Here is a 55,771-nt window from a genome sequence, read left to right as displayed (position 1 = left end):
GACCTTCCACGAGCTCCTGCAGGTGCAACGGGGTCATGGACATAACCCCAACCATGATGGCATGGGCTCCCACCACGGCGGCCAGCGCCAGTACAGCGGCCCGGGACCCGCGGATGGCCCGTATGCCGCGGACCAGTGACCCGGCCGGCCTGCCCTGAGGCGAAGCACTCGGCGGCGTTTCCCCGCGCGGCGGGTCCTGCTGGGTGCCACCCGCGCTGCTGCCTTGCCGGGCAGCGAGTTCCCGTGCCAGCAACAGCGGGTCTGGCCGGAGGCCAATAAAAAGGAGAACCGTAGCCAGCAGGAGGCCGGCGGCAGAGATCACGAAGGGACCCGCAACCGGAGGCAAGCCCAGGGCCACGCCCACCGCCGCCCCCGGCTGGATCAGGTTGGGTCCGGCCACAGCCCCGACAGTCACAGCCCACACCACCGCGGACAAGGACCTGCCGCGGTGCTCAGGATCTGCGAGATCGACGGCGGCGAAGCGGGCCTGAAGGCTGGCCGCGGTGCCCACGCCGATCCCTGCGGCCCCCACGACCAGCAAGACGAACTGACCCGCCACCACCGACAGCATGATCAAAACGGCGCCCAGGAAAGCCGCAGCAAGCCCCAGGACCTGGCCGATGCGGCGCCCCCGGCGGTCTGCCAGCGCGGCAAGGGGAAGGGCGGCCAGCGCGGCCCCCAGAGTCATCACGGTGGCCACAGCACCGGCCCACGCGGTGGAACCGGAGAGTTCAACGGCCAGGATCGAACCGATGGATACCGTTGCACCGGTCCCGAGCCCGGCAAAAACCTGCGCAACGCTCAACAGCACCACGGTGCGGCGCTGCACCTGGCGCACTCCGCTGTCCGGCATCAGGGTGCGGGCCATAACCCGAGCATAGTCCTGGACGCGCCGGTCCTACAGAGGGGATTTTTTACGTTCCAGGGCTGGCTTAAACAGCGATCCCGGCCGCTGGTGCGGCCGGGATCGTTGTTTCAAGCTGTGAGCTGGAGCTGTGAGCGGAGGACCGCTTTACTCGGCGTCGGAGAGGCTCTTCTTGACGTCTTCCTCGAGGCGGGGATCCAGGTGGGCAGTCTTGGCCTTGGAGCTGATCAGGCTGGCAACCACGGCGACGATGATGGTGCCGACGATGACGGCCAGTGAGACGAACGTGGGGATCTCCGGCGCCCATTCGATGTGGTTGCCGCCGTTGATGAACGGCAGTTCGTTTACGTGCATGGCGTGCAGGACGAGCTTCACGCCGATGAACGCGAGGATGAAGGACAGAGCGTGCTTCAGGTAGATCAGGCGGTTCATCAGGCCACCGAGCAGGAAGTAGAGCTGGCGCAGGCCCATCAGTGCGAAGAGGTTCGCGGTGAAGACGATGAAGGGGCTCTGGGTGAGGCCGAAGATCGCCGGGATCGAGTCAACGGCGAAGAGGAGGTCGGTCAGGCCGATGGTGATGAACACGATCAGCATGGGGGTGAAGACCTTCTTGCCGTCCACCGTGGTACGGATCTTGTTGCCGTCGAATTTCTCCGACATGGGGATGACCTTGCGGATCCGCGCGATGAGCGGGTTTTCCTTGTCCTCTTCGTCCTCACCTTCATCCTGGGCCTGCTTCCAGGCGGTCCAAAGTAGGAAGGCGCCGAAGATGTAGAACACCCAGCTGAACTGCTCGATCACGATGGCACCGAGCAGGATGAAAATGCCGCGCAGGATCAGCGCGATGATGATGCCCACCATCAGGACTTCCTGCTGGTACTTACGGGGCACGGAGAACCGGGCCATGATGATGATGAAGACAAAGAGGTTGTCGATGCTGAGGCTGTATTCGGTGACCCAGCCGGCCACAAACTGGCCGCCGTACTCCGCGCCGGTGAAGGCGAACATGGCGCCCGCGAACACCAGGGCAAGCGACACGTAAAAAGTGACCCAGAGGCCGGCTTCCTTCATGGAAGGTTCGTGGGGACGCTTGACCACAAGAAGCAGGTCAATCAAGAGGATCAGGCCAAGGACGACAAGAGAGCCGACCTCGAACCACACAGGCAATTCGAGCACAGGGTAGCCTTTCGCAGGGTACAGAGAAGCGGTGTAAGTCTCTCCGGCCAGCCTGTGCACTTGGTGCTGATGTGGCGGCCCGCTACGCCCGGCCAGGCAGCTGTGCCTGGCGTGTTGACGATCGTAGCGCTCGGGATACTCCCCTACTGGACGTTAACTGTACAGCAGCTAGGCGTGGCCGGCCGCCTGCATCTGGCGGAGTTCCTTCTTGAGCTCGCTGACTTCGTCGCGGATCCGGGCAGCAACTTCGAACTGAAGTTCCGCTGCAGCACCGTGCATCTGCTCCGTCAGTTGTTCGATAAGCCCCACCAGGTCCTCGGCCGGGGCTGCCGCCAAGCCGTCCGCCCGGACCTGGGCTGCCCCTTTCGCCGCGGACTTTCCGCGCTTGGCGCCCTTGGCCAGGCGGTTGTTTTTCAGCAACTCCTGGGTATCGGCGTCTTCCTTGGCCAGCTGGTCGGTGATGTCGGCGATCTTCTTCCGCAGCGGCTGCGGGTCCACCCCGTGTTTGGTGTTGTACGCCACCTGGATGGCGCGGCGCCGGTTCGTCTCATCGATGGCATGTGCCATGGAGTCGGTGATCCGGTCCGCGTACATATGCACCTGCCCCGAGACGTTGCGGGCTGCGCGGCCGATGGTCTGGATCAGCGACGTGGACGAACGCAGGAAGCCTTCCTTGTCAGCGTCCAGAATGCTCACCAGGGAGACCTCGGGAAGGTCCAGGCCTTCCCTGAGAAGGTTGATGCCCACCAGGACATCGAACTTGCCCATCCGGAGTTCGCGCAGCAGCTCCACGCGGCGCAGGGTGTCCACGTCCGAGTGCAGGTACTCCACCCTGATGCCGTGGCCCAGCAGGTAGTCCGTGAGGTCTTCTGCCATCCGCTTGGTCAAGGTGGTGACCAAGATGCGTTCATTCTTCTCTGTGCGGATCTTGATTTCGCCCAGCAGGTCATCGATCTGGCCCTTGGTGGGTTTGACCACCACCTCGGGATCGATCAGTCCGGTGGGCCGGATGATCTGCTGGACGAAGCCGTCCGCCTTGCCGAGTTCGTACTTGCCGGGGGTAGCGGAGAGGTAGACGGTCTGGCCCACGCGCTGGAGGAACTCGTCCCACTTCAGCGGCCGGTTGTCCATGGCTGAGGGCAGCCGGAAGCCGAAGTCCACCAGGTTCCGTTTACGGGACATGTCCCCTTCGTACATGGCGCCGATCTGCGGGACGGTGACGTGGGATTCGTCGATGACCAGCAGGAAGTCGTCCGGGAAGTAATCGATGAGGCAGTGCGGAGCGGTTCCCGGCGCGCGTCCGTCAATATGGGAGGAGTAGTTTTCGATGCCGTTGCAGAACCCCATCTGCTGCATCATCTCGAGGTCGTACGTGGTCCGCATCCGGAGCCGTTGTGCCTCCACCAGCTTGTTCTGGCTTTCGAGGACCTGCAGCCGGTCGGCGAGTTCGTCCTCGATCCGCTTGATGGCCCGGGCCATCCGCTCGGGACCTGCGACGTAGTGCGAGGCCGGGAAGACGTACATTTCCTCTTCGTCCCGGATCACTTCACCGGTCAGCGGATGGAGGGTATGGATGTTCTCGATTTCGTCGCCGAAGAACTCGATCCGGATGGCCAGTTCCTCGTACATGGGGATGATTTCCACGGTGTCCCCGCGGACCCGGAACGTGCCGCGGTGGAAGTCCATGTCGTTCCGCGCGTACTGCATGGAGACAAACTTCCGCAGCAGATCGTCGCGGTTCATCTGCGCACCCTTGCGGAGCGTGACCATCCCGGCGATGTATTCCTCAGGAGTACCCAGGCCGTAGATGCAGGACACTGTGGCCACCACGATGACGTCGCGGCGGGTCAGCAGGGCGTTCGTGGCGGAGTGCCGGAGCCGTTCCACTTCCTCGTTGATGGAGGAGTCCTTCTCAATGAAAGTGTCCGTCTGCGCCACGTAAGCCTCGGGCTGGTAGTAGTCGTAATAGGAGACGAAGTACTCCACCGCGTTATTTGGCAGCAGTTCGCGGAATTCATTGGCCAGCTGGGCAGCGAGGGTCTTGTTCTGCACCATCACCAGGGTGGGCCGCTGGATCTGCTCGATGAGCCAGGCTGTGGTGGCACTCTTGCCCGTGCCGGTGGCGCCGAGGAGGACTACGTCCTTCTCACCGTTTTTGATCCGTTCCGTCAGTTCCGCGATGGCCGCGGGCTGGTCACCGGCCGGCTGGAACTCGCTGATGACTTCAAACGGCGCTACAACACGGTTGATCTCCTGGGCAAGGCTCATGCCTCTAATCTACAACCGGGGGCCGACAGTAACAGCCGGATCAGTTACAGGCGAACAGCGCACGCCACCGCCGCCGGGCCCCTCAGGAATTTGCCGGACCCCTCAGGAAATACTGCCGTACGACGGCGGCGCCCACCCCGTGCGGGCGGCCCACCTCTCCATCCGGGCCTCCGCAGCAGCGAACCACGAGTCCTTGGCTGCAGCGTAGCCATCAATTCCGGGATCGCCGGCGTGCAGTTCCGCAAGCCGGTGTTTCAACGCCAGGTAATCCCCCGCAGCACCTGGATCTGCCCGGAGCCAGTCGCGGAAACAGAGTGCGAACCGCCACGCGGGTGAGCCGGCAGCCCGGACATGCAGATTCACGGCCAGTCCCGGGTCGGCATTGGCATGGAACCGTTTGCCCCAATCTGCGGGATCCGGCCGCGAAGCTTTGGGTTGGTCTGCGTTAACGCCGGGCACCCGCGGGTACCCTGCAGCCGCCAGTCCTGGCGCCAACGCATCCGCCGCCCCCAGGTCCGGCACAGTCAGCTGGAGATCGAGGACGTCCTTGGCTGCAAGGCCCGGCACCGAGGTTGAACCGATGTGGTCAATGGCCAGGACGCTATCGCCGTCACCGTCCTGCAATGCTGTACGGAGCCGCGCCAGCACCCGTTCTGCGTTCCGGGGCCATTCAGCACGCGGGGCGTGCAGAACAGGACCGCCATGACGGGGCGCCCGGATGCTGATCTTGAGGTTCCGCGCGTAGGGCACCAGCCGCCGCGTCCAGAGCCTGTCCACCTGCGCTGCCAGGTCCTCGAGGGAGCCGGAGTTGTCCAGGATGACGTCGGCGGCGGCAAGGCGTTCGTCGCGAGTAGCCTGTGAGGCCATACGGGCCCGTGCCTCTTCCGCCGTCATGCCGCGGCGTTCCACCATCCGTGCAATCCGGAGGTCATCCGGTGCATCCACCACGAGCACCAGATGGAAGGCGCTGCCCTGCCCGGTCTCCACCAGCAGGGGAATGTCCTGGACAACAATGGAGCCTTCGTCAGCCGTGGCAATGATGTTTGCCGCCGCTTCCCGGACCAGGGGGTGGACAATGCCGTTCAGTACCTCGCGCTGGGCCGGGTTTCCGAAGACCAGGGCGCCCAGCCTGGCCCGGTCCAGTGAGCCGTCGGCGGTCAGCATGTCCGCGCCGAAAGCGTCCACCACGCGGGCCAGTCCGGGCGTTCCCGGTGCAACAACCTCCCGCGCCAGCGCATCCGCGTCAACCAACAGGGCCCCCAACCCGGCCAGGCGCTCGGCTACCACTGACTTCCCTGAGGCGATGCCGCCCGTCAACCCGATTTTCAGCACCCCATCAGCCTACAAGGGGCCACCGCCGCGGCGCCGCAATAGACTTGGGCGGTGACAGAGCAAGGCAGCCGGGCGACGCTTTACACGACCCTGGCCTCAGGACCGGATTTCCGGCACGAGATCGAGATCAAACGCTCCCGGTTCATCACCGTGCTCCGCCGCACGGACAGCGAGGAGGCCGCACGGGACCTCGTGGCCGGGCTGCGGCGCGAATTCCACGATGCCCGCCACCACTGCTCAGCGTTCGTGCTGGGACCGGACCGGGACATCCAACGGTCCAATGACGACGGCGAACCATCGGGCACGGCCGGAATCCCCATGCTCGAGGCACTTCTGAAACGCGAAACCGCTCCAGGGGCGACAGACCTCAGCGACGTCACTGCCGTCGTCGTCCGCTATTTCGGCGGAATCCTGCTCGGGGCGGGCGGGCTGGTGCGCGCCTATTCCGAGTCGGTGTCCGCCGCCCTGGAAACCGCACCGCTGGTGAGGCGCCGCCGGCTGCGGATCTGCGCAGCCTCCGTTCCGCACGCGGCTGCCGGCCGGCTGGAGAACGATCTGAGGGCCGCCGGGTTGGTGATGGCTGAGACCAGCTATGGTGCCCACGAAACAGTCCTTCGCGTGGCTGTCCCCGACCAGCCGGCCGAGATGACAGCGGCCGCCGAGCGCGTCCTGGCCCTCACCGCGGGGCAAGCCACCCTAATCCCAGGCGGAACGGAGTGGACAGATGTCCCGCTCCCCTAAAGCGCCGCCGGCCAACGTCCGGCTGGCTGACATCGACGAACCCCTGCTGGCACAGCTGCTGGAACTGGCCCTGCGCGATGCGTCCCCGGACGAAGTCACACCGCCGCTCGGCGAGGGGCCGGACTGGAACCCGGCACGCATCGACTGGTTCCGCGCGTACCACCGGGCCGCGGCGGCGGGACTGGACGGTCCGGCCGCGGAAAAGAGCTGGGCGGTGCTCTGCGGTGGCGAACCGGCGGGCTGCATCAGGCTCAAGCGCACCGGAAAAGGCAACACGGCGGAGACCGGCATCTGGCTGGGCCGTAGCTACCGCGGCCGCGGCCTGGGCGGTGCGGCGTTGGCCCTGGGCCTGGTGGAGGCCCGCCGCGCCGGACTGCAGGAGGTGGTCGCCCATACCACTGCCGCCAATACCGGCGCCCAGCGCATCCTCACCGCTGCCGGTGCCACCTTGACGCACGACGACGACGGCGCGGTGGGTGCCGTCGTCGTGCTTTCCCCCTGACCGCCAGCCGCAGCAGGGCCGACGACGGAAGCGGAGCGGGTTAAACACATCGGGCCCCCTGCAATCCGCAGGGGGCCCGTTGTGTCAGCCCGGGACTTACCGGGCAGGTGGCAAATTAGTTGCCGGTCAGCTTCTCACGCAGAGCTGCGAGAGCCTCGTCCGAAGCCAGGGTACCGGCTCCGGTGTTGGACTCGGCAGCAGGCTCGGAGGAGTAGCTGGTGGTGCCGGAATCGCTCTCACCGGACGTTGCAGCTGCAGCGTCATCGGCAGCGTGCTGGGCAACCTGCTTCTTGTGGGCTTCCCAGCGGGTCTGGGCGTCAGCGTACTGCTGCTCCCAGGCGGCGCGCTGGTTCTCGTAGCCTTCAAGCCACTCGTTGGACTCCGGATCGAAGCCCTCCGGGTACTTGTAGTTGCCTTCTTCGTCGTACTCAGCGGCCATGCCGTAGAGAGCCGGATCGAATTCGGTGGACTCGGCGTCAACGCCCTCGTTGGCCTGCTTGAGGGAGAGGGAGATGCGGCGGCGCTCGAGGTCGATGTCGATGACCTTGACGAACAGCTCGTCACCAACGGAGACAACCTGCTCTGCCAGCTCCACGTGGCGCACAGCCAGCTCGGAGATGTGAACGAGGCCTTCGATGCCGTCTTCGACGCGAACGAACGCACCGAACGGAACCAGCTTGGTGACCTTACCCGGAACAACCTGGCCGAGGGCGTGGGTGCGGGCGAAGGTCTGCCACGGATCTTCCTGCGTAGCCTTGAGCGACAGGGAGACGCGCTCGCGGTCCAGATCGACCTCGAGAACTTCGACGGTGACTTCCTGGCCAACTTCGACAACCTCGGACGGGTGGTCGATGTGCTTCCAGGACAGCTCGGAAACGTGAACGAGGCCGTCTACGCCGCCCAGGTCCACGAATGCACCGAAGTTGACGATGGAGGAAACGACGCCGGGACGGACCTGGCCCTTTTCCAGCTTGTTGAGGAACGTGGAGCGGACCTCGGACTGGGTCTGCTCGAGCCACGCACGGCGGGACAGCACAACGTTGTTGCGGTTCTTGTCCAGCTCGATGATTTTCGCTTCGATCTTCTGACCGATGTACGGAGCAAGGTCGCGCACGCGGCGCATCTCGACGAGGGATGCGGGCAGGAAGCCGCGCAGACCGATGTCGAGGATAAGACCACCCTTGACAACCTCGATGACGGTACCGGTGACGACACCGTCTTCTTCCTTGACCTTCTCGATGTCGCCCCAGGCGCGCTCGTACTGAGCACGCTTCTTGGAGAGGATCAGGCGGCCTTCTTTGTCTTCCTTGGTGAGCACCAGGGCTTCGACGAGATCGCCAACGGAGACAACGTCTCCGGGATCAACGTCGTGCTTGATGGACAGCTCGCGGGAGGGGATGACACCTTCGGTCTTGTAACCGATGTCGAGCAGAACTTCATCGCGGTCGACCTTGACGACGGTACCTTCGACGAGATCTCCGTCGTTGAAGTACTTGATGGTGGCGTCGACTGCTGCGAGGAAGTCCTCAGCGGTACCGATGTCGTTAATGGCGACTACGGGGGTACCGGGCTTCTCGGTGGAGGTGATGGTCATGTAGTAGGGGCTCCGTTGTGGATAGTGAGTCGGTCAGGAAAACCACCGCGCCCGCGTTATGGAACGCAGGCGCAGGTCTCGGCCAAACCGCACGGTCCGGCCGGGTCATCCTGATTTTGTGGATTCTAGAAACGAGCACGTAGTGCGCGCCCACTTATTCTAGTCGCAGCGGCCAACACGGGTCAAAGCGCACGGTTCCTCACTGGCCCTCCGCACCGGCGCTCAACTCCCCCGCTTTGGTCCGGAGCTCCCGGATGCCGGCCGGTTCCAGAATCCAGGAAACCCCAACTCCGAAAGCCAGGGACCAGAAGTAGGGCCCCAGTCCCAGCATCGTAAGGTCAGAGACAGCCACCGCAAAAGCCACCAGCGGTCCGAGTGTCAAGGGTCCGCTGGTCATCCGTTTCAGGGCCATCGAGAGAATGCCGATCACCGCAAGGCCGGCGATTGCCACCAACAACTCCAACGGCAATACTCCTGCGACGCCGGCAGCAAACACCGCGAGGGGTGTCAGGGCCAGGAACACAGCGTAGACCAGGACCACTGCCCTGTGCCGGTTCCGGTGGGGTCCGGCGTCCTCCCCGGCCACCATCGCCGTTGCGGGCAACGAAAGGGACAGGCCTGCCGGTCCCAGGAAGGACGCCGCCATGGTGCCCAGCCCGCTGACGTAATCCAGCAGACGGACCGGCGGCCGATAACCCTCGCCCCGCAGGAAGATCAGCGACGGCACGTTGGACTGAAGGACAATGAGCACCACCATGACCGGCGTGGCCGTGAGAACAGCGTCCCAGGTGAACACCGGCAGCGTCAGGACGGGCAGCGCGGGCCCGTCACTGCCTTCGGCAGTCCCGAACCTGCCCAGCGCCACCGCGGCGGCGATTCCAATCACCATGGCGAGGAAGATCGCAGGAACCCGGTCCTCGAGATACTTCCGGCCCAGGACATAAGCGAGGAAAGCACCCCCGATGACCACGGGCTCCGAACCCATGCCGGTAAAGATGCCGGCGGCAAACGGCAGGGTGGACCCTGCCAGCAGGCCCACCACCACCGGCTCCGGAATCAGCTGCGCCAGGTGTTCGGCCAGGCCCAGCGCGGTGATGGCCACGACGGCGGCGCCGGCCACCAGTGAGGCGCCCGCCAACTCGGCAAAGGTCAGCCGTCCCTGGAGGGAAGCAATGAAGATCAGAACAAAAATGTTGCCGGTCAGAAACAGCGGCTGCCGGTGATAAAGAGTCAGGACAAGGCCGGCGGCGCAGGGCAGTGTGTAGATTGTCATCACCCAGGCGGTGACCTGGCCGTCCGGGAGGTTCAGCTGTTCCGCTGCTGAGAGCGGCACGGCAATCAGCGACGACGCGAGGGTCACCAGGGCGAGGCTTATGCCCAGGGGCTGGTACCACTCCCGGAGCCTTGCGGACCGATCTTCAGATTCAACTGCCATGGCTGCCGTCCTGGCCGAAAGTGCCTGCAGGGCTCACCATACTCGCCACCGGTCAGCGGCGGAATCACTAACGCGGTCAGCCTAAAAGTGGGTGAGGCAGTGGGTGGCCCGCTCCACAGCGAACAGCTGCCGGGCCTGCAGCGCCGCCCCTGGGGTGTGTTCACGGATGACGCCGGCGGAAGCGAGAGTCACCGGGCAGACCGCCCCCAGGTAAACGGACGACAGGGCGGACACGTCCAGTGTGAGGTCGGGTTCCGCCTCACCGTCCAGGCGTACGACGGCGGCCTGGCCGCCTGAGGCTTCGAGTGCGAACCTCCCGCCGGTGAGACCGAGCGGATCCATGACTTCCAGCACCAGCCGGCCGTCCGCCGGATAGTGCCGGGCCTCCAACGCCCCGGTCACGTCCAGGATGCGGAGCCAGAGCATGTCCCGGCTGTCCGAGGAATCAATGCAGCGGGGATCGGACAGCGCCCACGTCAGGGGATCGTCCAATGGCGCTTCCTCCCACGTGACCCGTTCCACCAGGTCGATGGCGGCCAGGAACTGCCACAATTCCAGGTAAGCCTCATTGGTTGCCGCCACCAGATCCACCACCTGCACCGTGTGGGGTTCGGTCTCCCAGCCCAGGAACTTGTATGACACATAGCCGTCCACGGAGTTGCCCGGGCCGTAGTGCAGAGCCACCTTGACGGCGGGGTCTTCGTTGCCGTCACGGCCCAACGAACCGGAGGCCAGTTGCCGGTACCACTCCTGGCGGCCGATCGAGCCTGGCGTGACGCGGTGGACCCTGCCGAAAACCTCGGGTGCCACGTCCAGCAGCACCTTGGAATCGGCTACCTCCACGGTGCCCGCGGCCTGATGGTTCAGCTGGAAGCGGGCGGTGGTGTCAACTTTCACCGTGCGTTCGAAACTGGCAACGCCGTAGCCGAACCGTCCGTAAATGGATCCCTCGGACGCGGTCAGGGCAGCCATCGAGAGCCCTTCGCCCCGGGCAATGGCCAGGTCCTCGGACATCATCCGCCGCAGCAGGCCGCGGCGGCGGTGCGAGGTCCGTACCGTGACTGCTGTGACCAGCTGCGTTTCCAGCATCCGGCCGAACCCGATGTTGAGGCTTTTCCTGAGCGTCCCAAAGGTGGCTACCGGGACATCCGCGGGAAGGGACCCCGGGGCCACATCGCCGGTCTGGTAAGCGCCGGTCAGGACACGGCGGTCTGCCGCATACGTCTCGAGCGACTTCGCAACATGCTCCGGCGTGCGGGTGGACTCGTGAAAGCCGAAGGCGACCGCCCTAACCCACTTTTCCGCTTCGGCGAAGCCGTGCTCACCCTTGGCAGCGGCGTCGAAGCGCCTGATTTCGTAGTTTCCACTCAGTTCAGCCACATCGCCGAGCCTAGCCAATGCATCCGGGGCCTGGCCAGCAACAACACGCCATGCCCGCGGGTAGGTCAGAGCTTGCGGACTGGCTGACGGAGGATGGTTTTGAGCTTCTCCGAAGGCACCTTGCGGGGGTCGCTGAGGTAGATCTCATGATGTGCACCCGCAAATCCGAAACCGTTGGCCGGCATGAATTCACTGTGCAGCCGGTGCAGCGTGGGAGCCTCGTCGTCATAGCTCCCGATGTGCAGGATCTGCACTGAGAGTCCTTCGTCGAGGGTTTCGAAGCGGAGTTTGTCCAGCCCGGGGACGTTCTTCGCGGTGGCTTTCGTGATTGCGTCACCGATCTCCGGGGGGCCGATCCAGTGCGGCTGCGGGATCATCATGGTCCATTTCCAGCTGTCTTTCTCGCCCCGGGTGAACGATTCAGGATCGTCCGCCGTCCACAGCCCTTCCAGCGGGCCCACCACGTAGTCCCGTCCAGCGCGTTTGCTGGCGAACTTCGCTGCATAGGAAACCGAGTACAGCGCCTCCAGGGCAGCCGCGTAGGCAGGAGCCGTCCCCGGGTTGCCCTGGCCGTCCAGCATCAGGTAGTTGATTGGCGGGACGGTGACCAGCTCGAAATCACCGGCGCGGAGCGCATACAGTTCCTTGAACTGCTTCTTGATGTCGTACTTGTCCATCGCGCCCCGCCTTGTTCCCATGGCCCGTTCCTAGTGGCCGGCGTCGTACCAGCTCGGACCTACACCGATCTGGACCTCCAGCGGGACGGTGAGATCGGCGGCGCCGGCCATCTGCTCGGTCACGAGCTTTTCCACCGACTCCCGCTCGCCGGCAGCTACTTCGAGCACCAGTTCGTCATGGACCTGCAGGAGCATGCGCGATTTGAGGCCCTGGCTGGCGAGTTCTGAGTGCACTCCGAGCATGGCGCGCTTGATGATGTCAGCTGCCGATCCCTGGATAGGCGAGTTCAGCGCAATCCGCTCCGCGTTTTCCCGCAACTGCCGGTCCGTGCTGGTCAGGTCCGGGAGGTACCGGCGGCGCCCTTCGATAGTGGCGGTGTAGCCGTCGATCCGGGCCTGGTCCACCACTCCGCGGAGGTAGTCACGGACGGCGCCGAAGCGGTCGAAGTACTCCTTCATCAGGGTCCGTGCCTCGTCCACCGAAATCTCCAGCTGTTTGGAGAGGCCGAACGAGGTCAGTCCGTAGGCCAGGCCATAGGACATCGCCTTGACCTTGGAGCGCATGGCACTGGTCACCTGGTCGGTGGGGACATGGAAGATGTTGGAGCCCACGAAACGGTGCAGGTCTTCGCCGTCCTTGTAGGCCTGGATCAGCCCCGCATCCCCGGAGAGGTGGGCCATGATGCGCATTTCGATCTGCGAGTAGTCCGCCGACAACAGGCATTCATACCCTTCGCTGACCACAAAGATCCCCCGGACGCGGCGGCCTTCCTCGCTCCGGATGGGGATGTTCTGCAGGTTGGGGTTGTTGGAGGAGATCCGGCCCGTGGCCGCCACATTCTGCGCGTACGTGGTGTGGATCCGCCCGTCCTCAGTCACGGATTTCTTGAGTGATTCGAGCATCTGGCGAAGCTTGGAGGACTCCCGGTGGGCCATGAGCTGGACCAGGAATTCGTGGCCGGTCTTTTCCAGCAGGTTCTTCAGTGACGCGGCATCGGTGGTGTAGCCGGACTTGATCTTCTTGGTCTTGGGCAGCTGGAGTTCTTCGAAGAGGACCGTCTGGAGTTGTTTGGGTGAGCCGAGGTTGACCTCGTGGCCGATCGCTGCGAAGGCCAGCTCCTGCGCATTGTCGATGACCTTTGCCAGATCGGCGAGCTGTTCGTCCATCCGTGCCATATCGATGGCGATGCCGGCGAGCTCCATGTCCGCCAGGACCCTGCTGACGGGAAGTTCCAGGGTGGCCAAAAGGTCTGCGGCCTTCCGCTCTGCCAGTTCTGAATCGAAGTAACGGCTGAGGGCCTGGACGACGGTGGCCACCTGGACGAGCTCGCCCGCAGCGGCGGCGTCGCCGTCGTCAAACGCCAGTTCAAGCTGGCCCGCCTTGGCGGTCCCGGACGGAAGGCTGACGTTCAGGTGGTGCTGGGCCAGCTCGGCGAGTTCATAGGTGCGGCGGTCCGGCTGGATGAGGTATCCGGAAATCGAGGTGTCATCCACCACGCCTTCCAGGCCGAGGCCCCGGCTGGACAGGGCCTTCAGAGCTGCCTTGTAACCGTGCATGACCTTCGGGAAATCCTTGTCCCGCAGCCACTCCGCCAGCACGTTCTCGGCTGCCGCGTCCTGGGCTGCGAGGTCGATGTACACCGCTGAATCGTCGCGGACGATGGCGATGGCTGCAGCGTCTTCCCCGATCCGGCCGGGCACCAGATCAACAGCCACTGCCGAGCGTTTCCCGGCACCTGCGGCCAGGAAGGCAGCCAGCTCCGGGGCGTCGGCGGGCGCCACGTGCGCCGGGACGTCCACGCTCTCCCGCTCGGCGGGTTCCAGATCCTCGCTGCCGTACAGGGCGAAGAGCCGCGCCCTGATGGTCTTGAATTCCAGTTCGTCGAACAGTTGCTCCAGTGCTGCCTCGTCCGGACGGGGCTCTGCCAGATCGTCCAAAGTCACCGGCAGCACAAGATCGGTGTGCAGCCGGTTGAGGCGCCGGTTGCGCTTGACGTCCTCGACGTTCTCGCGGAGGGCATCGCCCACCTTCCCGCCGATCGCATCAAGGTGCTCCAGGACACCTTCGAGTCCGCCGTAGAGATTGATCCACTTTGCGGCCGTCTTAGGGCCGACGCCGGGAACTCCGGGAAGGTTGTCAGAGGACTCCCCCACCAAGGCGGCCAGGTCCGAGTATTGGGGCGGCGTGACGAAGTACTTTTCCTGGATCGCGGCAGCGTCCAGGCGGGGAATGTCGCTGACGCCCTTGCGCGGGTAGAGCACGAACACGTGGTCCGTGATGAGCTGGAACGCGTCACGGTCTCCGGTGACCAGGAGGACCTCGTAGCCGGCCTTCTCCCCCATGGTGGCAAGCGTTGCCAGGATGTCATCGGCTTCATAGCCGGGCATCTTGATGGTCTTGATGCCCCAGGCGTTCATGACCTGGTCGATCAGATCGATCTGGCCGCTCATTTCACGCGGGGTCTCGTTCCGGCCGCCCTTGTAATCGCTGTACTCGGCCTTGCGGTGGGTGGTGTCATCCGAGACGTCAAAGGCGACGGCGACGTGGGTGGGCTGCTGCTCCTTGATCAGGTTGATGAGCATGGAGGTGAAGCCGTGAATGGCGTTGGTGTGCTGGCCGTTTGCGGTGGAGAACTTGTCCGCCGGCAGCGCGAAGAAGGCCCGGAAGGCCATCGAGTGGCCGTCCAGCACCAGCAGGCGGGGCCGGCCGGTGGCGGCCACTACGGGAACTTCAGTTGCTGACCTGTCCTTCAGGGCATCGGTTGAGGACGGTACAGGGGCCAGTTTGGTAGTTTCACTCACAGGTGCCAGCCTAGTTCCCATGATGGACAATTTCACGCCCGGCCCCTTCACTGAGGAGTTGGTCACAGCCGGCATCCCGGAACACCTCCACGGGTGGCTGGGCCAGATGGGCATCGGCGCGCTGGTGGTAAAAATGGGGATCCACTTCCTGGAGATGAGCCCCGAACGGACGGTTGCCACCATGCCGGTGGAGGGCAACACCCAGGTGGCGGGCATCCTGCACGGCGGCGCCCATGTGGTGCTGGCCGAAACGCTGGGTTCCTTCGCCTCCGGAATGCACGCCGGCCCCGGCCGCCACGCAGTGGGGATTGAGGTCAACGCCACGCATCACCGCTCGATCGCCGCCGGAACCGTGACGGGAACCTGCACGGCCATCCACCTGGGGCGGACGCTGGCAACCCACGAAGTGGTGATGACCGATGAGGAGGGCCGCAAACTCTCCACGGCAAGGATTACCAACATGCTCCGCGACAACCGGGAGCCGGACGCCGGCGCCTAAGCAGTGTTAAGGCGCGGCTGCGCCCGCGGCCTAAACAGCGTCAGGGCGCGTCCGCGCCGGCAGCGAGACGGTACCGCAGCTCCACAATTCCCCGCCCCATGGTGCGGGACGCTGTCAGCTCCAGTGGCGGCGTCGGGCCTTCCAGCGGCAACAGCCTTTTGCCGTTCCCGAGCACCACGGGGATCACGGAGAGGATGAGCTCGTCCAGGAGTCCGGCGTCAGCGAACTGGGCGGCCAGGTTACCGCCGCCCACCACCCAGACGTTCTTGCCGGCGGCACCGTCCTTGAAGTCCTGGATGAATTCCCGGACGTCACCGCGTACGAACGTAATGTCTGAGCCGGCAGGAGCGCTGTGCTCGTGCCGGGTGAAGACGTAGCAGGGAGTGTCCGGGTAGGGCCAGTTGTCCGGCTCGTGCTCCATCAGCCATGCGTAGGTTTCCCCACCCATCACGATGCTGCCGATTCCCTCCATGAAGGTTTCGTAGCTTTCCTTGCCGCCTTCGAAGCCGTCAAACTGCAGCAACCAGCCAAGATCGTCCTTGGAGGTGGCGATAAAACCGTCAAGTGAGGCGGCCACAAAGTACTGGGTCCTGGACATGGACCCAGCCTAGCCATGGGCGGCTAGTTGGAGAAGTACGGAATGATCAGGTAAAGCCCGAACAGGACAGCGAGTCCGCACAAACCGAAGCAGACATAGGCCAGGGAACGCTTAAACCCCGGTGATGCCTGCTCAGCGTCTCCCGCTATGGCGGTCAGCCGGACGCCCAGTGAATACAGGACCACCACTGTCACCGCAGCCACCAGGGTTGCACCGCCAACGGTCACCAGTTCCATCCACTTCATCGCTGTGTTTCCTTTTCCTCGTTGGCCCTGGCGCGGGCCCGGGCAAGGGCCTTCTTCTTGGCGAAGCGGACGGCCTGGCCGGCTTCTTCGACCTCCACCGCGTTGTGGTGCCCCACATGGGACTTGCGGGAGTAAAAGAACATAAAGAGCACGGCGGCAGTGCCGGCGACGGCGGCGATCGCCACGCCCACGACGCCGGTCTTCACCAGCAGCGCGGTCAGTGCCCCGACGATGCCGGCGGCGGGCAGGGTGAACAGCCAGCCGACGGCGATCTTGCCTACCATGCCCCAGCGCACCGTGGTGCCTTTACGGCCCATGCCGGACCCGATAACCGACCCTGACGCCACCTGAGTGGTGGAGAGGGCGAAGCCCAGATGGGACGATGCCAGGATGGCCGAGGCCGTGCTGGTCTCCGCCGCGAAACCCTGGGCCGGTTTGACCTCGGTCAGGCCGGATCCCATGGTCCTGATAATGCGCCAGCCGCCTGCATAAGTGCCCACCGCGATGGCTATGGCGCACGCGGCGATAACCCAGAACTGTGGGCCGGAACCGGGGGCCTGCGTGCCGGCGGCAATCAGGACCAGGGTGATGATACCCATGGTCTTCTGGGCATCATTGGTGCCGTGGGCCAGCGCCACAAGGCTGGAGGTGAAGATCTGGCCGGTCCGGAAGCCGCCGCGTCTCTGCGTCCGCTTGGTGCCGGTTTCGGGATCGTGGCGGGCTGTCAGGGCGTAGGCGAGCCTGGTGCAGATGTACGCCACGATGCCGGCAATAAGGGGGGCGAAGATGGCGGGGAGGATGACTTTCTGGAGCAGGGTTTCCAGGTTTACCGAGTCGAAGCCGATGCCGGCGATGGCGGCACCGATCAGGCCACCGAAAAGAGCGTGGGACGAACTGGACGGCAGCCCCTTGAGCCACGTGATCATGTTCCAGAGAATGGCGCCCATCAAACCGGCAAAAATGATCTCCGGCGTAATCTGTACGCCGTCCGAGCCTTCTTTGATGATGCCGCCGGAGACGGTCTTGGCCACTTCCGTTGACAGGAACGCGCCAACAAGGTTCAGGATGGCGGCGAGGGTCACGGCGGTCTTGGGTTTGATGGCGCCCGTGGCGATAGGCGTGGCCATCGCGTTGGCCGTGTCATGGAAGCCGTTTGTGAAGTCGAAAAATAGTGCCAGCGCGATGACCAGCGCCACCATTAAGGTGATATCCACCTGTTGCCCAATCTGCAGAGTCGACGTTCGGCAGTTTCTCCCCTGGCCGCCCTGGCCAGCATAATTCACCTGCTGTTCATGGAAAACAGCTGGCAATGTTTACCGGGAGCGGCCTGAAACCTCATCGATCGTACGCGCCTGGAGCATCAGGTCAAAACATCGGCCCCTCCACAAATGCCCTGACCGCTGCCAGTTCGCCCGCCGAGATGCCATGCCGGGGATCGGGTGAGACCAGCATGATGCGGCGGCCCAGGATCTGTGCCCAGGCCTGGGCCTCCTGCTCAAAATTGAGCTGGTCATCGATCCACACCAACGCATCGGCCCCGGACCTGGCGAGGTCCGCCTGGATGGCTCGAAGCTTCCACCAGTCCGCACCGGTTCCCCCTGCTTCGGCCGCCAGGTACGGCCAGCCGCCCGCATTGAGCCCGATGGCGGGGCACAGATAGTGGGGCGCCATTTCTTCCCAGCTGGTGAGCCAAACGCAGCGGACGCCGGGTAGCCGGGCAAGGTTGTTCAGCCCGTCAACAAGCTCGCGGGCGTAAGCCACTTCAAGCAGGCCGGCGTTGGCGAAGCGCCAGGCGGTACCCCATGGTGTCCGGCCGGTTGCTCCGAACGGGCACACCACGCCGTCGACGTCCAGGTACAGAGTGACGTTCCGCACGCTTGCTCACCCCGGGCCAGCGGGCGCTGACGGAGGGTAGCCGGCCATTAAACAGGCCGCAAAATAGAGGAGCGGCTGCACACAATCAATCGTTGCATTGTGTGCAGCCGCCCCTCAATAGCCAAGGACCAAAGAACCTTAGACAGAAGCCGTTGACTTCACGGCACCGCGGACGGAGGGGCTTCCCGGCTGGTCCTGGCCGTACAGCCAATCGTTGTACTGGAAGTCGTTGTCCTTCCGGCTCTTGAAGAGCAGGTTCCGGAGCGTGCGGCCCAGGCCCGAGACATGCCAGGACTCACCCCAGACGCGGGCGGTGCGCTGGACCCGGGCGGTGCGGCCGGCACGGATCCTGTTGAATTCGGCGATGGCACCATCCCAGGCTTCCGGGTTGACGCCGTCCGCGGTGAAGACGGTTCCGTTGGTGGTGTCCTGGAGAACGGCGGCGTCCTCGAGGGCCTGGCACGCGCCCTGGGCGAGGTACTGCAGCATGGGGTGTGCGGCGTCGCCCATCAGCACCATGCGGCCGGCCACCCAGTTCTCGATCGGGTCGCGGTCATACATGGGCCAGCGGATGCCTGTGGCGAGGTTCTTGAGCGCTTCCTGAACGGCCGGGACGCAGTCCTTGTAGGCTGCCTCGAGCTCGTCGACGCCGCCGTACTGCTCCTCACCGCGTTCGAAAGAGGCTGACTTGAAGACGGCCACCGTGTTCAGCAGCTTGCCCTTCCGCAGCGGGTACTGCACCAGGTGGCAGTCCGGGCCGAGGTAGACAATGACGTCCTCGAGGTCTGTCTTGGGCGTGTTCTCGGTGATAGGAACGGTACCGCGGTAGGCAACGTACGCGGAAGGGACCGGTTCGTCGCCGGCCACGAGCGGACGCAGGGTGGACTTGAGGCCATCGGCACCGATGACGACGTCTGCCTCGTAGTCAACGCCCGCGGCGGTGTGCGCCACGCCGCGGCCGTTCACGGTTTCAACGCTTTCGACCATCACGTCGTTGACGAGCTTGACGCCGGCAGCCTCACATCCCTCCAGCAGGACCCGGTGCAGGTCGCTGCGGTGGATCACCACGTACGGTGCGCCGTAGCGGTCCGCGAACTCGCCGTTCAGGGTTTGGCGCGTCAGTTCCTCGCCGGTGACGGCGTCACGGAAGACCAGGTGCTTGGGCTGGACACCGATTTCCAGTGCCTTTTCCAGCAGGCCCCAGCGCTGCAGGACGCGGGAGGCGTTGGGGGCCATCTGCAGGCCTGCGCCCACCTCGCCGAATTCCGGGGCCCGCTCCACCAGGGTGACGTTGGCGCCGTTTTCACGCAGCGCGAGTGCTCCGGCCAGTCCGGCCATTCCCCCTCCGATGACCAGGACATCGGTGGACGTGGCGTGCTCAGACATTGTGTGCTCCTTCAGATATTGCGAGTTTTGACTTGAGTTTGATGCCGACGGCGGCCAGCAGGACCGCGGCAATGGCGGCTGCTCCGGCGAAGGCGATGAAGTTGGAGTTGACGCCCAGCCCGGCCGCCAGCAGGAGTCCACCGACCTGGGGTGCCACGACGGCGCCGATCCGGCCGGTGCCCAGCGCCCAGCCGAGTGCCGTGCCGCGGAGGTGACCGGGATAGTGGCTGGCAACCGCTGCGATGATGAGGCACTGGGTGCCGTGTGTTCCCACGCCGGCCAGGACCAGCATGAAGTAGACGATGCCGACGGACGGGCCGGTCACGAGGACCACCAGTGCTCCGGCGGCGACGGCGGCTGCGGCGATTGCGGTGGGGATCGGTCCGAAGCGGGTGCCGGCCCAGGCGGTGATGACCGAACCGGCCACTGCCCCAAGGTTCAGTGCTAGGGCGAAGGTCAGGGCGGAACCCAGGTTGTAGCCGGCCAGCTGCATGAGGTTGGGAAGCCAGGTTCCCAGTCCGTACCAGGCGAACAGTGTGGCAATGGTGGCAACGGCGAACAGGACACTCACGCCCAGGTAGGGGGCGCGCAGAAGTGACGAGAAACCGGAGGGTTCTTGTTCTGAGGCGCCAATACCGGCTGCCTTGGCGGCTTTGTCTTCGGCACTGGCCGGGGCCAGCGTCTCCGGAAGGTATTTCAGTCCCAGCGGCACCACGATCAGCAGGGCCAGGACGGCCACCAGGAACATGGATTCCCAGCCGAAGGCGGGGATGAGCTGGATGCCCACAAGGGCGGCGATTGATCCGCCGATCGGGACTCCGGACATCATCAGGGTGGCGATGATGGACCGCCACTTTGCGGGGACCAGCTCTGCCACCAGGGCATTCGCCGAGGGAACCAGGCCGCCAAGCCCGATCCCGGCGAGGAGGCGCAGGACACCGAAGATGGCTGCGTTCGGAGCAAAGGCGCACAGGACGGTGAAGATGGAGAAAATGACGGCGCAGCCAAGGATGGTGCGGCGGCGGCCCCAGGAGTCCGCCATGCGGCCCGCGAAGATCGCCCCGATCATCATGCCCAGAAAGGCCATTGATCCGATTGTTCCGGCGGTGGCCTTGGTCAGGCCCCAGCCGGTTTCTGCGATCAGGGACGACTGCACGGTGCCGTAGACGATGAGGTCGTAACCATCAAAGACCACCAGCAGCCAGCAGACAAGGACGGCGGCAGCCGAACCTTTGGTGAACCGCGACGCAGGCCCGTCAGCGGCAAGGGGGGCAGCAGCAGCCCCGGGTGAGGACCGTTGCGGCACTGCAGCGGGAGGTGTGTGATTCATCCCACTACTGTCGTGGCCCTCCCGGATGAACCACAATACAATTCTGACATGCAGAACTATTCCCCTTCCCCGGCGCCGGGTTCGGCACGTACGCCCCGGAAGAAGCCCGTGCAGAAGCGGCCAACCTATTCCGTCGAGGCGGTGGACAACGCGTTGCAGCTGCTTCAGATGCTTCGCGACGGCGGGCCGCTGAGGTTGAAGGACGCGGCAGCGGAGCTGGGGGTGGCGCCGTCTACCGCCCACCGCCTCCTGGCCATGCTTGTCTACCGGGGTTTTGCTGTGCAGGACGAAACGCGCCGCTATGTGCCCGGTCCCGCCATGGGCGTAGGGCCGGCCGGGCTGAGCTGGACCAGGCTGCTCCGCTCGCTGGCCCTGCCGCATATGGAACTGCTGTCTGCCCAGCTCAACGAGACAGTGAACCTGATGGTCCGGGTGGGGACGAAAGTGCGGTTTCTGGCCACTGTAGAAGGAAGCAACGTCTTACGGGTCGGTGACCGGCAGGGAACGGTGATGCCGGCCAATAAGACGTCAGGCGGCAAGGCAATGCTTGCCGAAATGGCGCCTAACATGATCGAGCAGCTCTTCCGCAGCAACAATGCCGAGATCAGCGGAGACACCATTCCCGCTGCCGAGTACCCCGCCTTCCTGCGGGAACTCGAGTCCATCCGGAGCAACGGCTTCGCCGCCAATTTCGAAGGCACTGAAGAAGGAGTCAGCGCACTGGGCATGGCCCTGCACAACCGCCGCGGGGCTGTCGTCGGCGCGCTCAGCGTCGCCACTCCCGCAACGCGCTTCCGCAAGGTCTTCGACGCCGGCCTGGTCGGCGCCCTGCGGGAAACCTGCCGGCAGCTGGAGATCGACATCGCGGCCAACCCGGCGGACCCGGAGTGAGTTCTCCGGGAGGAGAGCTCCCGTAATTCTGGCCAGCAGAATATGTTGGGGGTCACACCATGGCGTCCGTAAAGTCGGACTATGCCGCAGTGCCGTTTTGACCCTTAGACATACTGTTTGACCTTGAAGGAGGCCGACGTGTCCATCAGCGCCGAGAACACGACCCATGAATCAGTGGCCGCGGGGCAGACTCTTCCTGAGCCGACGCCCGAAGAGGTTGCCCAGCTCAAAGAGCTGTACCAGGACTTTGACCGCGAGAACCTGATCCCGTTGTGGACCGAAATCGCGGACCTTATGCCGATGGTTCCGTCGCCGAAGGCCGTGCCGCACGTGTGGCGCTGGAGCGACCTGTACCCGTTGGCTGCCCGTGCCGGGGACCTGGTGCCGGTGGGCCGCGGCGGGGAACGCCGCGCCATTGCCTTGGCGAACCCTGGCCTTGCCGGGACCCCCTACGCCACCCCGACGCTGTGGGCTGCCATCCAGTACCTGGGTGCGCGTGAGACCGCACCGGAGCACCGTCACTCCCAGAATGCCTTCCGCTTTGTTGTTGAGGGCGAAGGCGTCTGGACCGTTGTGAACGGTGACCCGGTCCGGATGTCCCGCGGCGATTTCCTGCTGACCCCGGGCTGGAACTTCCACGGCCACCACAACGACACTGATAAGCCGATGGCCTGGATCGACGGCCTGGACATCCCGTTCGTGCATTACGCCGACGCCGGCTTCTTCGAATTCGGCACCGAGCGTGTTACTGACGAGGCCACCCCGGACATCTCACGCTCCGAGCGGCTCTGGGCCCACCCCGGCCTGCGCCCGCTCTCGGGCCTGGATGACACCACCAGCTCCCCCATCGCCGCGTACCGCTGGGAATACACGGACCGCGCCCTCACCGAGCAGCTGCTCCTGGAGGATGAGGGCCACCCCGCCACCGTGTCCCAGGGCCACGCTGCCGTGCGCTTCACCAACCCCACCACCGGCGGCGACGTGATGCCCACCATCCGGGCCGAATTCCACCGCCTCCGCGACGGCGCCGCCACCGAGCCGCTCCGCGAGGTGGGCTCCAGCGTCTGGCAGGTCTTCGAAGGTTCCGGCACCGCCACCCTGAACGGCGAGGTCAAGGCCCTGGCCAAGGGCGACCTGTTTGTGGTCCCGTCCTGGGCCGAATGGTCCCTGCAGGCAGAGTCTGATTCTCAAACGGAGTTTGATTTGTTCCGCTTCAGCGACGCCCCCATTTTTGAACGGCTGAACTTTAACCGCACCTACACCGAAGGACGCAAGAACGCATGAGACTCCTGACACTCCGCCTCTCGAATGAGGGAACAACAGACACCAAGGCAGTCCGCCAGGACGGCGACACCCTCACTGAAATCGACGGGTTCGCCGACGTCGGGGCCCTCCTGAAGGACTCCGCCTGGGAGTCCATCGCCGCCGCTGCGAACGGGGCCACCCACCCGCTCGAAGGCGCAGACCTGGACGCCGTTGTTCCGGCCCCGGGCAAGATCATCTGCGTGGGCCACAACTACCGCAACCACATCAAGGAAATGGGCCGGGAAGTCCCCGAATACCCCACCCTGTTCGCCAAATACGCCGAATCCCTGATCGGCCCCAACGATGACCTGGCCCTGCCCCAGGAATCGGACACCGTGGACTGGGAATCCGAACTCGCCGTCGTCATCGGCAAGAAGGGCCGCCGGATTTCAGAAGCCGACGCCGCGGACCACATCGCCGGGTACGCCGTGCTCAACGATGTGTCCATGCGCGACTACCAGTTCCGCACCATCCAGTGGCTCCAGGGCAAGACCTGGGAAAAGTCCACCCCGTTCGGACCGGCCCTGGTCACCAAGGACGAGTTCAGCGGCGGCCTCATGACCACCGCCGTGGACGGCGAGACCCAGCAGTCCACACCCACCAACGACGTCGTCTTCACCCCGGAGTTCCTGGTCTCCTACATCTCCACGATCATCACGCTGAACCCCGGCGACGTCATCGCCACCGGCACCCCGGGAGGCGTGGGCCACGCCCAGGACCCGAAGCGGTACCTGCAGGAAGGCCAGATCCTGGTCACCACCATCGAGGGCCTCGGCCAGCTGAACAACCGCGTGGTCAAGGAATCCTGATGGCCGCACGCCACGACCAGACGACGGACCCGCAGCTGCTCGACTCGCTGCTGCAGGCCCGCCGCGGGACCGCGTTCTTCGCGCGTAAGCTCAACGAGCTCTCCGACTCGGACCTCGACGGGCCCTCGTTGCTGCCAGGCTGGACCCGCCGCCACGTCACCGCCCACATCGGCTACAACGCGCGGGCCATCGCGCGGCTCATCGAGTGGGCGGCCACCGGCGTGGAAACCCCCATGTACGCCTCCACGGAGATCAGGGACCACGAAATCAATTTCGGGGCCACCCTGCCGCCGATAGCGCTGCGGCACCTCTTTGACCACTCAGCGGTGCACCTGAACGTCGAATGGCGTGACCTGCCCGAAGAGGCTTGGCACCACCTGGTCAAAACAGCCCAGGGGCGCACCGTCCCGGCCGAGGAAACCGTCTGGATGCGCACCCGGGAAGTCTGGACCCACGCCGTCGACCTGGACAACGGAGCCACGTTCGCCGATATCCCGGTACCGGTTCTGGCCCGCCTGCTCAAGGACATCACCTCCGCCTGGGCAACCCGCGGCACAGACACCGGGCTGCAGGTCCTGGTCACGGACCAGCAACCCGAACTGAAGCTCGGCGACGCCGGTGCTGACGCTCCCGTGCTGATCTCCGGCCCGCTGGCCGGTGTGCTCCGCTGGGCAACCGGCCGGGGCACCGACGGCGTCACCGCCAGCCAGAGCGGGGCAGCGCTGGGAGCCGTCCCGGCAGCCCCGAAGTGGATCTGACCGGCAGCCACTGATCCGGACACGGCCGGCCATGGCGTGAACACGAAGCAGTCCGGGATCGGACAAGGAAGACCACCTCAGCCGGGGTGGTCTTCCTTGTTTGTGTGCCCCCGGTTAGCCTCAAACCATGGAGCAGGAAGCCTTGCGGCCCGCCGTAGCCTGGTTGGCTGCTTCCCCGGAGCCAGCAGTGCGCCGGGCGGTCCAACGGGAGTTCCTTGGCCAGCCGTGGTCCGGCGGCTCCGTGACCGGTGGCAGGATTGTGGGCTCGCTGCTCGCCGGCCAGCAGCCCGATGGCAGCTTCGGCGTCCACCCCTACCGGAAATGGAGCGGCGCGCACTGGCGGCTCGTCTCCCTCGTGGACCTTGGCGTCACGGAAGTGGACGCACCGTCAATGCTGCAGGCCGCAGGCACGGTGCTTGACTGGCTGCACAGCGACAAGCACCGCAGCCAGATCCGCACCATCAACGGCCTGACCCGCCGCTGTGCTTCCCAGGAAGGCAATGCCCTCTACGTCTGCAGCCGGCTCGGGATGCAGGAAGATCCACGGGTGATCCAGCTTGCCCATGACCTGACGGTGTGGCAGTGGCCTGACGGCGGCTGGAACTGCGATCTGAACGCGAGCGGGCGCCGGTCCTCGTTCCATGAGACGCTGCCTGCCGCCAAGGGACTTTACGAATTCTGGAAGGCCAGCGGGGATCCGGCGGCCCGGACCGGCGCCGAACGGGCGGCCGGGCTGTTCCTGGATCACCGTCTGTTCAAATCCCGCTCTACCGGCCGGACCATCGACCCGCTCTGGGTCAAGCTCCGCTACCCCGAATACTGGCACTACGGCATCTTGCCGGCCTTGCTCCTGCTGGCCCGGATGGGCCTGATCGATGATCCGGGAGCCGCGGAAGCACTCGCGGTGTTGCGGGGAAAGATGCTGCCCGACGGCGGGTGGCCGGCCGAGGGCGCGTGGTGGCACCCGCCGTCGGCCGCCGCCAGTCAGACAGAGGTGACCGATTGGGGCCGGACCGGCCCCAATCAGTTCGTCACGCTCAGCGCAGTCCGTATCCTCGGATCAGCCAGTGCTGCTAAGGGGTAGGCGCCGCATGGTCAGGGTTGTTGACGTTGACCAGCCAGGCGGTCCCGAACCGGTCGGTGCACATACCGAAGATGTCGCCCCAGGGTGCCTTCTCCAACGGGACGGTGACCGTGCCGCCGTCGCCCGCGAGCTTGTCCCAGTAGCCGCGCAGCTCTGTTTCGTCGTCACCGCTCAGGGAGATCGAGATTGAGCTGCCCGTTGAGGCTTCCATGGAATTGGGTGTGTCCGCCCCCATCAGAACCAGGCCACTGCCGGTGGTCAGCATGCCGTGCATGATCTTTTCTGCTTCCCCCGGATCCTCGCTGGCCTGGAACTCCCCGAAGGTGCTCAGTGCCAGTTCGCCGCCGAACACGGACTGGTAGAAAGTTAACGCCTCCCGGGCGTTGTCGCGGAAACCAAGGTAGGGGTTGAGCGTCGTTGGCATGGCCTGTCTCCTTGAAGTTCTGAAGGGAATCGGAACGGAACAGTCAACATCCTGCCTCAAACCTGCCTCCCTCGATAGGGGTTTGGCCTAGGCTCAGGGGATGGCCAGATATTTTGATGTTCATCCCGAGGATCCCCAGCCGCGCGCCATCACGCAGGCAGTACGCATAGTGCTTGACGGCGGCCTGATCGCTTACCCCACCGATTCCTGCTACGCGCTCGGGGCGCAGATGGGAAACAAAGAGGCATTGGACCGGATCAGGAGCATCCGCCAACTGGACAGCAAACACCACTTCACCTTGGTGTGTAAGGACTTCGCCCAGCTGGGCCAGTTCGTGAACATCGGCAACGACGTGTTCCGCAGCATCAAGGCCGTCACGCCGGGAAGTTACACGTTCATCCTGCCGGCCACCAAGGAGGTCCCGCGCAGGCTGCTGCACCCGAAGAAGAAAACGGTGGGCGTCCGTATTCCTGACAACCGTGTGGTGCAGGCGCTGCTGGCCGAACTCGGTGAACCGTTGCTGTCCAGCACCTTGCTGCTCCCCGACGAGGAGGATCCGCTGACGCAGGGGTGGGAAATCAAGGAGCGGCTGGACCACGTGGTGGACGCCGTCATCGATTCGGGCGACTGCGGCGCGGAGCCCACCACCGTCATCGATTTCTCGTCCGGAGTGGCCGAGGTGGTCCGGCGCGGCACCGGAGATCCGTCCCGCTTCGAATAGCCCGGTGGGAAAAGTTCGGGCTCGAACAGCCTCAGTCCGGTTTCCGGGCCCTGCTGGGCTGCACGCGGGAGGGCTCTCCGGGCATTTTGGGGTAGTCCGGCGGGAAGGGCAGCTCCCCCAGCCCGGACTTGAGGTCCCGCTCCCACCACTCCAGCAGCACGTCGATGGTGCCGCCCGGTGTGGTGTTCATGTTTGCCCAGGGGTCGCCGACGGTCCTAAGCCGTTCCGGGACGGTCAGGATAGTGAAGTTTTTCGGGTCCGCGCTGCCCAGCTCGTCCCAGGTGATGGGGCAGGACACCGGGGCATGGGCCAGCGCACGCGGGCTGTACGCACCGGCGATGGTCCTGTCGCGGTTGGCTTGGTTGAAGTCCAGGAAAACCCGCTCGCCCCGTTCCTCCTTCCACCAGGCCGTGGTGACTTTTTCCGGCATCCGCCGCTCCAGTTCGCGGGCTGCAGCGATCACGGCGTGGCGGACATCCAGGAATTCACGGGTGGGTTCGATCGGGGCGTAGACATGAAGCCCGCGGTTCCCCGAGGTCTTGATGAAACAGTCCAGGCCCGCCTCCGCCAGCACTTCCTTCAGGGCCAGCGCGGCCGGGACGGCGTCGTCGAAGTCGGTGCCCGGCTGGGGATCAAGGTCGATCCTCAGCTGGTCCGGATTGTCGGTGTTACCTGCCCGGGACGGCCACGGGTGGAAGACCACGGTGTTCATCTGCACGGCCCAGACGGCGGCGGCCGGTTCGTCGAGCACCAGCATGGGATGCGAACGCGCACTGGGGAAGACTACCTTTACGGACCGGATGAACTCCGGGGCTCCCTTGGGCGGGTTCTTGGAGAAAAACTGCTCTCCGTCGATGGTGCTCGAGTAACGCTGCAGCGCTACCGGCCGGTCACCGTTTGCGGCGATGAATGCCTCGCCGACGTCCACCATGTACTTGGCCAGGTCCAGTTTGGTCAGGCCGAGATCCGGCCACATGACCCGGCTGGGGCTGGAAATGCGCATGTCGCGCTCGCCGTGGGGTCCGGGGACAGTGAGGGTGGTCTGTTCGCTCGCCATGGACACAACCTACCCCGCCGCTGGGGGCCGAGTCAGCACTGTGGCCGCCGTGCCGGGCAGCAATCGGGCATCATGGACGTATGCCCGTTGCTGAAACGCCTGTCACCATAACCGTCGGCGATCTTGAGGTCTCGGGCGTGTACGCCCGCCCGGAGAGCCCGTTTGCCACCGTTGTTTTGGCCCATGGCGCCGGCGCGGGCATGGAGCACCCGTTTATGACCGGTTTCACTGGCGCGCTTAACGACGACGGCGTTGCCACCCTGCGCTTCAACTTCCCCTACCGTGAAGCCGGCAGGAAGTTCCCGGACCGGCCTCCGGCCGCCATCGCCACCTGGCGCGCCGCCATGGAGGTGGCGTCCCGCCAGGGGTCAGCGCACGGGGACAGCGGCCCGGTTTGGGCGGCCGGCAAGTCTTTTGGCGGCCGGATGGCGTCCATGGCCGTGGCGGAGGGGATGGAAGCCGCCGGCCTGGTCTACCTTGGCTACCCCCTCCACCCGCCGGGAAAGCCGGAGAAGCTTCGCGATGAGCACCTGTACGGCCTCGAGCTTCCCATGTTGTTCCTTCAGGGGACGCGGGATACGTTCGCCGCCCAGGAACTCCTGGAGGGTGTGGTTGCCCGGATCGGCCCGGCCGCTGTCCTCACCTGGATCGACGGCGGGGATCATTCCTTTGCCGTGGCAGGGAACAAACGCAGTGCCGCCGAGATCGGCGCTTCGCTGGCCCCCGCCGTAGTGGACTTCATCAGGGCCCGCAGCTAGGACAAACTGGCCCGGCTCCGGATCAGGCGTCAGGCACCCGGCTGGCTACGCGGCGTCGTCGTGCCACCAGCCCTCCCAGGCGGCGGAGGTCAGCTGTCCATTGGGGAATCCCGTCTGACTGTTTCCGCCAGGATGGGCATGGCTGTCGTCGCTGCGGCGGGCGTCCAGCAAGAGGTTCAGGCTACTCAAAAGCAACATTGTTGCGTCCTTTCGTGTCGGGGTCTGGACCACATCGTCCAAGTAGTGACGAGCCTAACGGCGGCATGTTTCAATGCGTCGACGCAACGTTTCGGTCAGGTATCGGACATCTCACACGGGCCGACCGGCCGTGATGACATGCCCGGCCGTTACATGCGGGCTTTGGTCCGCGCGGTGGGTTTGGCGGTCCACGGGTCCTCGGGCCACGGGTGCTTGGGGTAGCGGCCGCGCATCTCCGCGCGCACCTGGGCGTAGGGCCCGGACCAGAAGGACGCCAGGTCATCCGTCACGGCAAGCGGGCGCCTGCCCGGTGAGAGCAGATGGAAGAGTACCGGCACACGCCCGTCAACCAGCCGCGGCGTTTCAGCCCAGCCAAAGCACTCCTGCAGCTTGACCGCGACCACCGGCCGGCCGGCGGCATTCGCGCGTGCGTTTGCCCCGGTGGACTGCGCCGCCGGGTACTCGGACAAGGAGGGGTATTCAATCTTCACCCTGGACCCGCTGGGGACTTCCAGCGCTTCGGGGGCCAGCTCCGCCAGCCGGCTTGCCTCCGGCCACGGCAGGAGCCGGCGCAGCGGGTCGGTGAGGTCGATGGAGCCAGTGGCTGCTCCACGGGCGAGGGCCTCAAGCTCGGGGCCCAGCCACAGATCCAGCCGGGCGAGCAGTGCGTGCTCGGAAACGTCAGGCCAGGGCTCCCCCAGTTCGTGGTGCAGGAGGGCAAGGCGGCGGCGCAAGGCCTCAGCTGCCACCGAGAACCCGATGATGTCCAGGCCTTCGGCTGCCAGGGTGCGGGCCACCGCCGCGCGGCCTTCAGCGGCAGAAGGCTTGACAGGCGTGGAGGAAAGGCCGATTGCCCCCAGCTTCCGTTCCCGCCGCGCAGTGACGCGGCCCTGGTTGAACGCCGCCACCACGGTGTCTGTCAGGAGTTGCTGCGCTGCCGCCATGGCGGTCTCAGCCGCCAGCGGCGCAGCGGAACGGATCACGGCGCCGGTGCCGGCCGCATCCCGGCCACCCGCGCGCGATACCTCGGCCACCGCCAGCCATTCCTGTCCCGACAGGGAACTTCCCGCTGGCAGGCCTGCGCGCGTCCCGGACGACAACAGATACTGGGCAGCTCCCTCGCCCGGCACACGGCGCGCCACCCGGTCCGGGAACGCCAGGGCGACGACGACGCCCACTGCTTCCGCTGCGGGCGCGGTTTCGGTGAAGGCGGAACTGCCGACGGCGGCCGCCTCCTTGCGCGCGATCGCCTCCAGCCGGCGGACGTCCTCCGCCCAGCGCCGGGAGGCCGGCTCCCTGCCGCCGCGCAGCACAGCCAGCAGCCGCGTCAGGTCCGCCCCCGGAGCCCGCTGGTCCCCTGATACCAGGGCGACAGCCTCCGCAGCCGTGTGGTGTCCCACGGCCGCTGTGCCGTCGAGCAAGGCCCGCGCCAGCCGGGGATCGGCCGGGACCCTGGCCAGCGTCCGGCCCAGCGCCGTGGCGTGCCCGTTCCGTGCCACGGCACCGAGTTCCCACAGCACCTCGGCAGCCTCCTCCATCGCTGCCGGCGGAGGTGCATCCGGAAGAGCCAGCCCCTGGCCGCCGGGTGAGCCCCAACAGGCCAGCACCAGGGCAGCGCCGGTGAGGTCCGCGACGGCGATCTCCGGGGTCACGTGGGCCGGAGCCGCACCGTAGGTCCGCTGGTCGTAGCAACGGACCACCCGCCCCGGCCCCTGCCGTGCGGCGCGCCCGGCCCGCTGTTCCGCGGATGCCCTGGAACAGGAGACGGTCACCAGGCCGGACATGCCGCGGCTGGCGTCCCGGCGGGGTTCGCGCGTCAGCCCGGAGTCTATGACCAGGCGCACGCCCGGGACGGTGAGCGATGATTCGGCGAGGTCCGTTGACACGATGATTCGTGCGGGCCCGCCGGGACGGCGCCCGGATACCGCGAGGTCCTGTTCTGCGGGGCTGACCTGGCCGTGGAGTTCCAGCACCTCCGTCCCGGCGGACGCCTGTCCGCGGAGGCGGGAAGCCACGTAGGAGACTTCCCAGGCACCCGGCACGAACACGAGGGCGTCGATCCCCGGGTCATGGTGCACCGCGGCCGCGTGCGCGTGGGCGGCTGAGTCTGCAACGTGGTCAAGGAACCCCCGCGTCACCCCACGGTCATCCAGCCGGGCAACGGCGGCAGGTGCCCATTCGATTGCCAGGGGGTACAGCGCCGATGGGCAGTCGACGACGGGAGCCGGACCGCCGCCGTCGTCCGCTGATACCCGCGCCTCTTCCTCCCGAAACGTGCCGTCCCCGATCAGGGCTGCGAAGCGGGGCGCGTCCAGCGTGGCGGACATCGCAACAAGGGTGAGGTCCCCCCGCAGCTGACGTACTTCGGCGAGCATTCCCAGCAGGAGGTCCGTCTCCAGGCCGCGTTCGTGGACCTCGTCCAGGATGACCGCCCCGGTTGTCTCCAGTCCGGGATCATCGAGCAGGCGCCGCAGCAGGATCCCGGGTGTGACGAACTCCACCAGCGTCCCGGGGCCGGCCTGGCGTTCCCCGCGCACCGTGTAGCCGACGCGGTCCCCTACCCTGCTGCCGTCCAGGGCGGCCAGGCGTCGGGCCGCTGCGCGGGCGGCAACACGCCGGGGCTGCGTGACCACCACCCGCCCGGATCCGCCGCGGCGCGCGGCCAGGTTGGCGAGCAGCGGCGGAACCAGCGTTGTTTTTCCCGTGCCCGGCGGTGCCTGCATCACTGCCGTTCCCGCAGCGCCCCCGGCGCGGAGGGCCTGTGCCAAGTCCCCCAGTGATTCCGCAAAAGCGAGACCGGTCCCGATGGCGGCCAGGTCAAAAACGTCTGTGTCCAAGGCGCCCTCAGGATTGGCGGAGTTGGTTGGGGATGTCACCAACCCATTGTCGCCGTAATTACGGCCGGGTTGTGAGCACCTGCCCGTCGCCATAGGTCAGACTGGAGGTCAGCCAACGTGAAAGCAGGACCTCCCTTGATCAACCTCCAGCAGGACTCCGAAGGCTTCATCCGCATGAAGCGGCACTTTCCAGCCACTGCCGCTGTGACCATCAAGTTCAGCGACGGTTCGGTGGAGGAGCTCTCCGGCCGCCGGCTTAACGAGATCTACGACAGTGCACTGGCAGATTTCCGGGCGCAGAACCAGTTGGACGCCAAAGGCTTTTCCCGTGGGCCACAGAAAAAGGTCCAGACCGGAATTGAATTTGTGGCCGTCCATCCCGGAATGGGCCAGTAACGCCTCACCGCGTTACTGGCCCCGGCCATGACGCCATTCACCGCGACGGATGAACCACCATCGCCGAGCCTCCGCCGCGCCTGGCGGGTTCGGCCGCGGCCGTCATGCGCCCGTGCCTGTCGAATTCGATGGCTGTGGCGGCACCGATCTCAGCCGTTTCGGAGAACACGTGGCCGAACCTGGTGAACGCACCCGGGTAGGCCGCCGTGAAAGCAGGCTCGGCAACCACCGTGGCCGTGTTCCGTTGAGTGGCACGGGGCGCAGCGATGGCCGCCGGGATATCCATGCCCAGGTCCACGCGGTTGAGGATTGTCTGCAGGACCGTGGTGATGATCATCGAGCCACCGGGTGAGCCAAGGGCCAGGAACGGCTTCCCGTCCTCGAGGATGATGGTGGGCGACATCGAGGAGCGCGGGCGTTTGCCCGGCTCGATCCGGTTCGGGTCTGTGGCGTTGTACACGGTGGAGAAGTCCGTGAGTTCGTTGTTGAGGATGAACCCCCGGCCTGGCACCACAATGCCGGACCCGCCGGTCTGCTCAATGGTCAGGGTGTACTCAACCACGTTGCCCCACTTGTCAGCCACGGTCAGGTTGGTGGTGGAGATGTTCTCCGTGTCCTGTCCGTCTGCTGCCGCTGCGGGCGCAACCGGGCACACGCCGTCGTACGAGTTCACGTCCCCGGCGGCCACCGGCTTAGCGGCCGCCACCCCCGGGTTGATGGCGCAAGCCCGTTCCTTACCGAACAGGGGGTCAGTGAGGTCTTCGGTGGGGACGTCGACGAATGCCGGGTCGCCCACATACTTGGCACGGTCCGCAAAGGCCAGGGCGGTCGCTTCGAAGTAGTGGTGCAGCGCATCCGGCGCGGCCATTTCAGCGAGGTTGAACGGTTCCAGGATGTTCAACGCCTCGCCCACCGTGGTGCCGCCGCTGCTGGAGGGCGCCATGCCGTAGACGTCGTAGCCGCGGTATTCAACGTGCGTGGGCTCACGGTCCAGGGTCTCGTAGGCGGCCAGATCCGCCGTCGTCAGGTAGCCGGCCGGAACAGGCAGCGTGGTGGTGGGGCTCTTCGGCGGGGACTGCACTGTGGCAGCTATCTCCTCGGCGAGCGGACCACCGTAAAAAGCTTCCACGCCCTCGTCACCGAGAAGGCGGTAGGTTGCGGCGAGGTCAGGGTTGCGCATGGTGCTGCCGACCACCGGCAGCTCGCCGCCGGGGAGGAACAGGCTGGTGGTGGCGGGGAAAGCCTCAAACCGGACCCTGTTCTCGTCGGTCTGCTGGCGGAAGGTCTCGTCCACCACAAAGCCATCCTCGGCCACCTCGATGGCGGGCTTGAGGGCCTTGTCCAGGTCCAGGGAGCCCCACCGCTCCAAAGCGCGCTCCCACGTGGCCGGGGTGCCGGGGACGCCCACGGAGACGCCGCTGGTGATCAGTTCGGGTGCGAACCGGTAGGGACTTCCGGCGGGGTTTGCGGGAGTGATGGTGGCGGGGTCGATGAAAGCGTCGGTGGGCATGGTTGCCGGTGCGGTCTCACGGCCGTCGATGGTTTCCACTTTTCCGGTCTTTGCGTCGTAGAAGACGAAGTAGCCGCCTCCTCCGATTCCGGCACTGTAAGGCTCTGTCACACCCAGAGTAGCCGCGGCGGCCACGGCGGCGTCTGCTGCGTTGCCGCCCTCGCGGAGGACCTTGATGGCCGCAACCGTCGCGTCCAGGTCCACGGTGCTGACCGCCCCGCCATACCCGGTGGCTGTGGCTTCCTTGACGGCATCCCGCTGGCCTGCAAACGCCGGGCTGATCACCGCCCCGCCCGTGACACTGACGGCCAGGACAGCCGTCACAGCAGCAAATTGACGTCGCACACTAGGCATGATGGCTCCCAAGTCAGGGTCTCGCGCAGGGTGGGTTTTCGTCACGATACTCCGCCGCATGGAGAGTCTCAAGACTCGAATGCTTCCGGTCCCTACCCCTTTTGCGCGACGTGAAAACCTTGCGTCAGAAAGCCATCTCAGACCGCTTTGTCGGACGTGGCCGACGCCTCGTCAGCCGGCGAGCGCCGGCGCCGGCTGGCGAGCAGGAACGGCACTGCCAAGAGCTCCACCACCCCGCCGACGGCCAGCGACAGTGGGTACCCGTAGACATCGGCAGTGCGGCCCAGCAGCGGCTGCACCACAATCCCCCCGGTGGATCCCATCAGTGAGTCGAAGCTGAGCACTGTGGCCCGCTGTTTCGAGGGGATCATGTCGTTCAGGTAGGCCTGCCGCACCGGTGTTCCCGCGGCCGCGATCAGGGCCCACACCGCGAGCAGCACCAGCGCCACCCAGAAAACCCGGGTAAAGCCGACCGCAATGAGAATCAGCGAACTGACGGCAGTGCTGACGATCAGCACAGTGGTGCGTTTACGGACCAGGCGGCGGATCACCGGGGCCATCCAGCCGCCCGCGATCTGGGATCCGGCCACGAGGGCCGCGGCAAGCCCGGCCACGGTGTAGGCCCGCGGGTCCCCGTAGAGCTCGAGCAGGTACGGCTGGAGAGCGTAAAAGGCATAGAACCCGACGCCGACGCTGAAGGGCGCGGCAAGCATAACGAAGCGGACCGGCGGGTTTTTCAGGCCGTTGTCGATGGAGGCAGCCAGGACTGCGCGGGTGGCCGCCAGGGGACGCGAGGAACGGTCCGGAGTGAATCCGACGTCGTGCATCAGCCAGAACGCCACCCCGAACATCGCCACGAGCACTCCTACCCGCACCAGGAACGGCACGCCCAGGCTGGTGGCCTGGGCGAGCGCACCACCGGCAGCCGAGCCCACAAGGGTGGCGGCCCCGGAAACCATCTGGCCCCTGCCAAAGACGGCTTCCAGGTCATCGGAATAGCCCGAGAAGCGCAAGGCATCGACCAGCCAGGCCTCCACTGCCCCGGAGAAGAACGTAAAACCCAGGCCCAGCAGGACCGAGACCACCGCCCAGGACCAGAACGGCGCCTTCCACTGCCAGAGCAGGTAGTACAGGTACGTGGAACCGGCCAGGGTCACGGTACCCAGCAGGAAGGAGGTCCGGCGTCCCCAGCCGTCCGCCACGACGCCGGTGGGTACCTCGAACAGCACCATGCCGGCTGTGAAGAAGGCGTTGGCCGCGAACGCTTCGAAGTTGCTGAGTCCGGCATCCAGAAGGAAGAGGGTGTTGATTCCCCAGATGAAGGAAGCGGCAAGCGTATTGCCCAGCGTCAGCGTGAGATAGACGCGTTGGATTTTCCGTGCCGCGGGATTCATGGATTGCCGGGCACCGGCTCATGGCGAAGGTAGCTGCGCCTGAAACGCCCGGTCCCGGCCGTGAGCGCCCGCAGCTCAACGGAATACTTGAGAAGTTCCTGGTCCGGGACTTCGGCGCTGATTTCGGTCAGCTCCCCGCCGGAGGAGTCGGTTCCCGTGAGCCGGCCGCGGCGGGAGGAGAGATCGCTCATCACAGCACCCACATGCTCGTCGGACACGGTGATGCTGACCGAGGACACGGGCTCGAGGAGCTGGATGCGCCCGGCGGCGGCCGCCTCCCGCAGGGCGAGGGCGCCCGCGGCCTGGAAGGCGGCATCGGAGGAGTCAACGCTGTGGGCTTTCCCGCCCCTCAGGGTGACGCGCAGGTCAACCACGGGGAAGCCGGCCGTCAGTCCTTTCTGCATTTGGGCCCGGACCCCCTTTTCCACCGACGAGATGAAAGTTCCCGGGATCACGCCACCCACTGTCTTGTCCACAAATTCGAAGCCGGCGCCCCTGGCCAGCGGTTCGACGTCGATGTCGCAGACCGCGTACTGGCCGTGCCCACCGGACTGCTTGACGTGCCGGCCGTGTCCGGAGGCGGGCGCCGCGAAGGTTTCCCGCAGGGGGGTCACGACGTCGAGGGTGTGCAGCTTTACGCCCTGGTCGCGCAGCCTGTCCAACACCACATCGGCGTGGGCCTCCCCCATGCACCAGAGGATCAGCTGGTGCGTTTCGGGGTTCCGTTCCACCCGGAGTGTCGGATCGCCCGCTGCCACCTTCGCAAGGCTCCGGGCGAGCGCGTCCTCATCGCTTCTGGAGTCCGCCTCGATCGCCACCGGCATCAGCGGTTCGGGCATTTCCCAGGTGGCCAGCAGGAGCGGCTGGTCCTTGCCCGAGATGGTGTCCCCGGTCTCGGCACTTCCCAGTTTCGCCACGGCGCAGATGTCCCCGGCGATGCAGAATGGAACGGGCCGCAGGTTGGCCCCCAACGGGGAATAGAGGTGCGTCAGGCGTTCGTCGGCGTCATGGTCCTGGTGGCCGCGTTCCGCCAGTCCGTGGCCGGCCACGTGCACTGCAGTGTCTTCACGCAGGGTGCCGGAGAAGACCCGGACCAGGCAGACCCGCCCCAGGAACGGGTCCACGGTGGTGCGGACCACCTCGGCAGCCAGCGGGCCGGACGGGTCACACGCCAAGGCTGCTGCCCGGCCCCCGGCAAGGTCGGTTGCTTCGGGGAGGCCGCGCTCCAGGGGCGAGGGAAAGGCCTTGGTCAGGATCTCCAGGAGTTCTGCCGTCCCGAGCCCGGTCACTGCGGAGGTGGGAATGACCGGGAAGAAGGAAGCGCGTTCGACGGCGGTTTCCAGGTCCGCTATGAGGACATCGGTATCGATGTCCTCACCGCCGAGATAGCGGTCCATGAGGGTTTCGTCCTCGCTTTCGGCGATGATCCCTTCGATGAGCTGGCCGCGGGCGGCTTCGGAGCCTGCCAGCTGGTCTGTGCCACCCTGCGAGGTGGATGGCGCTGGCTCTGCAGTTGAGTAGTCGGAGACGGTCCCGGACAACAGGCCAAGCAGCCCAGTTACTTCCCCGCCTGTCCGGACCGGGACGTAGAGCGGCAGCACCGACTCGCCGAAGGTCCGCTGGCAGGCGGCCAGGACGGCGTCGTAATCTGCGCGGGGGTGGTCAAGCCGGGTGATCACCACAGCCCGCGGAGTACCGGCGGTTTCGCACTCACCCCACAGCGCCGTGGTGGTGGCATCGATGCCGTCCACGGCCGAGACAACAAACAGGGCCGCGTCCGCAGCCCGCAGCCCCGCCCGAAGTTCGCCGATAAAATCCGGATACCCCGGCGTATCCAAGAGGTTCACTTTAGTGCCGTCAATGAGCAGCGGAACCACCGACAACGTGACCGAGCGCTGCTGGTGGACGGCGGCAGGATCAGAATCGGTGACGGTTGTTCCCTCGGCGATGGAGCCCTTGCGGCTAATCATGCCGTGGGCAGCCAGCAGTGCCTCAACCAGCATTGTCTTCCCGGCGGCCGAGTGCCCGATCAGCGCCACATTCCGCACCGTAGCCGGGTCCTGGGCTGCGATGCCGGCCTGGGCGTCAGCCCGGCGTACTTCCGGGCCGCCCCGCCCCGCCGTCCGCGCTGCGTCCTTTGTGCCTTTGACTGACATGGGAACCTCCTGGCGTCTTTGCCATCCACCGTGCCGAACCGTGTCCTTCGATTCGACACCCTGGCGGGCGGAACGGCAAGAGCACCACCGCCGGCAAACACCCGGGACCGGAGGATAATGGCAGCCTGGGCCCGGTCAGGGCCGGATTGAGGAGATCCGCATGCAGGCACTGCCACGCATCACGGTGGAGGTGCCCGTGCTCAGCGTGGGAACGGGCCCGGCCGACTTCGATGCCCTCGGCGGCTATGTACTGGGTTTACGCAGGCCACGGGGACTGCATCTGACCCTGCTGCACCTGGGCATCCTGGAGGATTTCGGCCGGGATGTGACGGACTGGACCAAGGGAATCACCGGTGCTGATGACGCAATCCGGCAAACGGCGGCCTGGTTGCGGGCACTGCCGGTCCTGAATGGCTTCGCCGGCACGGCGGAGCGTTTGATTGTGCTCGGCGGCGGCGGTGTCGCCGGGCTCGAGGTGGAGGTGCCGCAGCAGGTGCACGAGTTCCAGGTTGCGCTGGTTCAGGGACTGCACGGGCTGCTGGACTCGCTGCTGGTGGACAACGTGGACGATTTCATCCTCAGCTCGCCTGCCCTGGGCTACCGTTACCCCCACTGGGTTCCCCACGTAGCGGTAGGCCGGCCGAAGACCCGTGACCGTCAGCCCATCGAGATAGCCCCGCTGGAGATCATTTTCGGTCCGTCACAAATCAGGAACGGCCGTTTCCTCCCGCCAACTGGCTGATATCAGCCGCGCCGGTCAAGCGCGGCCAGCAGCCGCGTGACCGAGCCGCCCAGGTTCCACTCAAGCCCGAGACGCTCCAGTTCGGCACGGGAATCGCCAGTGACGGGACGCAGCTGCGCTCCCGCCTCCGCCAGGCTGGGCAGCTCCAGGTCGCGCACGATCTTCACCACGGTGGGCGCGACGCTCAGGTAGTCCGCGGCGGCGGCGAGCCTGGCCCGCACCGGATTAGACAGGCCGCTGCCCCCATCCGTAGCCGCTGCGAGCAGGCTGTCCAGGGTTCCGTACTCCAGCAGGAGTGACGCCGCGGTCTTCTCGCCGATCCCGGCGACGCCCGGCAGCCCGTCCGACGCGTCACCCCGCAGCGTGGCGTAATCGGCATACTGTTCGGGCAGCACCCGGTACTTCCGGACCACCACGGCATCGGTCACTTCCTCGAGGTTCCGCATCCCCCTCGCGGTGTAGATCACCCGCACCCGGCGGGCGTCGTCCACCACCTGGAAAAGATCGCGGTCACCGGTCACAACATCGACCGGAACCTCGGCATGACTGGCGTAGGTGCCGACGACATCGTCCGCCTCATGCTCGGCGGCTCCCACCACCGCAATGCCGGCCAGGTCAAGCACGTGCCGGATCAGCGGGATCTGCGCTTCAAGGGCGTCCGGGACAACCTCGACGTCGGTTCCACCGGCCACCTCTTCAGCAACCCGGTGCGATTTGTAGGTGGGGATCAGGTCAACGCGCCACTGCGGCCGCCAAGCGTCGTCCCAGCAGGCGATGAGATGGGTTGCGCCGTAATCGGTGGTGAGCCGGGCAATCATGTCCAGGAGGCCGCGGACGGCGTTCACCGGTGTGCCATCGGAACGGACGAGGGTGTCCGGGAGTCCGTAGAAGGCACGGAAGTACAGGGATGCGGTGTCGAGCAGCATCAGGCGGGTTGGCATACCTGATCCTGACATGGATTCACCCGTCCGCGTTAGGGACCTATTCTGATGCTATGCCCCGACTCAGCGTTAACGGCGTGGAGCTCTACTACGAAGAACACGGCAAAGGGATTCCCCTCCTGGGCCTGCATGGGACGCCCAGTTCGGCCGTGTTGTGGGAGGACGCCGCGCAGGAACTCGCCCTGCACGGCCGGTGCATTATCTATGACCGTCGCGGCTTCCACCGCAGCGCTCCTGCAGCGCCGTTCGCGGCCCTGCAGCTGGTGGACCACGTGGATGATGCCGCCGCCCTCCTGGCCGCCCTCCACGCCGGACCGGCAGTGGTGATCGGCCGCAGCACAGGGGGTCTGATCGCCATCGAGCTTGCCCGCCGCTTCCCGGACAAAGTGAAGGCGCTGGTCCTGCTGGAACCGGCCCTGTTCACCATCGAGCCGGCCGCTGACGCCTGGGCCCGCACGCTGCGCCGCAGGGTCCTTGAACGCTCCGCAGCCCAAAGTGGACTGGCTGCCGAGGCTGTCATCCGAGAGGCGCTGGGGGACGAAGCCTGGGAATCCCTCCCTGCCGGACTCCAGGGGATGCTGGCCGGAACGAGCGACGCCGTACTCGCCGAAATCAAGGGCCACGGGATGGACCTCAGCGGGGACGCCCTGGTTCTGACCTAGTGGACAGCATCGTGCCGGAATCAGGGCCGGAAGACACCTCCACGGGGGCAGGCAGTACGCCATACTGACGGCATGAACGCCGCGGCGCGAAAACCTGACCGGATCCTCCTCATCATCGTCGCAGCCATTGCCGCTCTGGTGATCGTCGCGTTGGCAGTCGTTTTCACCCGCGGGGAGCCGCAAGTGCTGGACGAGTCGACGCCCGCCGGGGTGGTCCAGCGGTACAGCACCGCGGTGATCAGCGGCGACACCACAACCGCCGATTCCTACCTCACCGACTCGGCGCGCTCACGGTGCCGCGGCTTCGCCGAAAGCGGCCCGCTACCCACCCGGATAGTCCATATTTCCACCACCGAACGAGACAACACCGCGCTCGTTCGGGTCTCAGTGGTCGTCAACACAGGCTCCGGTGGCCCCTTCGGACCGTCCGAGTACGAGATGGAGGACCGGTTCTCCCTGGTGAAGGCCGATGGCAGGTGGATGGTGGACCAGGCGCCGTACCAGCTGCTGTCCTGCACCGGCCCGGCGGTGAAGCCATGACGTCCGAGCTGGACGACGCAAGGACTGCACCGGCAGGTTCCGCGCAGCTGACCCTCCGCCGCCTGATCCTCTACGTCCTGCTGTTCGCCTTGGTGGTGATCGCAGCGATCGGGCTCAGCGGACTGCTGGAGCGTATGTTCACCACAGAAGCAGTGCTGGCGTCCACTGACGTGGCCGGCCTGTCGAGGTCGCTGGCGTTTACCCTGATCGGCGGGCCGCTTGCCGCACTCCTGTGGTGGTTTGTCTGGAGGCGGCTCGACGACCCTGCGGAACGCGCCTCAGCGGGGTGGGGCGTGTACCTGGCAGCCGTTTATGCGGTCTCCCTGATTGTCTCGGCAACGTCACTGCTGGGAATGGTGGCGAGCTTCATCGGCCGGCAGGAGCCGCGGTGGCACACCCTCCTGCCCTCAGGGCTGGTCTGGGCGGCCATCTGGATCTGGCACCGCTGGATGTGGCGCCACCCGGTCAAACATCCCATCGATCTTGATGACATCCCTGCCGTCATCGGGTGGGTCTCCGGGCTGCTGATGGGCGCAATCGCCGCCATCTCCGCACTGGGCGGCCTGCTCGACGTCGCCATCAGGGGCTTCGTCAGCCTGACCCCGGCAGCGGAATCGTGGTGGCAGCCCTTGCTCCGAGCCCTGGTGTGGGCCGTGGGCGGCGGCCTGATCTGGTGGTGGCACTGGTTCAGGGGCGGCGGGCGGAGGCAGCAGACACCCTTGGCGGATGTGGCGCTTATTGGTGCGGGGATCTTCGCAGCGGGCATCACTGCGCTGGTGGGTGCCGGCGTCGCCCTTTTTATCCTCCTGAGATTGGCGTTCGACAGGAGCGTACCCCTGAACGAACTGCTGGCTCCCCTGGGCCCGGCCATCGCGGCGCTCGCCATCGGCGCCCTGGTGTGGCGGTATCACCGCGTGAGCGGGAATGCCCGGTCCGTTGCCACCCGGCGCGCGGGCCTGCTGGTGACTGCCGGGGTTGCCTTGGCGGCGGCCGCCTCGGGGGTCGGTGTGGTGATTAACGCCGCGCTGGCCATGGCGGTGTCACCCCTGGCGGGCGGCGGCACACGCACCCTGCTGCTCGGTGGCCTCAGCTCCCTCCTGGTGGGAGGGCCTGTCTGGTGGCGGGCCTGGAAGCCGGCCAAGCAACCGCGTACGGCCGAAGCCATCCCCCCGGGCCGGCGGATCTACCTCACGGTGTTTTTTGGCGTCAGCGCGGTGGTGGCGCTCATTGCCCTGCTGGTGATTGGCTACCGGCTCTTCGAATTCCTCCTCGGTGACGTTTCCCGGGGCAGCCTTTTGGACCGCGTCCGTGCGCCGCTGGGTCTTTTGATAGCAGCAGGCTTTGTGGCCGCCTATCATTTCGCACTGTGGCGCCGGGAGCGGGTCCTCCTGGCGCCCGCCGCGCCTGCGGCGCCTGCAGCACCCCCGGCCGGCACACTCGAGCACGTCGTCCTGGTGACCTCCGAACGCTCTGAGCCGTTGGTCAAAGCGATCACTGATGCCACCGGCGCCAGGGTGACTGTATGGAAAAGGGCCGACGCCGGGCGCGGACCCGCTGCCTCGGCGGGCGGCCCGAACGGGGAGCCGGAGCCGGCAGCTCAGCTGGTCTCTGCCTTGGCAGGAGTCACAGCGGCGCACGTTCTGGTGGTGACCGGCCAGGGCGCACGGATCGAGGTGATCCCGCTCGAAACCGGCACCAAACGATAAACACGCGGCGCCGGAGCACGGCGCCTTCCCTTCAATACCTGCAGGAGATCACCATGGGCGCAGTAGTACATTTCGAGGTTCCCGCTGACGACGAAGAACGGGCGAGGAACTTCTACTCAGCGGTGTTCGGCTGGGACTTCCAGGTCCTTCCGCCGGAGATGGAGTACAGCCTTGCCATGACCACGCCGATGAACGAGAAGGGTGTTCCGTTGGAACCGGGAGCCATCAACGGCGGGATCTTCCGGCGCGGAGGTGACCTCAAGACTCCGGTGATCACCATCGACGTCGCGGACATCGACGCTGCGCTGGAGCAGATCAGCCGGCTGGGCGGCGAGACGGTGCGGGGCAGGATGGAAGTTCCGGGCTCTGGCTGGAATGCCTACTTCCGTGACCCTGAAGGCAACGTGATGGGACTGTGGCAGAACGCCGGACCAACAGCTCCCGCGTGAGGCTTACTGCTTCCCGTATTTGCGGTGCACGGCCTGTTTGCTGACGCCCAGGCACAGGGCAATGGCCTCCCAGGACAGACCGGCCTGACGGGCCTTCCGGACCAGGGATGCTTCGGTCCGTCCGACTTCCTTCTGCAGCTCAGCCACGGCGTACAGCGCTTCAGCGGGACCTTTGCCGTCCATCGACGCTACAAGTGTCTTCATGCGTTCCACCTCCATGCGTCAACATTAGTTGACGCAAGAAGGAGGTGTCAACATATGTTGACGAGGCTGATCAGGGACTTTCGGGCGTTTCGTCGTTCGCCACCGTTTCGATCCAATCGATCGCCTGATCGGAGAAATAGAAACCGGACCCGTCACCCTGCCCAACCCACCACCCGCCGCCGTCGACCATTCCGCCGGCGTCCGTGATCTCGGCGACGATTCCGGCCGGCACCGCGTCCCCATTGTTCTTAATCAGCCATTCCCGTGTTGACGGCTGCAGTTTCGGCCACCACTGCTCGATACTCATGGCCACAGTCTGCCACCCGGCCGGGTTCCCCGGTAAGGGTCCATTCGCGATTCCCCTGCCCGGTCCCGCACAATGGGCCCATGAAAAAAAGCGACGCCCGCCTGCCGCGGCTTGAAGATGTGGCGGAGCACGCGGGGGTCTCCCACCAGACGGTGTCCCGCGTCATCAACAACCACCCGAACGTCAGCAAAGCCACCCGGGAAAAGGTGGAAGCCGCCATCGCCGAGCTCGGGTACCGCCGGAACACCGCCGCGCGCAGCCTGGTGACCAGGCGCTCGCAGACCATCGGCGTATTGGGCAGCGAACTCGCCCAGTACGGCCCGGCCAACACGCTGCTGGGAGTGGAGCAGGCAGCACGGGACGCCGGCTATTTCGTCAGCATCGCCGCCCTTCGCGCAGTCAGCCGCGAGGCCATTTTCGATGCCCTGCGGCACTTCACCGACCAGTCCGTGGACGGCATCGCCGTGCTGGTTCCGCACTCCGAAACCCTGGCGATCCTCGAGGAGTACAACGCCGGCGTTCCCGTCATTGCCGTCGGCTCGCTGGGCAGCGCAACGGTGAGCGGTGCGATGGTGGACCAGAAGCGCGGTGCCGAGCTCGCCGTCGGGCATCTCATTGAACGTGGCCACCGGCGGATCGGCCATGTGGCCGGGCCCTCCGACTGGACTGACGGGGCCCTCCGCGCCGAGGGCTGGCGCAGCGCGCTCTCCGAGGCCGGACTCCCCCACGACCTGTTGCTGGAAGGCGACTGGAGCGCCGGCAGCGGCTACGACATCGGCCGCAGGCTCGCCGCCGAGCGCTCAGCCGCCGAGCCCTCCGCGACAGCGCTTTTTGTGGGGAACGACCAGATGGCCCTGGGCATCCTGCGCGCCTTCAACGAGGCAGGAGTCCGGGTTCCCGACGACGTCTCCGTGGTGGGCTTCGACGATCAGCCGGAGTCTGCGTACTTCAGCCCGCCGCTCACCACTGTCCGCCAGGACTTCGAGGAACTCGGGCGCCGCTGCATGGACATCATGCTCAAGGAGATCGAAGCCGGAGCTCCGGTCAGCTCCACAGTGGTCACCCCGGGGCTTCTGCTCCGGGCCAGCACGGCTCCGCCGGCGGCCAGTTCCGGCTAGTCCTTCCGGAACCTAAAAAGTTTCTTTGGAAAAATTCCATGCAAGTGCATCCAGATTCGATGCTGCGCCGGTAGTAGGGGTGTAAGCAAAAAATGCCCGCGAGGCGGGCCGATGAAGGAGCAGGACATGCGTAGAAGCATTTTCACAGCAGGCGCGGGCGCAGCAGCAATTGCGGCAGCAATCGCTCTCGCCGGCCCGGCCCAGGCCGCTGAAGGCGACGCCCAGCTTTCAGTACTGCACGGCGTTCCGGGACTCACGGTGGACGTCTGGGTCAACGGCGACCGCACCCTTGACGATTTCACGCCCGGAACCCTGGCCGGGCCGCTGGCTTTGCCCGCCGGCGCCTACGAACTGGCCATCACCGCCTCGGATGCCGCGGATGCCTCGGCTCCTGTGATCGGTCCCGTAACGGTGACGCTGGCCGCGAACGGCAACTACACGGCGGTCGCCAACCTCGATGCGGCCGGCAAGCCGACCGCCAATTTCTTCACCAATGATGTCTCGCAGATCGCGGCAGGCAAGGGCAAGCTGACCGTCCGGCACACCGCAGCAGCCCCCGCAGTGGATGTCCTGGCCGGCGGCGCCCCCGTCATCACCAACCTGGCCAACCCCAACGAGCAGACCCTGAGCCTAGACCCCGGTACCGTACCGGCGGCAGTTGCCGCAACAGGCACCACGGCGCCGGTCATCGGCCCGGCGGATGTCACCGTCACCGAGGGGACCCACACGATCGTTTACGCCTGGGGCAGCCTGGCGGACAACAACCTCCAGCTGGCCGTCCAGACGATCGAAGGCCTCCACTCCTCACCCGGGTCAGTACCGGGAGCGCGTGACGGCTCGTCCGGTACCGCAGCAGCAACCGCACCGGCAGGCATGGCATCAGCCGGAGCAACCGTGGCAGTCATCGGCTTCAGTGCCTTGGGGCTGGCGCTCCTGGTGGGCGGCATGAATGTCGCCCGCACGGTCGCCGGCCGGCGGGTGAAGTAGCACCGCAGCGAAGGTAGTCCTGCAGGAGCAGCTGTAATCGGCCCGGCCGCCCGGTGTGAACCGGCCGGCCGGGCCACCTCCCTTACCAGCCAACGCAAACCAGCCAACGCGGCAAACCCTCCCGGGCTTGCGCGGGGAAGACCGGTCATGAAAACCAGCACCACGACGGCGGTGATCGCCCGCCGTCGTCCGTCGCCGCCGGGTCTTATGGCCTTGGTGGCGGCCGCGCTCCTGCTACCCGCCTGCGTCCCCGCCCCCACCTCCCAGCCCTCCGCACCCATGACGGCGGGCTCCGGCCAAAGCACGGCCCAGGCCGGTGGTCCAACTCCGGGCATCACCCCGGCGGCCGAAACCCCAGCCCCGGGCCCCGCCACCAGCCGGGCTTCTGTTCCCGCTCCTGTTCCGGCGGCGCCCGCCACCCTGCCGGCACCGACGGTGCCCGTCCCCGCACCGACCACCCTCACGGTGGCCGGAACAACCATCAACATGACCGTGGTCCCGGTGGGAGTGGCGGCCGGCGGTGCCATGGAGATCCCCGGGCCCTTCGATCAGGCAGGCTGGTACCGGTTCGGCCCCGCACCCGGGGCAGACGCCGGCACCGCGGTGATCGCCGGTCATATCGACACCACGTCCGATCAGGCGCCGTTCTCGCAGCTGAAATCGCTTGCGGCCGGAACCGCCATCCAGGTGGGACGCCAGGACGCGCCTCCCCTGGTCTACCGGGTGGTCTCGGTGGAACTGATGGCCAAGGACAGGTTCGACGGAGATGCCCTCTTCCGCAGGGCCGGGCCGCACGAACTGAAGGTGGTTACCTGCGGCGGCAGATGGCTGGACGAAGTCAAGGACTACAGCGACAATGTCATTGTCACCGCGGTCCTTGAGTGAGCGGTGATAAGCCGTGAGTCTCGTCACCGACGCCGGGAAGGAGCCCAGTTTGGCACCTCCTGACCAGGCCGCTCCGGGATGGGACGACGCATTGACCGCCGCCTTTGTGGCAGGTGACGAACGGGCGCTGGCTGCGGCCTACCGGGAGTTCGCGCCGCTGGTGCACACGCTGGCATTGCGCTCGCTGCCTGACCGATCGGCGGCCGATGACGTCACGCAGGAAGTCTTTATCCGTGTGTGGCGCTCCCGGAACACGTTTAACCCGCAGGTGGCCCGGCTCCCGGCCTGGATCGTGGGCATCACCCGCAACGTCATCAGTGACACCCAATCCTCCTTCTCCCGGGAAACCAGGAAAGTCATCGCCGCAGCCGGTGCCCGCGGGCCTGGTGAAGCGGTGCCTGAGCCCGAAGCGGCCGAGGTCCTCGCGGACCGGCTGCTCCTGGACGGCGAATTGGACCGGCTCGGCGAACCCCAGGGCTCCATCATGAAGCTCGCCTTCTATGATGACCTGACCCACGAGCAGATCTCACGGAAACTTGAGCTGCCGCTTGGTACGGTCAAGAGCCACATCCGCCGAAGCTTGTCCCATTTGCGAAACAGATTGGAGGTAGACCATGCCGCATCTTGATCCGGAACAGTTGAGCCTCCTCGCACTCTATGACGACTGGCAGGATGAGACCTCGCGTGAGCACCTGCGCGGCTGCGGCGAATGCGCGGCCGACTACGCGGCGCTGCGCCGGGCAGTGAACGCCGTCAAGACTACGCCTGACGCCAGCAGCCTGGCGGCGCCAGGACCACACGTCTGGGCCGGCATCCACCGGGAACTGGGCCTCTCGCCCTCACTGCAGGAAGACCCCCTGGCCACCCTGCAGGGCAAGGCAGCTGCCACTGAACAGGGTTCCCCGCCGGCGAAGCCGCAGTCTCTTGACGAGGCCCGTGTTGCCCGCCGCCGTAAGTCCGCCTGGTGGCAGCGGCCGGGAACGTGGCTGGCTGCTGCAGCGGCAACCGTCGTGGTGGCCACTGCCACTGTTTGGACGTTGAACCAGGCACCCGAGCCCCTCGCGCAGGCCGAGCTCGCCCCGCTGGCCCAGTTCTCTGCCACCGGTTCCGCGAAAGTAGTCAGGGCGAACGATGGCTCCCGAACGCTGGAGGTAAAGCTCAGCAAGGACGAGGCCCAGGGCTACCAGGAAGTATGGCTGATCGCACCGGACCTCTCGCGGCTGGTCAGCCTGGGAGTCATGAACTCCGATACTGGAACCTTCGAAGTCCCTTCCGGCCTGGAGCTCACGGACTTCCCCATTGTGGATGTCTCCGACGAGCCGGTTGATGGGAACCCTGCGCACTCAAGCGTCAGCATCGTCAGGGGCACGCTGAACACCTGATCGCCGTTCTTTCCCCGGGTTGCCTGAGGCTATCCTGTCCCACAGGATGACCAAAAGCAGGGTCACCACCGCTGCTGCGGCATGGAGGTCGATCATCAGTTCCATGGACTGCACGTGGGGCGTTGGCACCGCCAAGTCAGGGACAATCAGGGACCGATGATCATGAGGCACGGCGGAATCCGCCTCCACCGCGGCCAGCCCGGTGAACGCCAGGTGCAGTACTTGCTGCGCCAGGCCCGACGCGAGCAGAACTGCCCATGTACGCAGTTGAAACCGGCCTGCAACGGCGGCCAGCATGCCGGCCAATGCAGCAACGGCGATCAGAACGGAAGCCCTGGGAGGCGGGCCGCCTGAAAGCAGGTGAGCCACGAGACCCAGGCCCACGGCCACCGGCCCCAAGATCCACCCATACCCGGAACGACGCACCCCACGGCCTGCGCTGAGTTGGAGTTCCTGCCGATGCATAAAGGCCCCTTACCCACATCGCATGCCCCTGAACAGTGGAACCTCATGCGGCGTAGCGCGCACCGGCGTATTGCGCACCAACCGTTGTTGACTTCACCTTTGTTAGCGCTCACAATTGATCGCAGGCCGCGAAGTGGCGGCAGCCAATTGGAGGAAGCATTTTATGGACGTCACAGTGGACGGCAGCGAACAGTACGTCATCGGCGTGGACTATGGCACCCTCTCCGGCCGCGCAGTGGTGGTGCGGGTGAGGGACGGCAAGGAACTCGGCAGCGGGGTTTTCGATTACCCGCACGCGGTAGTGACCGGCGCCCTGCCGGCAGACGTAACGGCCGACGGCGCCGTCCCCCTTCCCGGGGAATGGGCGCTTCAGGTCCCCAACGACTACCGGGACGTCCTGCGCCACGCGGTCCCCGCCGCCGTCGCGGACGCGGGCATCGACCCGGCCGCCGTGGTCGGCATTGCCACTGACTTCACCGCCTGCACCATGGTGCCCACCACAGCGGACGGGACACCGCTGAACGAGGTGTCCGGGTTTGCAAACCGTCCGCACGCCTATGTAAAGCTGTGGCGCCACCACGCTGCCCAGCCGCAGGCGGACCGGATCAACCGGCTGGCCGCGGAGCGCGACGAATCCTGGCTGCCGCGCTACGGTGGGCTCATCTCGTCCGAATGGGAATTCGCCAAAGGTTTGCAGCTGCTGGAAGAGGATCCGGATGCCTACGCCGCCATGGACCACTGGGTGGAGGCCGCCGACTGGATTGTCTGGCAACTCTGCGGGCAGTACGTCCGCAACGCCTGCACCGCCGGCTACAAGGGCATCTACCAGGACGGCCGCTACCCCTCCGAGGACTTCCTGGCCGCGCTGAACCCGGAGTTCAAGGATTTCGTCAGCACCAAACTTGAGCACACCATCGGCCGCCTGGGCGAGGCTGCCGGCTACCTCACGGCCGAGGCCGCCGGGTGGACAGGCCTGCCGGAGGGCATCGCCGTGGCTGTGGGCAACGTGGACGCGCACGTGACCGCCCCGGCCGCCCGTGCCGTGGAGCCCGGCCAGCTGGTGGCCATCATGGGCACCTCCACCTGCCACGTCATGAACGGCACTGAACTGCGCGAAGTCCCCGGCATGTGCGGCGTAGTGGACGGCGGCATCGTGGACGGCCTCTGGGGGTATGAAGCAGGGCAGTCCGGCGTGGGCGACATCTTCGGCTGGTTCACCAAAAACGGCGTGCCCCCGGAATACCACCAGGCTGCCGCCGGCAAGGGCCTGGGCATCCACGAGTACCTCACCGAGCTCGCCGCCGTGCAGGCGATCGGTGAGCACGGCCTGATCGCCCTGGACTGGCACTCCGGCAACCGCTCGGTACTCGTGGACCACGAACTCTCCGGCGTGGTGGTGGGCCAGACCCTCGCCACGAAGCCCGAGGACACCTACCGTGCCCTGCTCGAGGCAACGGCCTTTGGCACCCGCACCATCGTTGACGCCTTCCGCGATTCGGGGGTGCCCGTCAAGGAGTTCATCGTGGCCGGCGGACTCCTGAAGAACAAGCTCCTGATGCAGATCTACGCGGACATCACGGGCCTGAAGCTGTCCACTATCGGCTCGAGCCAGGGTCCGGCGCTGGGCTCCGCGATCCACGCCGCCGTAGCGGCCGGAAAGTACGCCGACATCCGCGAGGCCGCGGCAGCCATGGGCTCCGAACCCGGCGACGTGTACACGCCCATCCCGGAAAACGTTGCCGCATATGAGGAGCTGTTCCAGGAATACCGCACGCTCCACGATTACTTCGGCCGCGGCGCCAACGATGTGATGCACCGGCTCAAGGCAATCCAGCGCAGGGCCGCCGCAGTGTCCGCCGCCGGCGCTGGCGCAGGCGCACAACCCTCCATCCCTGCAACCGTTGGAGCCTCCGCATGAGCGCTGGAACAGCGATCCTGGACACCATCGCCCGGGTCCGGGAGGACGTCTGCACCCTGCACGCCGAACTCACCCGCTATGGACTGGTGGTGTGGACCGCCGGCAACGTCTCCGCCCGCGTGCCCGGCCACGAGCTCATGGTCATCAAGCCCTCCGGCATTTCGTATGACGACCTGACGCCGGAGCAGATGGTGGTTACCGACCTCTACGGCGTCCCGGTGGATGGCGATGAAGAAGGTGAGTGGGGCAACCCGCCGTTGTCGCCGTCGTCGGATACTGCCGCTCACGCGTACGTGTACCGGAACATGCCCGACGTCGGCGGTGTGGTGCACACCCACTCCACCTACGCCACGGCGTGGGCTGCCCGGGGTGAGTCCATCCCCTGCGTGCTGACCATGATGGGCGATGAATTCGGCGGGTCCATCCCGGTGGGACCCTTCGCGCTGATCGGCGACGACTCGATCGGCCAGGGCATTGTGGAGACGCTGAAGAACTCGAACTCCCCCGCGGTGCTGATGCAGAACCACGGCCCGTTCACCATCGGCAAGGACGCCCGGTCCGCGGTGAAGGCCGCCGTGATGTGCGAGGAAGTGGCCCGGACTGTCCACATTTCGCGCCAGCTGGGTGAACCGGTGGCCATCGACCAGGGCCACGTGGACTCCCTCTACGCCCGCTACCAGAACGTCTACGGCCAATAACATGCGGCCCGGCCAACCGGCCCAGCCATCCGGCCGGCACACCGCGCCGCCAGCCCACGCAAACTTACCTACTTTCGCAGGAGAACCCATGAGCACCGCAGCAAACACTTCCCTCGACGGCTACGAGGTCTGGTTCCTCACCGGCAGCCAGCACCTCTACGGCGAGGACGTCCTCAAGCAGGTGGCCGCCCAGTCCCAGGAGATCGCCAACCAGCTCAACGCCTCCTCCGCCGTGCCGGTCAGGATCGTCTGGAAGCCCGTCCTGACCGACTCGGACGCCATCCGCCGCACCGCACTGGAAGCGAACTCGGACGATTCCGTCATCGGCGTCACGGCCTGGATGCACACGTTCTCCCCGGCCAAAATGTGGATCAACGGGCTGGATCTGCTGCGTAAGCCGCTCCTGCACCTGCACACCCAGGCCAACGTTGAGCTCCCGTGGGCGGACATCGATTTCGATTTCATGAACCTGAACCAGGCCGCGCACGGTGACCGCGAGTTCGGCTACATCCAGTCCCGGCTGGGCATCGCCCGCAAGACCGTGGTGGGGCACGTCTCCAACCCCGAGGTGGCACGCCAGGTGGGCGTCTGGCAGCGCGCCGCTGCCGGCTGGGCCGCCGTCCGCACCCTCAAGCTGACCCGCTTCGGCGACAACATGCGCAACGTCGCCGTCACCGAAGGCGACAAGACCGAGGCCGAGCTCCGCTTCGGCGTCTCCGTCAACACCTGGTCAGTCAACGAACTCGCCGACGCCGTGCACGGCGCCGCAGAGGCCGACGTCGACACCCTGGTTGCCGAGTACGAAGAGCTTTACGATGTGGTGCCGGAGCTCCGCGCCGGCGCGGCCCGCCACGATTCCCTCCGCTACGGCGCCCGCATCGAACTGGGCCTGCGCAGCTTCCTGGAAGCCAACGGCTCCGCCGCCTTCACCACCTCCTTTGAAGACCTGGGCGCGCTCCGCCAGCTCCCCGGCCTCGCAGTCCAGCGGCTGATGGCTGACGGCTACGGCTTCGGCGCCGAGGGCGACTGGAAGACCGCCATCCTGGTGCGGGCAGCGAAGGTGATGGGGGCAGGCCTGCCCGGCGGCGCGTCCCTGATGGAGGACTACACGTACCACTTGGCGCCCGGCGCGGAGAAGATCCTGGGCGCGCACATGCTTGAAGTCTGCCCGTCCCTGACGGCCGGAAAGCCGAGCCTGGAGATCCACCCGCTGGGCATCGGCGGCCGCGAGGATCCCGTCCGCCTGGTGTTCGACGCCGATGCCTCCGCGGGCGTGGTGGTGGCCCTTTCGGACATGCGGGACCGCTTCCGCCTGGTGGCCAACGCCGTGGAGGTGGTGCCGCTGGATCAGCCGCTGCCCAACCTTCCCGTAGCCCGCGCGCTGTGGCAACCGAAGCCCGACTTCGCGACCTCGGCCGCCGCATGGCTCACCGCAGGAGCCGCCCATCACACCGTGCTGAGCACCGCCGTCGGCATGGATGTGTTTGAGGACTTTGCCGAGATCGCCAAGACCGAGCTCCTCACCATCGACGAGGACACCACCATCCGCCAGTTCAAGAAGGACCTGAACTGGAACGCCGCCTACTACAAGCTCGCCGGCGGGCTTTAGCGGCCGGCCGGGGCCGGCGGCTACTGTTCGCTGCCGGCTGCTCCGGCTGCTCCGGCCTGTTCACTGATGCTGCCCAGTACCCTGTCCGTGACCTGGTCGATCCCGCCGATGCCGTCAACCTGCGTGAGGATCCCCCGCCTGGCGTACCTGGCCACCACGGCCTCGGTTTGCTGGTGGTAGAGATCGAGCCGGTGGCGGATGACACTTTCATTGTCATCGCTCCGCCCGGTTTCCTTTGCCCTGCCCAGCAGTCGGGACACGAGCTCCTCGTCGTCCGCTGTCAGCTGGAGGACCACGCCGAGCTCCTGGTCGGCAGCGCCGAGGATCCCGTCCAGATAGTCCACTTGTGCGATGGTGCGCGGGTAGCCGTCCAGCAGGAAGCCGCTCCTGGCGTCGTCCTGGCTGAGGCGGTTCCGCACCATTTCGTTCGTGACGCTGTCCGGCACGAAGTCCCCGTTGTCCATATACTTCCGGGCCTCGAGTCCCAGTGGCGTGCCGCCCTTGACGTTGGCGCGGAAAATATCGCCCGTCGAAATAGCCACTACACCGAGGCGTTCGGAAATCCGCTCCGCCTGGGTTCCCTTGCCCGAACCGGGTGGGCCAATAATCAGCATTCTCGTCATGTAAAGCCCCTTTGCTGGTTCTGAAGACGTCGTCGTCCTGGGTGCGGTGCTGCGGACCAAAAGGTTGCGGCCGGGCAGCACCGGCACCAACAGCAGGGTACGACGGCGGGAGGCCCCGCCGTCGTACTCTTCCGTTTTGTGCTGTTACCGGTAGCGGTGGTGCAGTGAGCGGTGGTGCAGTGAGCGGCGGATGCTGCGGCCCCGGATTCCGGGACACTGCTTGCGTCAGGGCACAATGGGAGGCATGACCCTTACGACGTTCGCTCTCGTCCGCCACGGCCAGACAGACTGGAATGCGCAGCGCCGGCTGCAGGGTTCTACCGACATTCCGCTGAACGACGTCGGCCGCGGGCAGGCGCGGGACGCCGTCGCCACACTGTCCGGCTACGAGTGGGACGCCATTGTGTCTTCTCCGCTGAGCCGTGCGGCGGAAACCGCGCACCTCATCGCCGGTGGGCTCGGCCGCAGTGTGGCCCGCCACGTTCCGGAGTTGACCGAGCGGAGCTTTGGCCCCGCGGAGGGCATGCAGGCCGGCCCTGAGCTGGAGGCGCTGCGGATTCCCGGCGGCTTCCGTGGTGCCGAGAGCGAGGACGAGGCTGCCAGCCGCGGACTGGCCGCCCTTGAAGGATTGGCCCGGGAGTTCCGCGGAGGCCGTGTCCTGGTAATCGCCCACGGAACGCTCCTGCGCGTCAGCCTCAGCCGGGCAATCGGCCAGGCACTGAAGAGCATCGACAACGCCGCGCTCAACCTTGCCCACCACCACGCCGAGAACGGTTGGGAACTCAAGTACTACAACGGCGAACACTTAAACGGCGAACGGCTAGCTATCCCCGCGCAGGGCTGAGCGGTCCTTGGCCGGCAGGCGCGTCCTGCCGGCGGCTTGTGTTGGTGGGGGCGTCCTGGAAGGCATGTTCTGTCAGCTCCACTCAAATTGTCAGTGGTCCACGAGATGATTTGAACATGGAAAACAAGGCCGCAGCTGAAGCGCCGGAGGGCAACGATTCTGCTGCCACCGCGTCTGCTGTAGCCCCTCCCGGCAACACCTTAATTGTCGGTGCTCCGCGGGATGATGTGTGTATGGAAAGCACGACGGCGGACGAGGTTCTGGACGAGGTGCTGTTCCCGTCGGATCCGTTGCGCCGGCGGAAGGATTTTTGCCTGGACCGGTTGGCCGGGATTGCCAGGCTTGAGGCCCGGACGGCGGCGGAGAAGGTCCGGGTCCTCGCGGAATTGGTCGAAGTCTGTGCAGCGTTGGACCCGCCGGGGCAGTCGCCGCAGGAGGCCACGGCTCAGGAAATGTCGTTGGTCGCTGAGGTCGCGTGTGTCCTGACTGTCGGTGAGCGGACCGCCGGGGCCTTGCTGGCCGAATCCTTGGAACTTACCAACGCTTTGCCGTTGACCCTGTCGGCGTTGCAGGACGGGAGCCTGTCAAGTTGTTTGTGTAAGTGAGGTGGAGTCTCATTGGTTTAGGTAGGGTCCGAGTCTGTCGGGATAGTTCAGGACGAGGACGCCAAGGGCTTCGCTCCATCCTGGTGAGAAGGTTCCCTCGATGAGTCTGTTGACGGTCTTGGACCGGTTCTCCCGGGCTTTGCCCTCGAGTTTGACCCGTGCGCTGGCGCGTTTGTCCTCGATGTTGCAGATCGCCAGCCAAAGCAGCTTCACGGCCGCCTGGTCGTTGGGGAAATGCCCGCGGTTCTTGATGATCTTGCGGAGCTGGTAGTTCAGCGACTCGATGGCGTTGGTGGTGTAGATGATCCGGCGAACCGGCGGCGGGAACGCCAGGAACGGGATGAATTTCTCCCAACCGTTACGCCAGGTCCGGACAGTTGCGGGATACTTCCGTCCCAGATCGGAGGCCTCGAACGCATCGAGTGCTTCCTGCGCTGCATCGGCCGTCGGGGCGGTGTAAATCGGCCGCAGGGCGGAGGCGACCTTCTTCCGGTCCTGGTAGCCGACGAAACGCATCGAGGCACGGATCAGGTGAACGACGCAGGTCTGGACGGTCGCGGCTGGCCACGTCGCGGCGATCGCCTCAGGGAATCCGGTGAGCCCGTCGCAGCAGACGAACAGGACGTCCTTCACGCCGCGGTTGGCGAGCTCGGCGCAGACCCCTGCCCAGAACTTCGCGCCCTCGGTGGCTTCGACCCAGATCCCCAGAACGTGCTTGATGCCGTCCAGGTCCACGCCGACGGCAATGTGCGCGGCACGGTTCTGGACCTGGTGCCCATCTCGAACCTTGACGATGATCGCGTCCAGATACAGGATCGGATACAGCGGCTCCAGGGGTCGTTTCTGCCACTCCATCACCTCGTCCAGGACCTCATCGGTGATCTTCGAAATCGTCTCGTGGGACAGCTCCGTGCCCAGGGTGGATTCCAGATGGTGGGCGATGTCCCGGACGGTCATTCCCCCGGCGTAAAGGCTGATAATGATGTCATCCAGGCCGCTTGTACGGCGCGCACCCTTGGGGACCAGGCGCGGGGTGAATGACCCGTCACGGTCCCGCGGCACGGCCAGATCCACGTCCCCCGCGGAAGTCCCGAGCGTCTTGGGGTAGGACCCGTTCCGCGCGTTGGGCAGGAAACGCCCGATCGGGTCGCCCTTGTCATAGCCCAGGTGCCCGGGACAGTTCGGCCTGCAGCCCGCGTTCCAGCGAGGCCTTGATCAGTTGCTGGATGAAACCGTCCCTGCCATCGAGTTCCAGCTGGCCGGAATCGATCTGGTTCATCAGCTCATCGAACGCGCCGGAAGCCTTCAATGCCTCCATGCTGCCGGCAGCCGCGGCCCTTGCGGGCCAGCTCCTCCGGCAGCACTTCACGAGGTTTAGTCATAGCCACAATGATTCTCCAATCACTCCAGCGACTACAGCCCTCCTACACAAACAATCTGACACCCCCCAGGACGGGACCATTTCCTGGCAGCATGCCCGGGTGATGGTGGACGAGACCGCCAACCTTGACCCCGCCGGCGCGCAGGCGTTGGAGGCGCATTTCCTGGACCCTGAGGCGCCCAACCCGGCGCGCGGGTGTCCCGCCGGCGAACTCATCCCCTCCCGGTTCCGGCAGAAGGCCCGGACCTGGCGGGAACGCCACCACCCGGTGAGCATCGAAAAACGCCACCTGAAGTCCGTGGCGGACCGCAGGCTGGAATACCGTCCGGACCGGGACGGCATGGCCTG

53 protein-coding genes and 2 pseudogenes (1 of these 55 cut by a window edge) are annotated in these 55,771 nt (G+C 66.0%); 27 read left to right on the top strand and 28 right to left on the bottom strand.

Annotation, left to right across the window (positions count from 1 at the left end; translation table 11 throughout):
- The 4 genes from ACP7AX_RS06790 to coaE form a co-directional block, all read right to left on the bottom strand.
- Positions 1-868, bottom strand: the 5' portion of a protein-coding gene (locus tag ACP7AX_RS06790) for an MFS transporter (protein ID WP_426225876.1). Its footprint begins 503 nt before the window's first position; the window shows 868 of its 1,371 coding nt (coding positions 1-868); it begins with the start codon at positions 866-868; its stop codon lies beyond the left edge, outside the window.
- 144 nt (positions 869-1,012) lie between these two features.
- On the bottom strand, positions 1,013-2,041 hold the full coding sequence (locus tag ACP7AX_RS06785; protein WP_131681461.1) for a TerC/Alx family metal homeostasis membrane protein: 1,029 nt from the start codon (positions 2,039-2,041) through the stop codon (positions 1,013-1,015).
- A 168-nt stretch (positions 2,042-2,209) separates the two neighbouring features.
- Positions 2,210-4,309 carry an excinuclease ABC subunit UvrB gene (gene uvrB, locus ACP7AX_RS06780; protein WP_426225875.1) on the bottom strand — a complete coding sequence of 700 codons (2,100 nt, stop codon included), beginning with the start codon at positions 4,307-4,309 and terminating at the stop codon, positions 2,210-2,212.
- A 102-nt stretch (positions 4,310-4,411) separates the two neighbouring features.
- Positions 4,412-5,641, bottom strand: a complete 1,230-nt coding sequence (gene coaE / locus ACP7AX_RS06775) for a dephospho-CoA kinase (protein WP_426225874.1) — start codon at positions 5,639-5,641, stop codon at positions 4,412-4,414.
- A 51-nt stretch (positions 5,642-5,692) separates the two neighbouring features.
- Between coaE and ACP7AX_RS06770 the strand changes: the two genes are divergently transcribed.
- Both ACP7AX_RS06770 and ACP7AX_RS06765 read left to right on the top strand, forming a co-directional pair.
- On the top strand, positions 5,693-6,382 hold the full coding sequence (locus ACP7AX_RS06770) for a YigZ family protein (RefSeq protein ID WP_131681464.1): 690 nt from the start codon (positions 5,693-5,695) through the stop codon (positions 6,380-6,382).
- Positions 6,366-6,884: a GNAT family N-acetyltransferase gene (locus ACP7AX_RS06765; protein ID WP_426225873.1), complete on the top strand. Its 519-nt coding sequence runs from the start codon at positions 6,366-6,368 to the stop codon at positions 6,882-6,884. Before ACP7AX_RS06770 ends, ACP7AX_RS06765 begins: the two co-directional genes overlap by 17 nt.
- A 115-nt stretch (positions 6,885-6,999) precedes the next feature.
- Here the strand turns inward: ACP7AX_RS06765 and rpsA are convergent, their stop codons facing one another.
- From rpsA to polA, 5 genes are all read right to left on the bottom strand, one after another.
- The gene (rpsA, locus tag ACP7AX_RS06760; RefSeq protein ID WP_131681466.1) at positions 7,000-8,478 is read right to left on the bottom strand and encodes a 30S ribosomal protein S1; all 1,479 of its coding nucleotides are present in this window, start codon (positions 8,476-8,478) and stop codon (positions 7,000-7,002) included.
- Between the two features lie 199 nt (positions 8,479-8,677).
- Positions 8,678-9,913 carry a benzoate/H(+) symporter BenE family transporter gene (locus ACP7AX_RS06755; protein WP_426225872.1) on the bottom strand — a complete coding sequence of 412 codons (1,236 nt, stop codon included), beginning with the start codon at positions 9,911-9,913 and terminating at the stop codon, positions 8,678-8,680.
- Between the two features lie 81 nt (positions 9,914-9,994).
- Entirely contained in the window at positions 9,995-11,284 is a 1,290-nt protein-coding gene (locus tag ACP7AX_RS06750) for a GNAT family N-acetyltransferase (RefSeq protein ID WP_426225998.1), read from the bottom strand.
- 74 nt (positions 11,285-11,358) lie between these two features.
- Entirely contained in the window at positions 11,359-11,991 is a 633-nt protein-coding gene (locus ACP7AX_RS06745; RefSeq protein WP_426225871.1) for a GyrI-like domain-containing protein, read from the bottom strand.
- A 9-nt stretch (positions 11,992-12,000) separates the two neighbouring features.
- Positions 12,001-14,643: a DNA polymerase I gene (polA, locus tag ACP7AX_RS06740; RefSeq protein WP_426225997.1), complete on the bottom strand. Its 2,643-nt coding sequence runs from the start codon at positions 14,641-14,643 to the stop codon at positions 12,001-12,003.
- 148 nt (positions 14,644-14,791) lie between these two features.
- On the opposite strand from polA, the gene ACP7AX_RS06735 reads away from it, so the two are divergent.
- Positions 14,792-15,271, top strand: coding sequence for a PaaI family thioesterase (locus ACP7AX_RS06735; RefSeq protein ID WP_108599320.1), 480 nt, complete (start codon positions 14,792-14,794; stop codon positions 15,269-15,271).
- Between the two features lie 40 nt (positions 15,272-15,311).
- Here ACP7AX_RS06735 and ACP7AX_RS06730 read toward each other — a convergent pair whose 3' ends face one another.
- The 6 genes from ACP7AX_RS06730 to ACP7AX_RS06705 form a co-directional block, all read right to left on the bottom strand.
- On the bottom strand, positions 15,312-15,869 hold the full coding sequence (locus ACP7AX_RS06730) for a dihydrofolate reductase family protein (RefSeq protein ID WP_426225870.1): 558 nt from the start codon (positions 15,867-15,869) through the stop codon (positions 15,312-15,314).
- Between the two features lie 23 nt (positions 15,870-15,892).
- The gene (locus tag ACP7AX_RS06725; RefSeq protein WP_426225869.1) at positions 15,893-16,114 is read right to left on the bottom strand and encodes a hypothetical protein; all 222 of its coding nucleotides are present in this window, start codon (positions 16,112-16,114) and stop codon (positions 15,893-15,895) included.
- Complete coding sequence (locus ACP7AX_RS06720; RefSeq protein WP_426225868.1) at positions 16,111-17,328, bottom strand: anion permease; 1,218 nt, start codon at positions 17,326-17,328, stop codon at positions 16,111-16,113. Before ACP7AX_RS06720 ends, ACP7AX_RS06725 begins: the two co-directional genes overlap by 4 nt.
- Positions 17,329-17,479: 151 nt before the next feature.
- On the bottom strand, positions 17,480-17,989 hold the full coding sequence (locus tag ACP7AX_RS06715) for an HAD domain-containing protein (RefSeq protein ID WP_426225867.1): 510 nt from the start codon (positions 17,987-17,989) through the stop codon (positions 17,480-17,482).
- A 138-nt stretch (positions 17,990-18,127) separates the two neighbouring features.
- Positions 18,128-19,375 carry an FAD-dependent oxidoreductase gene (locus ACP7AX_RS06710; RefSeq protein ID WP_426225866.1) on the bottom strand — a complete coding sequence of 416 codons (1,248 nt, stop codon included), beginning with the start codon at positions 19,373-19,375 and terminating at the stop codon, positions 18,128-18,130.
- Positions 19,368-20,705 (bottom strand): MFS transporter, encoded by a 1,338-nt coding sequence (locus ACP7AX_RS06705; protein ID WP_426225865.1) that lies wholly within the window; start codon positions 20,703-20,705, stop codon positions 19,368-19,370. Before ACP7AX_RS06705 ends, ACP7AX_RS06710 begins: the two co-directional genes overlap by 8 nt.
- Before the next feature lie 48 nt (positions 20,706-20,753).
- Between ACP7AX_RS06705 and ACP7AX_RS06700 the strand changes: the two genes are divergently transcribed.
- The 5 genes from ACP7AX_RS06700 (at position 20,754) to ACP7AX_RS06680 (ending at position 25,552) form a co-directional block, all read left to right on the top strand.
- Complete coding sequence (locus ACP7AX_RS06700; protein ID WP_426225864.1) at positions 20,754-21,596, top strand: IclR family transcriptional regulator; 843 nt, start codon at positions 20,754-20,756, stop codon at positions 21,594-21,596.
- A gap of 138 nt (positions 21,597-21,734) precedes the next feature.
- Positions 21,735-22,880 carry a cupin domain-containing protein gene (locus ACP7AX_RS06695; protein ID WP_426225996.1) on the top strand — a complete coding sequence of 382 codons (1,146 nt, stop codon included), beginning with the start codon at positions 21,735-21,737 and terminating at the stop codon, positions 22,878-22,880.
- Positions 22,877-23,710, top strand: a complete 834-nt coding sequence (locus tag ACP7AX_RS06690) for a fumarylacetoacetate hydrolase family protein (protein ID WP_426225863.1) — start codon at positions 22,877-22,879, stop codon at positions 23,708-23,710. Before ACP7AX_RS06695 ends, ACP7AX_RS06690 begins: the two co-directional genes overlap by 4 nt.
- Entirely contained in the window at positions 23,710-24,468 is a 759-nt protein-coding gene (locus tag ACP7AX_RS06685) for a maleylpyruvate isomerase family mycothiol-dependent enzyme (protein ID WP_426225862.1), read from the top strand. The genes ACP7AX_RS06690 and ACP7AX_RS06685 overlap by 1 nt, the downstream gene beginning before the upstream one ends.
- Positions 24,469-24,595: 127 nt before the next feature.
- Positions 24,596-25,552 carry a hypothetical protein gene (locus tag ACP7AX_RS06680; protein WP_426225861.1) on the top strand — a complete coding sequence of 319 codons (957 nt, stop codon included), beginning with the start codon at positions 24,596-24,598 and terminating at the stop codon, positions 25,550-25,552.
- Here the strand turns inward: ACP7AX_RS06680 and ACP7AX_RS06675 are convergent.
- Positions 25,542-25,976, bottom strand: coding sequence for a VOC family protein (locus tag ACP7AX_RS06675; RefSeq protein ID WP_131681477.1), 435 nt, complete (start codon positions 25,974-25,976; stop codon positions 25,542-25,544). The genes ACP7AX_RS06680 and ACP7AX_RS06675 overlap by 11 nt on opposite strands.
- Before the next feature lie 100 nt (positions 25,977-26,076).
- Here ACP7AX_RS06675 and ACP7AX_RS06670 point away from each other — a divergent pair, with 100 nt between their 5' ends.
- Complete coding sequence (locus ACP7AX_RS06670) at positions 26,077-26,697, top strand: L-threonylcarbamoyladenylate synthase (RefSeq protein WP_131681478.1); 621 nt, start codon at positions 26,077-26,079, stop codon at positions 26,695-26,697.
- Between the two features lie 31 nt (positions 26,698-26,728).
- On the opposite strand, the gene ligD is transcribed toward ACP7AX_RS06670, so the two are convergent.
- A complete protein-coding gene (ligD, locus tag ACP7AX_RS06665) occupies positions 26,729-27,754 on the bottom strand; it encodes a non-homologous end-joining DNA ligase (RefSeq protein ID WP_131681479.1) in 1,026 nt (341 codons plus the stop codon).
- Positions 27,755-27,834: 80 nt separating this feature from the next.
- Between ligD and ACP7AX_RS06660 the strand changes: the two genes are divergently transcribed.
- Complete coding sequence (locus tag ACP7AX_RS06660) at positions 27,835-28,512, top strand: alpha/beta family hydrolase (protein WP_426225860.1); 678 nt, start codon at positions 27,835-27,837, stop codon at positions 28,510-28,512.
- A gap of 45 nt (positions 28,513-28,557) precedes the next feature.
- Here ACP7AX_RS06660 and ACP7AX_RS06655 read toward each other — a convergent pair whose 3' ends face one another.
- Positions 28,558-28,710, bottom strand: coding sequence for a hypothetical protein (locus ACP7AX_RS06655; protein ID WP_426225859.1), 153 nt, complete (start codon positions 28,708-28,710; stop codon positions 28,558-28,560).
- A 149-nt stretch (positions 28,711-28,859) separates the two neighbouring features.
- On the bottom strand, positions 28,860-31,586 hold the full coding sequence (gene hrpB, locus ACP7AX_RS06650) for an ATP-dependent helicase HrpB (RefSeq protein WP_426225858.1): 2,727 nt from the start codon (positions 31,584-31,586) through the stop codon (positions 28,860-28,862).
- A gap of 96 nt (positions 31,587-31,682) precedes the next feature.
- Here hrpB and ACP7AX_RS06645 point away from each other — a divergent pair, with 96 nt between their 5' ends.
- Complete coding sequence (locus ACP7AX_RS06645; protein ID WP_426225995.1) at positions 31,683-31,943, top strand: hypothetical protein; 261 nt, start codon at positions 31,683-31,685, stop codon at positions 31,941-31,943.
- Between the two features lie 37 nt (positions 31,944-31,980).
- On the opposite strand, the gene ggt is transcribed toward ACP7AX_RS06645, so the two are convergent.
- The 3 genes from ggt to ACP7AX_RS06630 form a co-directional block, all read right to left on the bottom strand.
- Positions 31,981-33,807, bottom strand: a complete 1,827-nt coding sequence (gene ggt / locus ACP7AX_RS06640) for a gamma-glutamyltransferase (protein ID WP_426225857.1) — start codon at positions 33,805-33,807, stop codon at positions 31,981-31,983.
- A gap of 137 nt (positions 33,808-33,944) precedes the next feature.
- Entirely contained in the window at positions 33,945-35,201 is a 1,257-nt protein-coding gene (locus ACP7AX_RS06635; RefSeq protein WP_426225856.1) for an MFS transporter, read from the bottom strand.
- The gene (locus ACP7AX_RS06630) at positions 35,198-37,357 is read right to left on the bottom strand and encodes an elongation factor G-like protein EF-G2 (protein WP_426225855.1); all 2,160 of its coding nucleotides are present in this window, start codon (positions 37,355-37,357) and stop codon (positions 35,198-35,200) included. Before ACP7AX_RS06630 ends, ACP7AX_RS06635 begins: the two co-directional genes overlap by 4 nt.
- Positions 37,358-37,517: 160 nt before the next feature.
- Between ACP7AX_RS06630 and ACP7AX_RS06625 the strand changes: the two genes are divergently transcribed.
- Entirely contained in the window at positions 37,518-38,099 is a 582-nt protein-coding gene (locus ACP7AX_RS06625) for a hypothetical protein (RefSeq protein ID WP_426225854.1), read from the top strand.
- A 2-nt stretch (positions 38,100-38,101) separates the two neighbouring features.
- On the opposite strand, the gene ACP7AX_RS06620 is transcribed toward ACP7AX_RS06625, so the two are convergent.
- Entirely contained in the window at positions 38,102-39,040 is a 939-nt protein-coding gene (locus ACP7AX_RS06620; protein WP_426225853.1) for a 5'-3' exonuclease, read from the bottom strand.
- A gap of 53 nt (positions 39,041-39,093) precedes the next feature.
- Here ACP7AX_RS06620 and ACP7AX_RS06615 point away from each other — a divergent pair, with 53 nt between their 5' ends.
- The 4 genes from ACP7AX_RS06615 (at position 39,094) to ACP7AX_RS06600 (ending at position 42,397) form a co-directional block, all read left to right on the top strand.
- Positions 39,094-39,702 (top strand): alpha/beta fold hydrolase, encoded by a 609-nt coding sequence (locus tag ACP7AX_RS06615; protein WP_426225852.1) that lies wholly within the window; start codon positions 39,094-39,096, stop codon positions 39,700-39,702.
- A 72-nt stretch (positions 39,703-39,774) separates the two neighbouring features.
- A complete protein-coding gene (locus tag ACP7AX_RS06610) occupies positions 39,775-40,242 on the top strand; it encodes a hypothetical protein (RefSeq protein ID WP_426225851.1) in 468 nt (155 codons plus the stop codon).
- Positions 40,239-41,948, top strand: a complete 1,710-nt coding sequence (locus tag ACP7AX_RS06605) for a DUF5671 domain-containing protein (protein ID WP_426225850.1) — start codon at positions 40,239-40,241, stop codon at positions 41,946-41,948. The genes ACP7AX_RS06610 and ACP7AX_RS06605 overlap by 4 nt, the downstream gene beginning before the upstream one ends.
- Positions 41,949-42,001: 53 nt before the next feature.
- Positions 42,002-42,397 (top strand): VOC family protein, encoded by a 396-nt coding sequence (locus tag ACP7AX_RS06600; RefSeq protein WP_426225849.1) that lies wholly within the window; start codon positions 42,002-42,004, stop codon positions 42,395-42,397.
- A 3-nt stretch (positions 42,398-42,400) separates the two neighbouring features.
- On the opposite strand, the gene ACP7AX_RS06595 is transcribed toward ACP7AX_RS06600, so the two are convergent.
- A complete protein-coding gene (locus tag ACP7AX_RS06595; protein ID WP_104174334.1) occupies positions 42,401-42,616 on the bottom strand; it encodes a transcriptional regulator in 216 nt (71 codons plus the stop codon).
- Between the two features lie 55 nt (positions 42,617-42,671).
- Entirely contained in the window at positions 42,672-42,908 is a 237-nt protein-coding gene (locus tag ACP7AX_RS06590; protein WP_426225848.1) for a hypothetical protein, read from the bottom strand.
- Between the two features lie 80 nt (positions 42,909-42,988).
- Here ACP7AX_RS06590 and ACP7AX_RS06585 point away from each other — a divergent pair, with 80 nt between their 5' ends.
- The 5 genes from ACP7AX_RS06585 (at position 42,989) to ACP7AX_RS06565 (ending at position 47,280) form a co-directional block, all read left to right on the top strand.
- Complete coding sequence (locus ACP7AX_RS06585; protein WP_426225847.1) at positions 42,989-44,026, top strand: LacI family DNA-binding transcriptional regulator; 1,038 nt, start codon at positions 42,989-42,991, stop codon at positions 44,024-44,026.
- Positions 44,027-44,152: 126 nt separating this feature from the next.
- Positions 44,153-45,013 (top strand): DUF4397 domain-containing protein, encoded by an 861-nt coding sequence (locus ACP7AX_RS06580; RefSeq protein WP_426225846.1) that lies wholly within the window; start codon positions 44,153-44,155, stop codon positions 45,011-45,013.
- A 147-nt stretch (positions 45,014-45,160) separates the two neighbouring features.
- Positions 45,161-45,898, top strand: coding sequence for a class F sortase (locus ACP7AX_RS06575; RefSeq protein WP_426225845.1), 738 nt, complete (start codon positions 45,161-45,163; stop codon positions 45,896-45,898).
- A gap of 49 nt (positions 45,899-45,947) precedes the next feature.
- Positions 45,948-46,526 carry an RNA polymerase sigma factor gene (locus ACP7AX_RS06570; RefSeq protein ID WP_426225844.1) on the top strand — a complete coding sequence of 193 codons (579 nt, stop codon included), beginning with the start codon at positions 45,948-45,950 and terminating at the stop codon, positions 46,524-46,526.
- A complete protein-coding gene (locus ACP7AX_RS06565; protein ID WP_426225843.1) occupies positions 46,513-47,280 on the top strand; it encodes an anti-sigma factor domain-containing protein in 768 nt (255 codons plus the stop codon). The genes ACP7AX_RS06570 and ACP7AX_RS06565 overlap by 14 nt, the downstream gene beginning before the upstream one ends.
- On the opposite strand, the gene ACP7AX_RS06560 is transcribed toward ACP7AX_RS06565, so the two are convergent.
- Positions 47,242-47,745, bottom strand: coding sequence for a hypothetical protein (locus ACP7AX_RS06560; RefSeq protein ID WP_426225842.1), 504 nt, complete (start codon positions 47,743-47,745; stop codon positions 47,242-47,244). The two genes, ACP7AX_RS06565 and ACP7AX_RS06560, sit on opposite strands and share 39 nt — an antisense overlap.
- Positions 47,746-47,908: 163 nt before the next feature.
- Between ACP7AX_RS06560 and araB the strand changes: the two genes are divergently transcribed.
- The 3 genes from araB to araA all read left to right on the top strand — a co-directional run bounded on the left by araB (position 47,909) and on the right by araA (position 51,970).
- The gene (gene araB, locus ACP7AX_RS06555) at positions 47,909-49,663 is read left to right on the top strand and encodes a ribulokinase (protein ID WP_426225841.1); all 1,755 of its coding nucleotides are present in this window, start codon (positions 47,909-47,911) and stop codon (positions 49,661-49,663) included.
- Complete coding sequence (locus tag ACP7AX_RS06550; RefSeq protein ID WP_131681500.1) at positions 49,660-50,361, top strand: L-ribulose-5-phosphate 4-epimerase; 702 nt, start codon at positions 49,660-49,662, stop codon at positions 50,359-50,361. Before araB ends, ACP7AX_RS06550 begins: the two co-directional genes overlap by 4 nt.
- 88 nt (positions 50,362-50,449) lie before the next feature.
- Complete coding sequence (gene araA, locus ACP7AX_RS06545; RefSeq protein WP_426225840.1) at positions 50,450-51,970, top strand: L-arabinose isomerase; 1,521 nt, start codon at positions 50,450-50,452, stop codon at positions 51,968-51,970.
- 20 nt (positions 51,971-51,990) lie between these two features.
- Here the strand turns inward: araA and ACP7AX_RS06540 are convergent, their stop codons facing one another.
- Positions 51,991-52,584, bottom strand: a complete 594-nt coding sequence (locus ACP7AX_RS06540; protein ID WP_426225994.1) for an adenylate kinase — start codon at positions 52,582-52,584, stop codon at positions 51,991-51,993.
- Positions 52,585-52,837: 253 nt separating this feature from the next.
- On the opposite strand from ACP7AX_RS06540, the gene ACP7AX_RS06535 reads away from it, so the two are divergent.
- Together ACP7AX_RS06535 and ACP7AX_RS06530 are read left to right on the top strand one after the other, a co-directional pair.
- The gene (locus tag ACP7AX_RS06535) at positions 52,838-53,437 is read left to right on the top strand and encodes a histidine phosphatase family protein (RefSeq protein ID WP_426225839.1); all 600 of its coding nucleotides are present in this window, start codon (positions 52,838-52,840) and stop codon (positions 53,435-53,437) included.
- Positions 53,438-53,670: 233 nt separating this feature from the next.
- Complete coding sequence (locus tag ACP7AX_RS06530) at positions 53,671-54,042, top strand: hypothetical protein (RefSeq protein WP_426225838.1); 372 nt, start codon at positions 53,671-53,673, stop codon at positions 54,040-54,042.
- A gap of 9 nt (positions 54,043-54,051) precedes the next feature.
- Here the strand turns inward: ACP7AX_RS06530 and ACP7AX_RS06525 are convergent.
- Positions 54,052-55,360, bottom strand: a pseudogene (locus ACP7AX_RS06525) (IS256 family transposase).
- Positions 55,361-55,496: 136 nt separating this feature from the next.
- Between ACP7AX_RS06525 and ACP7AX_RS06520 the strand changes: the two are divergent.
- Positions 55,497-55,771, top strand: a pseudogene (locus ACP7AX_RS06520) (HNH endonuclease signature motif containing protein); the annotation flags it as partial.

The organism is Pseudarthrobacter sp. DSP2-3-2b1, from assembly GCF_049895945.1.
In the GTDB taxonomy this organism is placed as follows: Bacteria; Actinomycetota; Actinomycetes; order Actinomycetales; family Micrococcaceae; genus Arthrobacter.
Note: the sequence above shows the minus strand (reverse complement) of the source record. Positions and strands in the feature narration are given on the sequence as shown.

What these genes read in the sequence shown, in the direction of transcription:
- rpsA (WP_131681466.1), bottom strand. Translation starts at nt 8,478, where the DNA reads ATGACCATCACCTCCACCGAGAAGCCCGGTACCCCCGTAGTCGCCATT.
- ACP7AX_RS06745 (WP_426225871.1), bottom strand. Translation starts at nt 11,991, where the DNA reads ATGGGAACAAGGCGGGGCGCGATGGACAAGTACGACATCAAGAAGCAG.
- ACP7AX_RS06540 (WP_426225994.1), bottom strand. Translation starts at nt 52,584, where the DNA reads ATGCTGATTATTGGCCCACCCGGTTCGGGCAAGGGAACCCAGGCGGAG.
- ACP7AX_RS06530 (WP_426225838.1), top strand. Translation starts at nt 53,671, where the DNA reads ATGGAAAGCACGACGGCGGACGAGGTTCTGGACGAGGTGCTGTTCCCG.
- ACP7AX_RS06620 (WP_426225853.1), bottom strand. Translation starts at nt 39,040, where the DNA reads ATGCCAACCCGCCTGATGCTGCTCGACACCGCATCCCTGTACTTCCGT.
- ACP7AX_RS06615 (WP_426225852.1), top strand. Translation starts at nt 39,094, where the DNA reads ATGCCCCGACTCAGCGTTAACGGCGTGGAGCTCTACTACGAAGAACAC.
- ggt (WP_426225857.1), bottom strand. Translation starts at nt 33,807, where the DNA reads ATGCCTAGTGTGCGACGTCAATTTGCTGCTGTGACGGCTGTCCTGGCC.
- ACP7AX_RS06685 (WP_426225862.1), top strand. Translation starts at nt 23,710, where the DNA reads ATGGCCGCACGCCACGACCAGACGACGGACCCGCAGCTGCTCGACTCG.
- uvrB (WP_426225875.1), bottom strand. Translation starts at nt 4,309, where the DNA reads ATGAGCCTTGCCCAGGAGATCAACCGTGTTGTAGCGCCGTTTGAAGTC.
- ACP7AX_RS06595 (WP_104174334.1), bottom strand. Translation starts at nt 42,616, where the DNA reads ATGGAGGTGGAACGCATGAAGACACTTGTAGCGTCGATGGACGGCAAA.
- ACP7AX_RS06610 (WP_426225851.1), top strand. Translation starts at nt 39,775, where the DNA reads ATGAACGCCGCGGCGCGAAAACCTGACCGGATCCTCCTCATCATCGTC.
- ACP7AX_RS06690 (WP_426225863.1), top strand. Translation starts at nt 22,877, where the DNA reads ATGAGACTCCTGACACTCCGCCTCTCGAATGAGGGAACAACAGACACC.
- ACP7AX_RS06675 (WP_131681477.1), bottom strand. Translation starts at nt 25,976, where the DNA reads ATGCCAACGACGCTCAACCCCTACCTTGGTTTCCGCGACAACGCCCGG.
- ACP7AX_RS06575 (WP_426225845.1), top strand. Translation starts at nt 45,161, where the DNA reads ATGAAAACCAGCACCACGACGGCGGTGATCGCCCGCCGTCGTCCGTCG.
- ACP7AX_RS06710 (WP_426225866.1), bottom strand. Translation starts at nt 19,375, where the DNA reads ATGTCTGAGCACGCCACGTCCACCGATGTCCTGGTCATCGGAGGGGGA.
- ACP7AX_RS06580 (WP_426225846.1), top strand. Translation starts at nt 44,153, where the DNA reads ATGCGTAGAAGCATTTTCACAGCAGGCGCGGGCGCAGCAGCAATTGCG.
- ACP7AX_RS06700 (WP_426225864.1), top strand. Translation starts at nt 20,754, where the DNA reads ATGCAGAACTATTCCCCTTCCCCGGCGCCGGGTTCGGCACGTACGCCC.
- ACP7AX_RS06730 (WP_426225870.1), bottom strand. Translation starts at nt 15,869, where the DNA reads ATGTCCAGGACCCAGTACTTTGTGGCCGCCTCACTTGACGGTTTTATC.
- ACP7AX_RS06755 (WP_426225872.1), bottom strand. Translation starts at nt 9,913, where the DNA reads ATGGCAGTTGAATCTGAAGATCGGTCCGCAAGGCTCCGGGAGTGGTAC.
- ACP7AX_RS06680 (WP_426225861.1), top strand. Translation starts at nt 24,596, where the DNA reads ATGGAGCAGGAAGCCTTGCGGCCCGCCGTAGCCTGGTTGGCTGCTTCC.
- ACP7AX_RS06550 (WP_131681500.1), top strand. Translation starts at nt 49,660, where the DNA reads ATGAGCGCTGGAACAGCGATCCTGGACACCATCGCCCGGGTCCGGGAG.
- ACP7AX_RS06655 (WP_426225859.1), bottom strand. Translation starts at nt 28,710, where the DNA reads ATGTTGCTTTTGAGTAGCCTGAACCTCTTGCTGGACGCCCGCCGCAGC.
- ACP7AX_RS06560 (WP_426225842.1), bottom strand. Translation starts at nt 47,745, where the DNA reads ATGCATCGGCAGGAACTCCAACTCAGCGCAGGCCGTGGGGTGCGTCGT.
- ACP7AX_RS06590 (WP_426225848.1), bottom strand. Translation starts at nt 42,908, where the DNA reads ATGAGTATCGAGCAGTGGTGGCCGAAACTGCAGCCGTCAACACGGGAA.
- ACP7AX_RS06565 (WP_426225843.1), top strand. Translation starts at nt 46,513, where the DNA reads ATGCCGCATCTTGATCCGGAACAGTTGAGCCTCCTCGCACTCTATGAC.
- polA (WP_426225997.1), bottom strand. Translation starts at nt 14,643, where the DNA reads ATGGCCTTCCGGGCCTTCTTCGCGCTGCCGGCGGACAAGTTCTCCACC.
- ACP7AX_RS06725 (WP_426225869.1), bottom strand. Translation starts at nt 16,114, where the DNA reads ATGAAGTGGATGGAACTGGTGACCGTTGGCGGTGCAACCCTGGTGGCT.
- ACP7AX_RS06600 (WP_426225849.1), top strand. Translation starts at nt 42,002, where the DNA reads ATGGGCGCAGTAGTACATTTCGAGGTTCCCGCTGACGACGAAGAACGG.
- ACP7AX_RS06660 (WP_426225860.1), top strand. Translation starts at nt 27,835, where the DNA reads ATGCCCGTTGCTGAAACGCCTGTCACCATAACCGTCGGCGATCTTGAG.
- ACP7AX_RS06625 (WP_426225854.1), top strand. Translation starts at nt 37,518, where the DNA reads ATGCAGGCACTGCCACGCATCACGGTGGAGGTGCCCGTGCTCAGCGTG.
- ACP7AX_RS06765 (WP_426225873.1), top strand. Translation starts at nt 6,366, where the DNA reads ATGTCCCGCTCCCCTAAAGCGCCGCCGGCCAACGTCCGGCTGGCTGAC.
- araA (WP_426225840.1), top strand. Translation starts at nt 50,450, where the DNA reads ATGAGCACCGCAGCAAACACTTCCCTCGACGGCTACGAGGTCTGGTTC.
- ACP7AX_RS06585 (WP_426225847.1), top strand. Translation starts at nt 42,989, where the DNA reads ATGAAAAAAAGCGACGCCCGCCTGCCGCGGCTTGAAGATGTGGCGGAG.
- ligD (WP_131681479.1), bottom strand. Translation starts at nt 27,754, where the DNA reads ATGGCGAGCGAACAGACCACCCTCACTGTCCCCGGACCCCACGGCGAG.
- ACP7AX_RS06705 (WP_426225865.1), bottom strand. Translation starts at nt 20,705, where the DNA reads ATGAATCACACACCTCCCGCTGCAGTGCCGCAACGGTCCTCACCCGGG.
- ACP7AX_RS06670 (WP_131681478.1), top strand. Translation starts at nt 26,077, where the DNA reads ATGGCCAGATATTTTGATGTTCATCCCGAGGATCCCCAGCCGCGCGCC.
- ACP7AX_RS06630 (WP_426225855.1), bottom strand. Translation starts at nt 37,357, where the DNA reads ATGTCAGTCAAAGGCACAAAGGACGCAGCGCGGACGGCGGGGCGGGGC.
- ACP7AX_RS06535 (WP_426225839.1), top strand. Translation starts at nt 52,838, where the DNA reads ATGACCCTTACGACGTTCGCTCTCGTCCGCCACGGCCAGACAGACTGG.
- ACP7AX_RS06635 (WP_426225856.1), bottom strand. Translation starts at nt 35,201, where the DNA reads ATGAATCCCGCGGCACGGAAAATCCAACGCGTCTATCTCACGCTGACG.
- ACP7AX_RS06735 (WP_108599320.1), top strand. Translation starts at nt 14,792, where the DNA reads ATGATGGACAATTTCACGCCCGGCCCCTTCACTGAGGAGTTGGTCACA.
- araB (WP_426225841.1), top strand. Translation starts at nt 47,909, where the DNA reads ATGGACGTCACAGTGGACGGCAGCGAACAGTACGTCATCGGCGTGGAC.
- ACP7AX_RS06605 (WP_426225850.1), top strand. Translation starts at nt 40,239, where the DNA reads ATGACGTCCGAGCTGGACGACGCAAGGACTGCACCGGCAGGTTCCGCG.